Annotated in this window: 50 protein-coding genes (2 of these 50 cut by a window edge); 26 read left to right on the top strand and 24 right to left on the bottom strand. The window is 38.1% G+C overall.

Translation table 11 applies throughout. The annotated features are described in order from the left end of the window. The 3 genes in view from G7Y57_RS04350 to G7Y57_RS04340 are tightly spaced (at most 31 nt apart) and all read left to right on the top strand, a layout consistent with a single transcriptional unit that may run on beyond the window. Nucleotides 1-475, top strand: the final stretch of a protein-coding gene (locus tag G7Y57_RS04350; RefSeq protein WP_165020976.1) for a YbhN family protein. The gene continues 560 nt to the left of window position 1, outside the view; only the last 475 of its 1,035 coding nucleotides appear in the window; its start codon lies beyond the left edge, outside the window; the stop codon is at nucleotides 473-475. Nucleotides 476-493: 18 nt separating this feature from the next. Next, nucleotides 494-1,351, top strand: coding sequence for an alpha/beta hydrolase (locus G7Y57_RS04345; protein ID WP_165020975.1), 858 nt, complete (start codon nucleotides 494-496; stop codon nucleotides 1,349-1,351). 31 nt (nucleotides 1,352-1,382) lie between these two features. Then, nucleotides 1,383-2,033 carry a response regulator transcription factor gene (locus tag G7Y57_RS04340; RefSeq protein WP_165020974.1) on the top strand — a complete coding sequence of 217 codons (651 nt, stop codon included), beginning with the start codon at nucleotides 1,383-1,385 and terminating at the stop codon, nucleotides 2,031-2,033. On the opposite strand, the gene G7Y57_RS04335 is transcribed toward G7Y57_RS04340, so the two are convergent. From G7Y57_RS04335 to G7Y57_RS04320, 4 genes are all read right to left on the bottom strand, one after another. Next, the gene (locus G7Y57_RS04335; RefSeq protein ID WP_165020973.1) at nucleotides 2,030-2,701 is read right to left on the bottom strand and encodes a helix-hairpin-helix domain-containing protein; all 672 of its coding nucleotides are present in this window, start codon (nucleotides 2,699-2,701) and stop codon (nucleotides 2,030-2,032) included. The two genes, G7Y57_RS04340 and G7Y57_RS04335, sit on opposite strands and share 4 nt — an antisense overlap. A 101-nt stretch (nucleotides 2,702-2,802) precedes the next feature. After that, nucleotides 2,803-3,744, bottom strand: coding sequence for a thioredoxin-disulfide reductase (gene trxB / locus G7Y57_RS04330; protein WP_165020972.1), 942 nt, complete (start codon nucleotides 3,742-3,744; stop codon nucleotides 2,803-2,805). A 114-nt stretch (nucleotides 3,745-3,858) separates the two neighbouring features. Continuing rightward, entirely contained in the window at nucleotides 3,859-4,497 is a 639-nt protein-coding gene (locus G7Y57_RS04325; protein WP_165020971.1) for a LolA family protein, read from the bottom strand. Between the two features lie 87 nt (nucleotides 4,498-4,584). Then, on the bottom strand, nucleotides 4,585-7,059 hold the full coding sequence (locus tag G7Y57_RS04320) for an FtsK/SpoIIIE family DNA translocase (RefSeq protein ID WP_165020970.1): 2,475 nt from the start codon (nucleotides 7,057-7,059) through the stop codon (nucleotides 4,585-4,587). Nucleotides 7,060-7,510: 451 nt separating this feature from the next. Here G7Y57_RS04320 and G7Y57_RS04315 point away from each other — a divergent pair, with 451 nt between their 5' ends. Beyond that, complete coding sequence (locus G7Y57_RS04315; protein ID WP_165020969.1) at nucleotides 7,511-10,312, top strand: outer membrane beta-barrel protein; 2,802 nt, start codon at nucleotides 7,511-7,513, stop codon at nucleotides 10,310-10,312. A 238-nt stretch (nucleotides 10,313-10,550) separates the two neighbouring features. On the opposite strand, the gene rplT is transcribed toward G7Y57_RS04315, so the two are convergent. The 13 genes from rplT to def (G7Y57_RS04250) all read right to left on the bottom strand — a co-directional run bounded on the left by rplT (nucleotide 10,551) and on the right by def (G7Y57_RS04250) (nucleotide 23,807). Continuing rightward, nucleotides 10,551-10,895: a 50S ribosomal protein L20 gene (gene rplT / locus G7Y57_RS04310; protein WP_165020968.1), complete on the bottom strand. Its 345-nt coding sequence runs from the start codon at nucleotides 10,893-10,895 to the stop codon at nucleotides 10,551-10,553. A 104-nt stretch (nucleotides 10,896-10,999) separates the two neighbouring features. Next, nucleotides 11,000-11,197 carry a 50S ribosomal protein L35 gene (gene rpmI, locus G7Y57_RS04305; RefSeq protein ID WP_165020967.1) on the bottom strand — a complete coding sequence of 66 codons (198 nt, stop codon included), beginning with the start codon at nucleotides 11,195-11,197 and terminating at the stop codon, nucleotides 11,000-11,002. Nucleotides 11,198-11,250: 53 nt separating this feature from the next. Then, the gene (gene infC / locus G7Y57_RS04300; protein ID WP_165020966.1) at nucleotides 11,251-11,889 is read right to left on the bottom strand and encodes a translation initiation factor IF-3; all 639 of its coding nucleotides are present in this window, start codon (nucleotides 11,887-11,889) and stop codon (nucleotides 11,251-11,253) included. Nucleotides 11,890-11,962: 73 nt separating this feature from the next. Beyond that, nucleotides 11,963-13,915, bottom strand: coding sequence for a threonine--tRNA ligase (thrS, locus tag G7Y57_RS04295; protein WP_165020965.1), 1,953 nt, complete (start codon nucleotides 13,913-13,915; stop codon nucleotides 11,963-11,965). Nucleotides 13,916-14,059: 144 nt separating this feature from the next. Then, nucleotides 14,060-16,069, bottom strand: coding sequence for a tetratricopeptide repeat protein (locus tag G7Y57_RS04290; RefSeq protein WP_410492637.1), 2,010 nt, complete (start codon nucleotides 16,067-16,069; stop codon nucleotides 14,060-14,062). A 132-nt stretch (nucleotides 16,070-16,201) separates the two neighbouring features. Beyond that, nucleotides 16,202-18,589 carry an exopolysaccharide transport family protein gene (locus tag G7Y57_RS04285; protein ID WP_165020964.1) on the bottom strand — a complete coding sequence of 796 codons (2,388 nt, stop codon included), beginning with the start codon at nucleotides 18,587-18,589 and terminating at the stop codon, nucleotides 16,202-16,204. A 24-nt stretch (nucleotides 18,590-18,613) separates the two neighbouring features. Further along, on the bottom strand, nucleotides 18,614-19,360 hold the full coding sequence (locus G7Y57_RS04280; protein WP_255491337.1) for a polysaccharide biosynthesis/export family protein: 747 nt from the start codon (nucleotides 19,358-19,360) through the stop codon (nucleotides 18,614-18,616). Further along, nucleotides 19,360-20,163, bottom strand: a complete 804-nt coding sequence (locus tag G7Y57_RS04275; RefSeq protein ID WP_165020962.1) for a polysaccharide biosynthesis/export family protein — start codon at nucleotides 20,161-20,163, stop codon at nucleotides 19,360-19,362. Before G7Y57_RS04275 ends, G7Y57_RS04280 begins: the two co-directional genes overlap by 1 nt. Before the next feature lie 21 nt (nucleotides 20,164-20,184). Continuing rightward, nucleotides 20,185-20,742, bottom strand: a complete 558-nt coding sequence (gene def, locus G7Y57_RS04270) for a peptide deformylase (protein ID WP_165020961.1) — start codon at nucleotides 20,740-20,742, stop codon at nucleotides 20,185-20,187. A 5-nt stretch (nucleotides 20,743-20,747) separates the two neighbouring features. Beyond that, nucleotides 20,748-21,176: a Holliday junction resolvase RuvX gene (gene ruvX, locus G7Y57_RS04265; protein WP_165020960.1), complete on the bottom strand. Its 429-nt coding sequence runs from the start codon at nucleotides 21,174-21,176 to the stop codon at nucleotides 20,748-20,750. A 163-nt stretch (nucleotides 21,177-21,339) separates the two neighbouring features. After that, entirely contained in the window at nucleotides 21,340-22,110 is a 771-nt protein-coding gene (gene lptB / locus G7Y57_RS04260) for an LPS export ABC transporter ATP-binding protein (protein ID WP_165021194.1), read from the bottom strand. 19 nt (nucleotides 22,111-22,129) lie between these two features. After that, a complete protein-coding gene (locus G7Y57_RS04255) occupies nucleotides 22,130-23,149 on the bottom strand; it encodes a branched-chain amino acid aminotransferase (protein WP_165020959.1) in 1,020 nt (339 codons plus the stop codon). Nucleotides 23,150-23,249: 100 nt separating this feature from the next. Further along, nucleotides 23,250-23,807: a peptide deformylase gene (def, locus tag G7Y57_RS04250; RefSeq protein WP_165020958.1), complete on the bottom strand. Its 558-nt coding sequence runs from the start codon at nucleotides 23,805-23,807 to the stop codon at nucleotides 23,250-23,252. A 334-nt stretch (nucleotides 23,808-24,141) separates the two neighbouring features. On the opposite strand from def (G7Y57_RS04250), the gene G7Y57_RS04245 reads away from it, so the two are divergent. The 4 genes from G7Y57_RS04245 to G7Y57_RS04230 all read left to right on the top strand — a co-directional run bounded on the left by G7Y57_RS04245 (nucleotide 24,142) and on the right by G7Y57_RS04230 (nucleotide 26,137). Then, nucleotides 24,142-24,576 (top strand): SRPBCC domain-containing protein, encoded by a 435-nt coding sequence (locus G7Y57_RS04245; protein ID WP_165020957.1) that lies wholly within the window; start codon nucleotides 24,142-24,144, stop codon nucleotides 24,574-24,576. A gap of 227 nt (nucleotides 24,577-24,803) precedes the next feature. After that, nucleotides 24,804-25,205 carry a VOC family protein gene (locus G7Y57_RS04240; protein WP_165020956.1) on the top strand — a complete coding sequence of 134 codons (402 nt, stop codon included), beginning with the start codon at nucleotides 24,804-24,806 and terminating at the stop codon, nucleotides 25,203-25,205. Nucleotides 25,206-25,222: 17 nt separating this feature from the next. Beyond that, complete coding sequence (locus G7Y57_RS04235) at nucleotides 25,223-25,657, top strand: SRPBCC family protein (protein ID WP_165020955.1); 435 nt, start codon at nucleotides 25,223-25,225, stop codon at nucleotides 25,655-25,657. Nucleotides 25,658-25,660: 3 nt separating this feature from the next. Continuing rightward, nucleotides 25,661-26,137, top strand: a complete 477-nt coding sequence (locus G7Y57_RS04230) for a VOC family protein (protein ID WP_165020954.1) — start codon at nucleotides 25,661-25,663, stop codon at nucleotides 26,135-26,137. A 151-nt stretch (nucleotides 26,138-26,288) separates the two neighbouring features. On the opposite strand, the gene G7Y57_RS04225 is transcribed toward G7Y57_RS04230, so the two are convergent. Beyond that, nucleotides 26,289-26,693, bottom strand: a complete 405-nt coding sequence (locus tag G7Y57_RS04225) for a DUF5856 family protein (protein WP_165020953.1) — start codon at nucleotides 26,691-26,693, stop codon at nucleotides 26,289-26,291. 203 nt (nucleotides 26,694-26,896) lie between these two features. Here G7Y57_RS04225 and G7Y57_RS04220 point away from each other — a divergent pair, with 203 nt between their 5' ends. Further along, nucleotides 26,897-27,694 carry a DNA alkylation repair protein gene (locus tag G7Y57_RS04220; protein WP_165020952.1) on the top strand — a complete coding sequence of 266 codons (798 nt, stop codon included), beginning with the start codon at nucleotides 26,897-26,899 and terminating at the stop codon, nucleotides 27,692-27,694. A 454-nt stretch (nucleotides 27,695-28,148) separates the two neighbouring features. Beyond that, nucleotides 28,149-28,517 carry an SH3 domain-containing protein gene (locus tag G7Y57_RS04215; protein ID WP_165020951.1) on the top strand — a complete coding sequence of 123 codons (369 nt, stop codon included), beginning with the start codon at nucleotides 28,149-28,151 and terminating at the stop codon, nucleotides 28,515-28,517. A 2-nt stretch (nucleotides 28,518-28,519) separates the two neighbouring features. On the opposite strand, the gene G7Y57_RS04210 is transcribed toward G7Y57_RS04215, so the two are convergent. Continuing rightward, nucleotides 28,520-29,506, bottom strand: coding sequence for a tyrosine-protein phosphatase (locus tag G7Y57_RS04210; RefSeq protein ID WP_255491336.1), 987 nt, complete (start codon nucleotides 29,504-29,506; stop codon nucleotides 28,520-28,522). Nucleotides 29,507-29,723: 217 nt separating this feature from the next. Between G7Y57_RS04210 and G7Y57_RS04205 the strand changes: the two genes are divergently transcribed. Next, the gene (locus G7Y57_RS04205) at nucleotides 29,724-30,782 is read left to right on the top strand and encodes a tyrosine-protein phosphatase (RefSeq protein WP_165020950.1); all 1,059 of its coding nucleotides are present in this window, start codon (nucleotides 29,724-29,726) and stop codon (nucleotides 30,780-30,782) included. Nucleotides 30,783-30,850: 68 nt separating this feature from the next. Here G7Y57_RS04205 and G7Y57_RS18145 read toward each other — a convergent pair whose 3' ends face one another. Next, on the bottom strand, nucleotides 30,851-31,918 hold the full coding sequence (locus G7Y57_RS18145) for an FKBP-type peptidyl-prolyl cis-trans isomerase (RefSeq protein WP_165020949.1): 1,068 nt from the start codon (nucleotides 31,916-31,918) through the stop codon (nucleotides 30,851-30,853). A 247-nt stretch (nucleotides 31,919-32,165) separates the two neighbouring features. Between G7Y57_RS18145 and G7Y57_RS04195 the strand changes: the two genes are divergently transcribed. The 9 genes from G7Y57_RS04195 to G7Y57_RS04155 all read left to right on the top strand — a co-directional run bounded on the left by G7Y57_RS04195 (nucleotide 32,166) and on the right by G7Y57_RS04155 (nucleotide 46,846). Beyond that, nucleotides 32,166-34,061 (top strand): DEAD/DEAH box helicase, encoded by a 1,896-nt coding sequence (locus G7Y57_RS04195; protein WP_165020948.1) that lies wholly within the window; start codon nucleotides 32,166-32,168, stop codon nucleotides 34,059-34,061. Nucleotides 34,062-34,243: 182 nt separating this feature from the next. Beyond that, on the top strand, nucleotides 34,244-36,145 hold the full coding sequence (gene dxs / locus G7Y57_RS04190) for a 1-deoxy-D-xylulose-5-phosphate synthase (protein ID WP_165020947.1): 1,902 nt from the start codon (nucleotides 34,244-34,246) through the stop codon (nucleotides 36,143-36,145). 23 nt (nucleotides 36,146-36,168) lie between these two features. Then, nucleotides 36,169-37,506 carry a Trk system potassium transporter TrkA gene (trkA, locus tag G7Y57_RS04185; protein WP_165020946.1) on the top strand — a complete coding sequence of 446 codons (1,338 nt, stop codon included), beginning with the start codon at nucleotides 36,169-36,171 and terminating at the stop codon, nucleotides 37,504-37,506. A gap of 8 nt (nucleotides 37,507-37,514) precedes the next feature. Then, entirely contained in the window at nucleotides 37,515-38,975 is a 1,461-nt protein-coding gene (locus G7Y57_RS04180; protein ID WP_165020945.1) for a TrkH family potassium uptake protein, read from the top strand. A 252-nt stretch (nucleotides 38,976-39,227) separates the two neighbouring features. Next, entirely contained in the window at nucleotides 39,228-41,639 is a 2,412-nt protein-coding gene (locus G7Y57_RS04175; protein ID WP_165020944.1) for a TonB-dependent receptor, read from the top strand. 195 nt (nucleotides 41,640-41,834) lie between these two features. Beyond that, the gene (locus G7Y57_RS04170) at nucleotides 41,835-42,944 is read left to right on the top strand and encodes a PepSY-associated TM helix domain-containing protein (RefSeq protein ID WP_165020943.1); all 1,110 of its coding nucleotides are present in this window, start codon (nucleotides 41,835-41,837) and stop codon (nucleotides 42,942-42,944) included. 436 nt (nucleotides 42,945-43,380) lie between these two features. Then, on the top strand, nucleotides 43,381-45,705 hold the full coding sequence (locus G7Y57_RS04165) for a TonB-dependent receptor (protein ID WP_165020942.1): 2,325 nt from the start codon (nucleotides 43,381-43,383) through the stop codon (nucleotides 45,703-45,705). 8 nt (nucleotides 45,706-45,713) lie between these two features. After that, complete coding sequence (locus G7Y57_RS04160) at nucleotides 45,714-46,535, top strand: DUF4249 domain-containing protein (protein ID WP_165020941.1); 822 nt, start codon at nucleotides 45,714-45,716, stop codon at nucleotides 46,533-46,535. Nucleotides 46,536-46,612: 77 nt separating this feature from the next. Next, complete coding sequence (locus G7Y57_RS04155; RefSeq protein ID WP_165020940.1) at nucleotides 46,613-46,846, top strand: DUF4834 family protein; 234 nt, start codon at nucleotides 46,613-46,615, stop codon at nucleotides 46,844-46,846. 15 nt (nucleotides 46,847-46,861) lie between these two features. On the opposite strand, the gene G7Y57_RS04150 is transcribed toward G7Y57_RS04155, so the two are convergent. The 3 genes from G7Y57_RS04150 to G7Y57_RS04140 are packed head-to-tail and all read right to left on the bottom strand — an operon-like array spanning nucleotide 46,862 to nucleotide 49,979. After that, nucleotides 46,862-47,818: a glycosyltransferase gene (locus tag G7Y57_RS04150; protein WP_165020939.1), complete on the bottom strand. Its 957-nt coding sequence runs from the start codon at nucleotides 47,816-47,818 to the stop codon at nucleotides 46,862-46,864. 24 nt (nucleotides 47,819-47,842) lie between these two features. Continuing rightward, a complete protein-coding gene (locus G7Y57_RS04145) occupies nucleotides 47,843-48,604 on the bottom strand; it encodes a dienelactone hydrolase family protein (RefSeq protein ID WP_165020938.1) in 762 nt (253 codons plus the stop codon). A 13-nt stretch (nucleotides 48,605-48,617) separates the two neighbouring features. Further along, complete coding sequence (locus G7Y57_RS04140; RefSeq protein ID WP_165020937.1) at nucleotides 48,618-49,979, bottom strand: DUF4026 domain-containing protein; 1,362 nt, start codon at nucleotides 49,977-49,979, stop codon at nucleotides 48,618-48,620. A 185-nt stretch (nucleotides 49,980-50,164) separates the two neighbouring features. Between G7Y57_RS04140 and G7Y57_RS04135 the strand changes: the two genes are divergently transcribed. From G7Y57_RS04135 to G7Y57_RS04120, 4 genes are all read left to right on the top strand, one after another. Then, the gene (locus tag G7Y57_RS04135; protein ID WP_165020936.1) at nucleotides 50,165-51,379 is read left to right on the top strand and encodes a hypothetical protein; all 1,215 of its coding nucleotides are present in this window, start codon (nucleotides 50,165-50,167) and stop codon (nucleotides 51,377-51,379) included. A gap of 145 nt (nucleotides 51,380-51,524) precedes the next feature. Beyond that, entirely contained in the window at nucleotides 51,525-52,649 is a 1,125-nt protein-coding gene (gene dnaN, locus G7Y57_RS04130; protein WP_165020935.1) for a DNA polymerase III subunit beta, read from the top strand. 92 nt (nucleotides 52,650-52,741) lie between these two features. Continuing rightward, on the top strand, nucleotides 52,742-53,512 hold the full coding sequence (locus G7Y57_RS04125) for a 3'-5' exonuclease (RefSeq protein WP_165020934.1): 771 nt from the start codon (nucleotides 52,742-52,744) through the stop codon (nucleotides 53,510-53,512). A 19-nt stretch (nucleotides 53,513-53,531) separates the two neighbouring features. After that, nucleotides 53,532-54,569, top strand: coding sequence for an acyltransferase family protein (locus tag G7Y57_RS04120; RefSeq protein ID WP_165020933.1), 1,038 nt, complete (start codon nucleotides 53,532-53,534; stop codon nucleotides 54,567-54,569). Nucleotides 54,570-54,639: 70 nt separating this feature from the next. Here the strand turns inward: G7Y57_RS04120 and G7Y57_RS04115 are convergent, their stop codons facing one another. Next, nucleotides 54,640-55,926, bottom strand: a complete 1,287-nt coding sequence (locus G7Y57_RS04115) for a UDP-N-acetylmuramoyl-tripeptide--D-alanyl-D-alanine ligase (protein WP_165020932.1) — start codon at nucleotides 55,924-55,926, stop codon at nucleotides 54,640-54,642. Nucleotides 55,927-56,198: 272 nt separating this feature from the next. On the opposite strand from G7Y57_RS04115, the gene cysK reads away from it, so the two are divergent. Next, on the top strand, nucleotides 56,199-57,146 hold the full coding sequence (gene cysK / locus G7Y57_RS04110; protein WP_165020931.1) for a cysteine synthase A: 948 nt from the start codon (nucleotides 56,199-56,201) through the stop codon (nucleotides 57,144-57,146). A gap of 96 nt (nucleotides 57,147-57,242) precedes the next feature. Further along, nucleotides 57,243-57,671 carry the beginning of an O-acetylhomoserine aminocarboxypropyltransferase/cysteine synthase family protein gene (locus G7Y57_RS04105; RefSeq protein WP_165020930.1) on the top strand. It continues 867 nt past the right edge of the window, so the window shows 429 of its 1,296 coding nt (coding positions 1-429); its start codon is at nucleotides 57,243-57,245; the stop codon falls past the right edge of the window.

The following is a 57,671-nucleotide window of genomic DNA, read 5'->3' as shown; positions in this document are numbered from 1 at the left end:
GCAGGTTATACGGTGGCTTATTATAAAAATATTCAGATTACCGTTTTTAAATCGCTGGCATCGAAGTGCTGTTAAGGCAGGAGACGATTTGATAATCAGTTCGCGCGAGATACGAGGAAAGACGCTATCTTATTGGTTCCCTTTGGTCGTAGCTACAATCCTCTCATGGTGCTCCCGGTATCTGGTGGTGAATGCGCTGTTTATTGCTTTCTTTCCGGTATACGATAACCTGTTGATTTTTGCCCGGCAGTTTGTAATGTGGGTATTGATGATGATAAGCCCTACTCCCGGAGCGAGTGGAATTAGCGAAGTCGTTTTCAAACAGTATTTAGGTGAGTTTATACCATTTGTTGGTGTTGTGCCTATAATTGCTTTGCTGTGGCGATTGCTCACCTATTACAATTATTTATTTGTGGGAGCTATAATTGTTCCCCGATGGGCAAAAAAAGCTTTTAGCAAGAAGAAAGAAGAATAAATAAAAAAGTGCAAGTATATGAAAAAGCAATTAAATATTTTATATCTATTCTGTTTTGTTCTCCTGTTGGGGACACCGTCATGTGCGTATGCAGTTCAGCCTACTGAATCTATTGCTTTTGTCGATACGGTAGAAGTATATAGTAACAAAATGGGACGGAGTATAAAGAACGTAGTAATACTCCCGGATGGTTATGATAAAACTAAGGATGTAAAATATCCTGTGCTATATCTTTTGCATGGTCATGGCGGTCGTTACGATACATGGGTGAATGGTACAAAGAAAACACTTCCGCAGGATGCAACCAAGTGGGGGATGATTGTTGTTTGTCCTGACGGACAGAACAGTTGGTATTGGGATAGCCCTATAAATCCTAAGTTGCAATTTGAAACGTATTTAAGTAAGGAGTTAGTTGATTACATTGACAAACAATATAATACTTTGGCTACGCCAAAAGGTCGGGCGATCACTGGATTCAGTATGGGAGGACATGGCGGTTTATGGCTGGGTATCAATCATCCCGATGTATTTGGTGCTTGTGGTTCGATGAGTGGTGGTGTCGATATCCGTCCTTTTCCAAATAATTGGGAGATGAGTAAATCACTGGGTACATATAAGCAAAATCCTAAAGTTTGGGATGAGCATACAGTAATTACACAGTTGGATAAAATAAAACCCGGTGCATTGGCTATCATTTTTGATTGCGGGAAGGATGATTTTTTTTATGATGTAAACGAAAAATTACATAAAGAAATGCTTTCTAGAAATATTCTTCATGACTATATTGTTCGTCCCGGAGATCATAGCCATGGATATTGGAATAATGCAATAGATTATCAAATGCAGTTTTTTAGTAAGTTTTTCTTGAAAAAATGATTACTTTTGAAATTAACCAATTGTGAAATTGATGAAAAATGTTATTGTAGTAGATAGGCAGGATATTACACGCATAGGCATAGAGTCATTACTGCGTGATTCGAAAAATGCATCATCTGTTATTAAGGCTGATGATAAAAAGGAGTTGATAAAACTATTATCGTCTCAGCCCGATTCTGTGGTTATTTTGGATTATTCTCTTTCCGATTTTGTAAGTGTAGATGATCTCTTAAATGTGAGTTCCCGATTTGCAGATAGCCGGTGGCTTCTGTTTTCTGACGAATTGAGTGGCGAATTCTTGAGGCGATTGCTATTTAGCTGTGAGGCTTTTAGTGTTGTACTTAAGTCTTGCGATCTGGACGAAATAAACGCAGGGTTGGTTCATCTACTTCGAAACGAACGTTTTATTTGCGGAAGAGTTACCAATCAATTATTGTCTGCACAAAAGCCTAATGTCGAAAAAAATGATCATACGCTAACTGCCACAGAAAAGGAAATATTAAAAGAGATAGCTTTGGGAAAGACAACTAAAGAGATCGCTGCTACCCGAAACCTCAGTTTTCATACAATTATAACTCACCGTAAGAATATATTTCGCAAACTAGAAGTTAACAATGTGCACGAAGCTACTAAGTACGCAATGCGTGCAGGTATAATAGATGTTGCAGAGTATTATATTTAATCGAAGCTGATATAGTCTTTCAGCCGATTAATATCGTTTTCCGTAAACTCTTCAAGTAAAGTAAGCCGATTGATCGATTCAATATTGCCTTTTCTATCGCGTATATCTAAAATAACCTTGGCTTGTTTGTAGCTAATATACGGATGCTTATTTAACTGCCCGAAGTCAGCTTTATTGATCGCTATCTGATTGGGCTTTCCTTGTAATACTATATATGGTGTGATCTTATCAAACAGATCGTCATCTACTCCCCATACTTCCTTTAGCTGATTAATAGAAGCGTAACCCCCTAATAAATTTCGATATTTTACAATACGGTTGGCAAAACCAGTGCCTATTCCCGGTATTTTCTTTAGATCCGTAGTATCGGCTTTATTAAGCTCGATTGTTTCTCCACTGTTTAGTTTTTCTTGACGGGCATATTCGGGATAGGACTGAGTGTAGGTTTTATCCAGGCCTATCTGATCTTTTTCTGCCTCTATAGTTTTTAATTTGGATTGGAATGTATCGAATTCAGTTATATAGTCTTCATTCAAGGCTGGTATATTTTTATCTTTTACCAGCTTTGTAATGATAAATCCTCCTCCGCATAAAACGATAAGGAATAATAATAAAATGATGGCATTTCTATCCTGTTTCTGAAAATATAAGTAGTCTTTCCAGCTCATGTATCAGTTTTGTATTTTGGTTTAAAGTTAAAAATTAAACTGTAAATAAAGAAGGGCGGCTCAATTAATGAACCGCCCTTCCTGTTATTTTATAGATCTAATTACAATCCTTTTTCGCTCAGATATCTTTCAGCTTCGATAGCTGCCTGGCAACCGGTACCCGCAGCAGTAATAGCCTGACGATATAGAGAGTCTGCAACGTCACCTGCAGCAAATACACCTTCTACACATGTTGTCGGTCTTCCCGGTTCAGTTATAATGTAGCCAACTGAATCAAGATTTAATTGTCCTTTGAAAATTTCGGTGTTAGGTGTATGACCAATAGCTAGGAAGAAACCATCAACAGCTATGTCGAATTTTTCTTCATTAGCTTCACCCATATGTCTTACTACATGTACGCCTTCTACTCCGTTTTCTCCGAATAAGCCAACAGCATTACATTCAAAAAGAACTTCTATCTTTTCGTTTGCCATTACTCTGTCTTGCATTACTTTAGATGCACGAAGGAATGATTTACGCACAATCAGGAAAACTTTGCTCGCCAATCCGGCCAAGTAGATTGCTTCTTCGCAGGCAGTATCTCCACCACCTACAACAGCTACTACTTTTTTGCGATAGAAGAATCCGTCGCAGGTAGCACATGCAGATACACCCATTCCGGCATATTTGGCTTCATCGGGTAGACCAAGATATTTGGCACTAGCTCCTGTTGAAATGATAACTGTATCGGCTTCTATTACCTTTTCACCATCAATGGTTACTTTTTTAGGATAGCAATTGAAATCGACAGATGTTGCAATACCATTACGGATATCTGCACCAAATCGTGTCGCTTGTTTTTTTAGGTCTTCCATTAGTTCCGGACCGGTTATACCTTCCGGGTAGCCGGGAAAATTTTCAACCTCTGTAGTTGTAGTTAATTGTCCGCCCGGTTGAATTCCTTCATACAGTATCGGAGCAAGGTTTGCTCTGGATGCGTATATTGCAGCGGTATATCCCGCAGGTCCCGAACCAATAATTAAACAGCGTACTTTTTCGTTCATAATGTTGTTGGTTTATATGTTTTGTTTATAATTATCACAAAGATATAGAATTTATTTATGAATAAAAAATTTATCCATTTCATATTTTTTATGGATTAATAAACAAAATCTATCTTATCTCAAATCTACGATTTCGGCTCTTGGATAGTCTTTCTTATCGAAAGAGAACATTGTGTCGGCTAGATTTACGCCGGTCTGATAATTTTTGATAGACAAAATATTTTGCATACCTGACTTATCGATGATCGTTATTTTTGAGAATATACTAGTTGCTTTATCTATCTGAACGATTATTTTAGTTACATCGCTACCTTTCTTTGTAGGAGTCATCTCTACTTCCAGCACGCTTTTAGCATTTACTTTCTTCTCACCTTTATATACGAGATTAAATCCCGTCTTGTATATATTAAATAGTGCCGATGGGCTGATGCCTTGTAGCTCATCGCCCGAAGGATTACTAATGTTTACCTCTTCGGTATCTTTTACATACACCCATTGGGTTTTCCCATCGAACCAAGTGATGCCATCGGGTATCTCTATTTTAAATTTATTACCTTTCATATACGCTTTGCCATCGTAGCTATATGTTGCACTGGCTTTTGCATCTTTCGTATCGAAAGTGAAATTGGCAGTAACTCCTCCCGCTTTGTTATATGCGTCGGATGCTTTGTCGAGTATTGCACGGGCATCTTGTGCGCTCATATTGTTTATTGAAGCAGCAAATAGGAAGAGTAGGAGTAATTTGAATTTCATATTTTGTAAGTTTTTATTCTATATTGATCGATTTACAGTCGAAAGGTTTAAAACAAACCTTGCATATATATTGTTTTATTCCGATTCTTATTGAAAAGAATTTAGTTTTTGTTCTAAACTATATTCGTCACTGATTAAAACATCACGGGCTTTACTCCCTTGTGTTGGTCCGACAATTCCGGCAGCTTCGAGTTGATCCATCAATCTTCCTGCACGATTATATCCTATCGAGAATTTTCGTTGTATTAGCGATGTCGAACCTTGTTGATGCACAACAATCAAACGGGCGGCTTCGTCAAATAGCGAGTCGCGATCGTTCAGGTCGACTCCTCCTATTTTGTCCTCACTCGATTCACCTACATATTCAGGCAGATCGAAAGCTGTTGGATAACCATGCTGATCGCCAATGTATCGGGCGATATCTTCTACCTCAGGCGTATCTACGAATGCACATTGGATGCGTACAAGATCGCTCCCTTGCGAGAAAAGTAAGTCTCCACGACCGATCAACTGGTTTGCTCCCGACATGTCGAGGATTGTGCGCGAATCTATTTGCGATGTCACACGGAATGCCATACGGGCAGGGAAATTGGCTTTAATAGTACCGGTGATGATATTTGTGGTCGGACGCTGTGTCGCAATAACCATATGGATACCTACGGCACGGGCTTTTTGCGCAATACGGGCGATAGGCATTTCTATCTCTTTGCCGGCAGTCATTATCAGGTCTCCAAACTCATCTATGATAACCACTATATAAGGCAGGAACTTATGTCCTTTCAGTGGATTAAGACGGCGTTTCTTAAACTTCTCGTTGTATTCTTTTATATTGCGGACACCTGCATTCATCAATAGCTCATAACGGTCGTCCATCTCTCTGGTTAACGAATTGAGCGTTTGTGTCACTTTCGTTACATCTGTTATAATAGCTTTTTCCGAATCGGGTAGTTTTGCCAGATAATGTTTTTCTATTCTCGAATAGATATTAAATTCCACCATCTTTGGGTCTACAAGTACCATCTTCATTTCGGCAGGATGCTTTTTGTAGAGCAATGATGTAATAATTGCGTTCAGTCCGACGGATTTTCCTTGTCCTGTTGCTCCTGCAACAAGCAGATGGGGCATCTTACAGAGGTCGAACATGAAAATTTCATTTGTGATGGTTTTCCCTAATGCAACAGGAAGATCGTATGTGCACTCTTGGAATTTTTTTGATCCTATAACCGTTTGCATCGATACTATTTGTGGATCCTTGTTCGGCACTTCTATTCCGATAGTGCCTTTACCCGGCATAGGAGCAATAATACGAATACCAAGAGCCGATAAACTAAGAGCGATATCGTCTTCCAGATTTCTGATTTTAGATATACGCACTCCTGCTTTTGGTACTATTTCATATAATGTGATGGTTGGTCCTACGGTCGCTTTTATCGAAGTGATCTCAATACCGTAATTTTGCAAGGTTGTAATAATCTTGCTCTTGTTGGCATTTTGTTCTTCCATGTCTACACCCTTGCTTCCATTGTCATAGACTCTCAGTAAGTCGCTCGATGGAAATGCGAAATGTGAAAGATCGAGTGTCGGATCATAATCCTCAAGTTCTTCACCTTCGGGAATCGAATCTTCCAAATCATCATTTTTTGCTATCGAAGTTATTGGTCTGCTAGGTTTGATAGGAACAAATTCCTCGTCTTTAGGAACTATGATCTCAAAGTCTTTATCAGCCTGCAATACAACCGGGGCTTCGAAAGGTATATTGCTCACCAGAGCAGCTTCATCGGGGATTAATTCTTCTTTCTCTTCAGCTAATACATTAGTACTTCTCTTTCTTACGAAAGGAAGCCAGCTAAACCACTTTTTTTTCTCTTTTTCGGTTTCGGGTTCTTCCTCTTCTTCGTACTCCTCTTCCGGTTCAGGCTCATACGAATCATCGGTTTTACTTTTCAGCGGATTGCGGAATAAGCCACGATAAAATTCTACGGATGTCTTCTTCGTGATAACAAGGAAAATAATCAATAAAAGAAGAATCGCCATCATCACTCCGGGAATACCGATTGTATTTTCTAACAACTGTTCTATGTATTGCCCATGTGCTCCACCCCAAACTATATGGCTGTCGCCGAGAAAACGCGAAAGGATAAATGAACTTGTGATTGAACCCCATATAAGAGCAAAAGTAGATAGTATAAATGCTTTGACAAGGGAAATGCGAATCACTCTCATCCATTGAAGTCCTACAATGATAAGGAATACGGCAATTAGAAGAGAAAATATTCCGAACCACTCGTTAATGAGTCTTTGCGAAATAAATGCTCCGGCAACACCCGTCCAGTTGCTTATCTCTTGTTTTTCGCTAATAAGAGAAAAGAACGATCGATTGACTACCTTGCTTTGGTCGGCAGCTCCGGTAACAAAGAATGAAATTTGCCCCAGAAAAATGAATGCTCCGATAAATGTCGAGCATACGCCAAATAAGAAACGAGAACGCTCTTTTCTTATAAATTCGATAAACGAAGTTGCTTTATTTTGAGTTTTCTTTTTCTGAATAGGTTTTTTTGCCATATAGTGCTTGTGTACTCTTTTTATTCTAACTGATAATAAGCACAAATATAACTCTTTTTCACGAAGGTATATCTATGCGGTTTTTATCTTTTGAGATATTTAATGTTAATTGATTGGAGAGGTGTTTTGATGTTTATCTATTAGATATAGGAATCGGGTTAAATTCTGAAATAAATGTAAAAAATACTGCATGGCGGTCACATGTGGCTTAATGATCATAGAAAAGTAACAGTCGAAAACTAAGTGAAAAGTGTCACCTTTGTTACTTTTTAACATTATAGCTCTGAAATAAATATAAAAAAGAATCTTCGACGCATAGTTGCCATAGCTCACGCTTTGTATTATTAACAAGTAGGTGAAATAAATGTAAAAAGAGAATTGGGATTAAACCTTTTTTTGTTTTGGGAGTCACATGTAACAAAATAAGCTAATAATACTCAGAAATAATAAAATGAAAAGAATTCTCACTCTGTCCTTTCTATTGAGCCTTTTGATCTCCCTATCGGCGCAAGGACAAGCTACCACTAATATAACAGGCGCGGTTTTCGATGATGCAACAAGGGAAGGTATTGAATTAGCCGGTATTCGTGTCCTTGCCCAAAAGGATAGTACTTATGTGACAGGTACAGCTACGGATAGTGAAGGTAAATTTAGTGTCGCTGTAAAACCTGCACGATATATATTGCAAGTTTCTTTTTTAGGATACAACGATCAGTATATCAACGTAAATACACGGGAAAAGACCTCCGTTGGGAATATTTATCTGAAAGAAAATAGTATTATGCTCAGCGAAGCTGTTGTTACGGCTAAGGCTGTTGAAATGCAGGTAAAAGGTGATACACTCGAATATAATGCCGACTCGTATAAGGTGCAAGAGAGTGCAGTAGTAGAAGATCTATTGAAAAAAATGCCCGGTGTAGAAGTCAGTGCAGAAGGAAAGATTACAGTCAATGGAAAAGAAGTAAAGAAAATATTGGTAGATGGTAAAGAATTTTTTAGTGACGACCCTAAAGTTGCATCTAAAAACTTACCTGCCCAAATGGTTGATAAGCTACAAGTCGTAGATCGTAAATCCGATATGAGCCAGATGACTGGTTTTGATGATGGTGATGAAGAAACGGTTATTAATCTGACTGTCAAGCCCGGGATGAAACAGGGTTTATTTGGTAGTGCCTTTGCCGGTATAGGTAATGAAGACCGCTATGAAGCTAACGGTATGGTTAACTACATGAGAAATAAGACTCAAATGACGGCTCTCGGTGGAGTGAATAATACAAATAATGCAGGATTTTCCGATTTTGCATCTGATGCATTTAGCGGAAACAGGCCTCGTGGATTGAATTTTGGTGGTAATAATGGGGTTACCAAGTCAATTAATGGGGGATTTAACTTTGCTACAGAACATTCGGACAAATTAAAATGGAACGGCGATGTCCGTTACGGTTCAACAGATAATGATGTGTCATCAGTAAGTAAAACCCGATATACAGGTCGAAACCAGATTTCTACTTCGGACAGATGGGCAAATAATAAGAGTGACAATTTTGGGGCAAATCTAAGATTTGAATGGACGCCCGACTCATTGACTAAAATTATATTCAGACCGAGTATTCAGTATAATGCGAATAGACTTTTTCAGGAAACGGATGAAGAAATACTTTTAGATGACGACGCATTGTTAGGGTCTAATACCAGTACTTCTTTTAATTCCGATGGAAAAGGAACTACTCTTAGTAGCCGACTCGAAATAAGCCGGAAACTAAACGATAATGGTCGTGTATTAAGTTTCAGTTTTTCGGGAGGCTTAAGCGATTCTAATAGTGACGGATTTAATTACTTCCATCGGACTTATGGAGATACTGCGAAATCGGATTCTATTTTAGATCAACGATTTGCTCAAGATGATCAAGGCTACAATTGGCGTGCCTTTATGTCGTATGTAGAACCTTTGTCTAGTAAATTAAGCAAGACTAAGTATTTCTTACAATTGACATATAATATCCGTAATAATCATACCGAAACAGATAGAAATGCATTTAACAGAGATGAATTTGGTGAGTATAATGTTCTCGATGATGAATATACACGGAATGTAAGGAACGACTTCATCAATCAGAACGTGTCGTTAAATTTCAAATCGGTTGCTCAAAAATACAACTACACATTCGGTCTCGGCCTAGAGCCATCCAGTTCTAAAACAGATATAAAGGAACCCGGACAGGATAAATTAAATGTGCCTCGTAAGCACTTCCTAAGTTTTGCACCTAATGCCCAATTTAATTACTTGTGGAGTAAAAGGCATAATCTGAGAATCGATTATAACGGTTCTACATCTCAACCGTCGACTCTTCAATTATATAATGGTATTATTTCAAACGACGGTATAAACACTACGGTCGGTAATCCGAAGTTGAGCCCCAGCTTCCAGAACAGGCTTAATATTCGTTTTCAAAAGTTCAATCCTGAGAAAGCATCAGTAATGATGTTGTTCAGCCGATTTACTTATACAATGGATGATATTGTGACTATCTCGACTTGGAATGGAAATAATGGTCGTGATATAACTTATCAGAATATTGATGGCAATATGAGCGGTAATCTTCGTTTTATATATAATACCCCATTAAGGAATAAAAAATTTTCGATCAATACGATGACCTTTGGAGGTTACGAACTTCAAAATACTTACATTGATGGCGGTCGAAACAGAGCAAATATACTCAACTTGCAGGAAAGCCTCGGGTTGCAATTCCGTTCCGATAAATTCGATTTTACCGTTCGTGGTAATCTTGCATTTAACAGTACGAAAAATACATCTTCTACCGATAACGATCAACAGGTATATAACTATGGTGGATACGGTAGCTTTACGTATTACCTGCCATTTGATTTTACGCTGGATAGCGATATGCAATATTCCTCAAATGCAGGTTTTGCAGAAGGGTTTCATCTTGAAGAATGGTTGTGGAATGCATCTTTAGCTAAACAAATATTCAAGGCTAAAAACGGTACTATCCGCTTTAAGATGTACGATATTTTAGATAAGAGAGCTAATATAACACGTAACACGAATGCCACATATATAGAAGATATTACTACAAGCACTATTCAGCCTTATTTCATGGTGAATTTTGTCTATAAGTTCCAGATATTTAAAGGTGGAGCAAAAAGCTCTGATATGACGGGCGGCAGAAGGCGTGATGGCTTTGATGGCCCCGGTCCTGGTGGTAGAGGTCCCGGTGGTGGAGGGTAAACAAATCTCATTAAAATGATGCACCCCCCCCGATCAGCTGCGTACTTTTATTATAATAAATTGCATGCTACTATGAAAAGGACACTATTCTCATTCCTTGCTATTAGTATTCTATTGTCTTCCCGATGCTAAAAGTTTGAGTTAGTCGTTTATGATTCTATATTGGGTGATGATAAAGTATCAAAACAAAAACGGAGATTCTAAACTAGAATCTCCGTTTTATATTATCGAAGTAATATTATTTTACTTTAGTTACGATAGCTTTGAAAGCTTCAGGGTGGTTCATTGCAAGGTCTGCAAGAACTTTACGGTTGATTTCGATACCATTCTTGTGAAGGGCACCCATCAAGCGAGAGTAAGACATTCCTTCAAGACGTGCAGCTGCATTGATACGTTGTATCCATAGTGCACGGAAATTGCGTTTTTTAGCGCGACGGTCACGGAATGCATAAGTTAGACCTTTTTCCCAAGTATTCTTGGCAACTGTCCAAACATTTTTTCTTGCTCCGTAATAACCTCTTGTTAGTTTAAGAACTTTTTTTCTGCGGTTGCGTGAAGCAACATGATTGACTGATCTTGGCATAATTTTCGATGTTTTGAATGTTAGCGGTTCTTCTATAGAGAACTCTTTGTTGCATACATCCGGTTAATAAATCTTTTTAAAACTTGCTTTTAAACAAAAGACAATTATTTCATTCCCAATAATTGCTTAACGCTTTTTTCGTCTACCTTACTTACTGTTCCAGTGTGAGTTAGATTTCTTTTTTGTTTTTTTGTTTTCTTAGTCAAAATATGACTTTTGAAAGCATGTTTTCTTTTGATTTTTCCTGATCCGGTAAGGGCAAACCTCTTTTTGGCACCGGAATTAGTCTTCTTTTTAGGCATCTCTGTTAATTAATTAAGTTATTTAAACACGAATCACAATTTATAGTAATTGCTTATTCTTCAATTTTTGGTTCTTCGCTTTCTTTAGCCTCACCAGCGCTAGCCTCCTTAACTTCGCCATGTTCTTTTGTAGGTTTAGCTACAGGCGCTTTTATTTGCTGTTTCTTAGGCGAAAGCATCATTATCATTTTCTTTCCTTCAAGTGCCGGTAGTTGATCTACCTTAGCGTAATCCTCCAGTTCGGTAGCAAAGCGAAGTAGTAAAACTTCTCCTTGTTCTTTGAAAAGGATCGAGCGACCTTTGAAAAACACATAAGCTTTTACCTTAGAGCCTTCTTCCAGAAAGCTTTTAGCATGCTTAAGTTTGAAGTTAAAATCATGATCATCGGTCTGAGGTCCGAAACGAATCTCCTTAAGTACTACTTTTACCGATTTAGCTTTAGCTTCTTTCTGTTTCTTCTTTTGTTGATAAAGGAATTTTTGATAATCCATTATCTTACATACAGGTGGCTCGGCATTTGGGGAGATTTCAACTAAATCAAGTTCTAGAGCGTCAGCCATACGTAATGCTTCGTGCGTTGAATAAACACCTTGTTCTACGTTCTCACCAACTAAACGAACTTCTCTGGCACGAATATTTCCATTGATTTTATGTAAATCTTCTTTGCGTGTATTAAATCTGTTGTTTCTCATTCAAAAGCTTTTGGAATCTTCTTTATATGTAATTTTTAATAATTGATTATCTCTAACCTAGAATAACGAATACTTAGGCTTCTTTTTCCCACGCATTCATCATTTTATCAACTTCTTCAGTCAATTGGGCAGCAAAGTTAGTAAATTTCATTGAACCTGTATCACCTTCGCCCTGTTTTCTTACCGAAACTTCTTCACTTTCTGCTTCTTTCTCCCCTACAATGAGCAAATAAGGTATTCTTTTCAACTCATTATCGCGGATTTTTCTTCCAATTTTCTCGTTTCGGTCATCTACCTGAACACGAATATCATTTTGCTTCAAATATTTTGCTACACGATATGCGTAGTCGTTGAACTTGTCGCTGATAGGTAAAATAACTACCTGATCGGGTGTTAGCCACAATGGGAATTTACCCGCAGTATGTTCGATCAATACTGCAATAAAGCGTTCCATAGAGCCGAATGGCGCACGGTGAATCATAACTGGACGGTGTTTTTGGTTATCAGCACCGGTGTATTCCAATCCGAAACGCTCAGGCAGATTGTAGTCTACTTGAATTGTTCCTAATTGCCAACGACGACCTAAAGCATCTTTTACCATGAAGTCGAGTTTCGGACCGTAGAAAGCAGCTTCGCCAAGTTCTACGCGCGCCGGAAGACCTTTTTCTTCGCAGGCTTCGATGATAGCACGTTCTGCTTTTTCCCAATTTTCGTCGCTACCGATATATTTTTCTTTATTCTCAGGATCTCTTAGAGAGATTTGAGCTTCAAAATTTTCAAAATCAAGAGCTTTGAAGATAATGAATATAATGTCCATTACTTTCAAGAACTCGTTCTTTAGTTGATCGGGAGTACAGAAGATGTGTGCATCATCCTGAGTAAATCCGCGTACTCGTGTCAATCCGTGTAGCTCTCCACTTTGTTCGTAACGATATACAGTTCCAAACTCCGCCAGACGCAAAGGAAGGTCTTTATACGAACGAGGTATAACTTTATATATCTCACAATGGTGAGGGCAGTTCATCGGTTTTAGTAAGAATTCTTCACCTTCTTCCGGTGTATGGATAGGTTGGAAAGAATCTTTTCCGTATTTCTCATAATGTCCCGAGATAACATACAATTGTTTGTTACCTATATGAGGTGTCATTACTTGTTCATAGTCGAATCTCTTTTGAATTTTCTTTAAAAAATCCTCAAGTTTCAAACGTAATTGTGTTCCGCGAGGTAACCACAAAGGAAGTCCCTGTCCCACATTTTGAGAGAATGCAAACAATTCGAGTTCTTTACCGATCTTACGGTGATCACGTTTTTTTGCTTCTTCGAGTAGTACAAGATATTCGTCCAACATCTTCTTTTTAGGGAATGTTATTCCGTAAAGGCGTGTAAGCTGCTTACGCTTCTCATCACCACGCCAATATGCTCCGGCGGCACTAAGCACTTTTATTGCTTTGATGTACGAAGTATTTGGAAGGTGAGGTCCACGGCAAAGGTCGGTAAATACACCTTGTGTGTATGTGGTGATCGTTCCATCTTCAAGATCGTTGATAAGCTCGACTTTGTATCCTTCATCCCTGTCGCCAAACATTTTCAAAGCATCGCTTTTAGTAATGTCTTTACGCTTGATTTCTTCTTTATTAGAAACCAGTTCAGCCATTTTCGCTTCGATTGCAGGAAAATCAGCATCTTTTACTGGTGTATCTCCAAAGTCTATATCGTAATAGAATCCGTTTTCGATTGCCGGGCCTATACCGAATTTTGCATGAGGGTATAGTATTTGTATAGCTTCAGCCATTAGATGGGCTGATGAATGCCAAAATGCGTGCTTACCATCTTCGTCTTCCCATTTCAGTAATTCGATCGTGGCATCTTCATTAATTGGTCTTGTTAAGTCCCATACTTGTCCGTTTACTTTTGCTGCAAGAACGTCTTGAGCCAGACGAGAACTGATGCTTTCTGCTATTTGCATCGAAGTGGTTCCTTGTTGGAACTCACGTACTGAATTATCAGGAAATGTTATCTTAATCATGTTAATTGTTTTTGACTTTACAACTAGTCTATTCAACTTGCAAAAATAAGCATTTTATGTATTGAATAGCCCTTGCTATAAGAAAAAGTGAGCAGATATTAAAGAATTTATATACCTGCTCACCTTTTTCTTATGTTTGTTACTTTATTCGGTCATACGTTTAATTATGCTGTAGGCTTCTACAATACCCATCTCTCCCGCTTTACGCATATCATCGAGTGCGCGATCTTTATCTTTTACCTGGAATCGGCCTAATCCTCGGTTGTAGTACGCTTCTGCAAATTCAGAATCGTTTCTGATTGCTTCATTATAGTCTAGGATAGCCGAGCGATAATCATTTTGTTTGTATCGTATTTCTGCGCGGTTATAGTATGCATAAATAAATTTGGGATCAAGCTCTATCACCTTATTATAATTTTTGATAATAAGATCATATTCCAGTTTGCTTGGATCGAGCATATTTGTGTTCGACAGGTCTGTTCCTTTCTTAGGGCCGTTTAGTGTAAGAACCTCATTGCCTTGCTCTGCTTGACGGTCGAAATCAGTCGAATTTTCTTTCAGTTCCAGCTGTTTTGTATATACAACTGCCAGATTGAAATATGCTAATGTAAAGCTCGGATCTAGCTGAATCGCTTTATTGAAATCTTCGATAGAGCTTGAGAAATCCTGAACCAGCATATTATCCATTGCCCGTGCGAAGTACAGATCAGCATTTGTAGGATCATTACCTATTTGTCTCGATAGTTCGTCTATAGATTTGAAGTGTTCCTGTACTTGTAATTCATTCAGCGGAGCCTCGCAATTCGTAACTCTTAGTTTACGTGCAAAAACATTCTTTTTGTTTGCTGCATCTACGAGTTGGCTAAAGTATACAAAGCGTCTCAAATCATTTGCTTTTTCGTAATAAGTTACTACAAAGCGAGGTTCAAGATCTACTTTCACTTGCCTGTTTTGAATACGGCCTCTCGAGTTGTTGGTGCCGTATTTACTCTTTTCTTCCTCTTTCTTATCTGCAACAACTAATAGATTAAACTTATCTATATCTTTATCCGATTTCTCTCTCGTTTTATCTTTTTCTTCACCAGTACCTTTTCCTCCTTTAGCTAGGTTCTGGCGTATCCGATTTTCTTCGTTCCGTGCATAATTGAAATCTCGTTCAGCCCCTTTCAGGTCGTTTTGGCGGCGTTTTATTTCGGAACGGGTGTAGAATCCTTGATAAAATTCAGGATATTCGGCCAATACTACGTTTAGGTCGTTAAGTGCACCTTTATAGTTTCCAATATTATTTTTGAGTAAGGCTCTATTGAAGTATGCCATATAGTTACTAGGTTCAAATGTCAGTACAACATCGAAATCGGCAATAGCTCTGTTGTCATCTCCTACCTGAGCTCGTAGTAACCCTCTATTGAAGCGGGCAATGATGTTATTTGGGTCTTGATCTACTACTTTGTCGTAGTCAGCCATAGCTCCGCGTAGGTCGTTTCTTGAATAGCGAATCAGACCTCGGTTGATATAATTGCCGGTTTGAAGAGGTTCCAGACGTATTGCTTCGTCCAGATCATTCAAGGCATTATCAAAATCTTTTTTATTGTAATATAATAAACCTCTCATGGAATAGGCCTGAGGTAAATATTTGTCAATTTTAATTGCGGCGTTATAATTATCAAATGCTTGGACTGTATCACCTTTTTCCTGATACATAGCCCCTCGTACCAAAAGACCTTGAGTGTATGTAGGGTATAATTTCAGTAAGGTATTCAGATTCTTTTCAGATTCTTCAAAATCTTTCTTTTGGATATTTACAACACCCATGTTTATCAATACAAACTTGTCGTTAGGATAAACATCCAATGCCCTTTTGTAATCTTCCAATGCACCGTCGTATTCGTTTTGAGCTTGGCGGGCATCAGCTCTCAGCTGATAGGCTTTGGTCATAAAGGGATTTCGTTCGAGAGCAAGTGTGCAGTCATCTTCTGCCCCCTTGGTGTCATCCAGATAGAACTTGGCAATGGCTCTATAGAAGTAAGGCTCAGCGAGAAAAGGCTTCGCTTTTATGGCCTGGTTAAAATACTGTATGGATAGTATATAGTCTTCGTAATAAAGAGCGTTTCGCCCAATAAGTATTACTCTGTCTGTATTTATCTGAGCAGACATCAGAAGACTGTAAAATAGAGCGAAAAGGATGACCGTAAATTTCTTCACATCAATAGTTATTATTCTTTGAGCCACAAATATATAAAGAAAAGAAAGAGAGGCTTAAACAAGCCTCTCTTTTTAATATATTTTTTAGTTTTCGAAGTAGTCGTCGTGGTAGTATGAATTCTTTTTCAGATAATATGTTTTATCTCCATAATAGCGGGATGTTCCATAATAACCCTCTCTACCCTTAACATCATTAAATACCAGTGCCACATTTTCAATTCCGTCGAATTTAAGTTGATTGATTACACTTTTAAAGAACGACTTGTTCGTTTTGCCACGACGTACAGCGAATAGGGTTGTATCAACCATACGTGCCAGTACGTATGCATCCGAAACAAGACCTACTGGACTACAGTCTATTATGACGTAATCGTATTTAGTTTTCAGGTATTCTATCAGTTCTTTTGTTTTCTCTGTTTTTATCAACTCACTCGGATTAGGAGGTAGCGTTCCGGCAGGAATAATGTCAAATCCATATTCAGGAGGCGATAAAATCAAATCTTCGAGTTCTACTTGTCCTATTAGATAGTTAGAAACACCTTTGTGGCTATCTAATTGCAGTGTTTTAGCAATTGAAGGGCGTCTAAGGTCTAAATCTACAACAATAACCTTCTTTCTCATTAACTGATATACTGACGCAATGTTTGTCGCTATAAATGTTTTACCGTCACCCGGCTCGGAGGATGTAACAAGTACTGTAATGTTGCTTTCTCTTTTGGCCATGTATTCCAAACGAACCCGCATATTACGGAACGATTCGGCAAAACTCGATTTAGGATAGTTTTTAACGAGCACAACTCCGGTTTTTAGTTTTTTAGAAATATTTTCGATTGTACCAATCACTGGTAAGCCAGATATTTTCTCGCACTCTTCTTTTGTTGAAATGGTATAATTGAAAATCTCTTCTTTGAGTACTATAAAAATTAAAGGTAATAGGATGCCAATAAAAAAGAAAAACATGTAATTCTTTTGTATATCGCCACCATTGTTCGGACCACTGAATATTCTTGGCATTTCCCATATAAAGTTATCGGGAGTGTTTGATGCTTTTTGTATTTGTGCTTCGTAACGCTTTTGAGTCAAGAACTGGAAGTACATCTCATTCACTTTAAACTCGCGCTCAAATTTTATTAAATCTCTTTCTTGAGGAGGAAGATTGTATACTTTTAGATCAAGAAGCTGATATTTTTTAACCAAGCCATCTTTGCTATTCTGTAGCCTACTTTGTATGAGTTGCAACTCTGATAGTATTTGAGTTCTCAGACCATTTAATGAGTCTATTGTTTTGTTGTATAGTGGATTTTTAGCACCAAGATACCTTGATCTGGCTAAAAGGTCATTATATTCGGTAATGAGCGACGTGAGTTTACTTTCTTCAAGTCCAACAACTGTTGGATTGATTAGCTCTGTATTTCCCAGTATAGATTCACCGATCTTTTGCGTAACAATTAAGGTTGCACGTTCTTTCAGAGCAAGTTTTTCCTTCTCTTCATCAGCTTGATCGATCTCTAGTCTCAATCCTTGTGATGTAATCTCATAGACCCCTGTTTCTTTTTGGAATTTATCAAGTGCTGCTCTGGACGATTGCAGCGAGTCGTTGATTATGCCTAATTGTCTTTCGATAAAATTAATCGTTAAGTCTGCCTGTTGATTTTTTAGGAATAAGTTATAGCCCTGAAATTCTTCCAAGAGAGTTGTTAAGTAGTCTATGTCGCGATAAGGATCTGTGCCAGACATGAAAATCTCTAGTGCTGTCCCACTATCGTCTTTTAAAACAGGTATAATACGATTACTATACATGCCTATTAATTGCCCATCTGATAAGAATCTGAAGCTGAAAGGCTCAAAATCTGCTGTATACGAACTTGTTTTTTCTAATTTAATAGTGAATTTAGGATTTGTTACCTCTTTATTGTACGGAACTACAACTGAAAATTCGGGAATCTCGTTGTCTTCATCTTCTTCGTAATATATGCGACAATATTTGTCATCGACTGGTGCTACATTAAATGTATGGGCATACGCGTCTTCTGGGAGATCGATAATATCAATTCTTATTGGCGTAACAGTATATATACTGAATCTTTTGAAATGAGTTTGACGAAAATAGTCAACTCGCATTTTTTGAGGAAGATTCTTTACCGCACGTTCTGTCATACCAAATGATGCCAATAGTATTTGTTGGTTAGTGGTATTCCGAAGTAGATTTCCCATTGGGACGGCATTTACAACACCGGTATTTCCTCTATCCTCGAGCATGATAAGTGCCTGTGTCGTATATACTGCTACCCACGATTTGTTTTCCAGATAAGCGATACCAAGACAAATCAGAATTGAGAGTACGAAAAGATACCAATATTTAAGGATTCTATAGAACCAAAGTACAAAATCGAAAGATATACTTGTCTTAGCCTTTATTTCATCGAAATAAGGGTCATTGGTTTCAATCGTATTTCTGTTGTTTCTGTTCATATTTTATCTTCAGAGTCGAATTTATTAAAAATTATATGTAGCCGCAAAAACTAAGAACGTTAAAGGTACCATAATTGTTGCGACAAAAGAATTCAAGGATGTGATGTTGAAAAATGCATTTCTATTAGTCGGGAAATATATCACATCATTGGGCTGTATATAATAGAATTCGGATTGAATAACATCTTGAGTTCTAAGATCAAATGTCTTTACTATCGAATTGCCGTTTACGTCTTTGCGAACAATACTCACTTTACTCAAGTCCATAGATTCTGTTGTTTGTCCTGAGATTGCTAAAGCCTGGTAAATACTCATATTCTCTTTATATACAGAATATGATCCTTGTTTGCCATTTGATAAAACATAGAAAATATTACTAGCAAGACTGATCTTTACTTGAGCGTCTATAATAGACTCCTGCATAGCCTTTTGGATAATTTCTTCGGCTTCCTGAATTGTGTGTCCGGCAATTTTTATTGGTCCGAAATAGGGCAATACTATAGTGCCGTCATCATAGATTGTAAATAATTTTACAGCCTGTCCGTTTTGAGTAAGCAGGGTATTAAATGTTTCTAAGAATTCTTTGTCGCCGGTCAATATCATACACGTTATGATGTCTTCTTTTGCCAGGCGGTATTCTTTGTACGATTCTAAAATATACGCCTTATCTATAGCCTGCAGGTAATTTGTTTCCTCACTTGATATACAAGAAGAAAAGAATCCGGTAATCGTCATACCACAAATTATATAATATAATATATATTTCATCATTAAATAACTCTAAGTGCAAATATTATTACTCCGGCAACTGATGTTAAAAGCCCAACAAATCCAACGAAAGAAGTTGAAGCACCTAAGAACTTACGTTTTCCTTGTGGTATATATATTACATCATTTGGCTGTATATAGTAAAAATCAGTATTGACAATATCCTCACTTCTAAGGTCGAACGTTTTTAAGATAGAGCTACCATTTGCTTGTCGCAAAATGCTTACTTTTGTCCGATCTCCGTATGGCGAAATGGTACCCGATAATGCCAAAGCTTGATATATAGTCATTTGGGTGGTGTTCATTGTGATTCGTCTGGCACCGGCTTCACCCAGAACACTGAAGTATCTATTCGATAGGTTAACGTCAGCAGAAGTACCTTCGGCAAACTCATCTAATTTAGCCGAAATTACGTTTCTAGCTTCAAGTATGGTAAGTCCTTCCATATGGACTTTTCCAATATAAGGGAAGGTTATATTTCCGTCAGCATATACGGGTATAGGTCTTATTTGCCAAGTGTTTTCCTGACCTCTGATTTGACCTGCACCTTGAGCTGTATTATCGACGTTGTTTATCCATGTAAAATTGGGTGTATAGCCCGCAAATAGCTCTCCGGCCTCTTTGTCCATGGAGTATACGGTAATAGTCAATAAGTCTCCAGGTATTATTTTGTATTCCTCAGGCGATGCATTTGGATAGCTTTTTTCTATTTCTTGTAATAGGTCTGTTTGTCTATTTGTTACACACGAATTGGAAATGCATAAAATGCAAATGCCGATCAAAAATATCTTTATTTTACTTTTCATAAAAGGCTAATTTCTTTGTATTTATTTTTGAACAGCTTTTACCCGATAGCCACAATTGGTTCTACCCTTAATAAGATTATTAAGTTTTCCTTTTATTAGTTGTCTGCGAATTCCCGATATTTTATCAATAAAAAGCTTTCCTTCTATGTGGTCATATTCATGTTGAATACAACGTGCAAAAAAAACACCATAGGTTTCATCATGAGCCACAAAGTTTTCGTCTAAATATTGTATACGTATATTTGCTTCTCTTTCTACCGGCTCTGATATTCCCGGAAGGCTGAGGCATCCTTCATCCATTTTAACTATATCACCACTGTATTCTACTATACGTGGATTTATAAATACTTTCTTAAAGTCAGCGTATTGAGGATTGTCTTCAGCTAAAGGTTCAAGATCAATTACAAAAAGACGAATGTCGAGCCCGATTTGAGGTGCAGCTAGACCAATTCCATCAGCATTATACATGGTTTCGAACATATTAGCAATCAATTCTTTCAGATTAGGATATTCCTGAGTGATGTCGCTGGCTATTTTTCTGAGTACTGGCTGCCCGTAAAGATATATCGGTAAAATCATATAGTTTATACTTTGTTTTGTAAACGAAGGCTCTCCATATAGTCTTGCAGAATAATAGCAGCGCTAATCTCATCTACAAGAGCTTTGTTTTGCCTGTCTTTTTTCTTTAATCCACCGTCAATCATTGCTTTCTGGGCAAGGGCTGAGGTGAAACGCTCATCATAATATTCGATCCGAATATCAGGATAAATAGATTGTAGTTTTTTCACGAAAGGACGAATGTGATTCATATTCTCAGAATACTCATTATTCATCTGTTTTGGTAATCCAACAACAATACATTCAACGTCTTCTTTTTCCATATAGGACTTCAAAAAGTCGAAAAGGGTATGTGTGCGTACAGTGGTCAGTCCGTTTGCGATAATTTTCAATGTATCCGAAACTGCGATACCTGTCCGCTTTGTCCCATAGTCTATAGCTAATAGTCGTCCCATAATACAAAACAAAGGTAGATAAAAAAAATTATTTATCTGTAATATACTTAGATAATTAGTGGAAAGTATCTGCTGTAGTAACAAAATAAGTGGCATGTACTGTTAAAACAGAAAAGGATAGTAAAAAAACTATCCTTTTCTGTATAACTTATCTAGCTCAAATTTAATTCCTAAGATGCTCGAAACTTCTTCGTTTAAGCTCGAAATCACGACCCAGATATTTTTCTCTCACTATTTCATTGGATGCTAATTCTTCTGCAGAACCTTGAAATAAGACTTTACCTTCGAATAGCAGATAGGCTCTGTCTGTAATACTCAAAGTTTCATCTACATTATGGTCGGTAATCAGAATTCCGATATTCTTGTATTTTAGCTTAGCAACTATTTCTTGGATGTCTTGCACCGCAATCGGGTCTACTCCTGCAAATGGTTCGTCTAGCATAATGAATTTCGGGTCTATTGCAAGGCAACGTGCAATTTCGGCTCTACGCCTTTCACCTCCTGAAAGGCGGTCACCCAGATTCTTCCTTACTTTGTGAAGTCCAAATTCATCAATCAGGCTTTCCAGTTTTTCTTTCTGGTAAGCTTTGCTTGTTTTAGTCATTTCCAGTACCGAGCGAATGTTATCTTCGACAGTCATTTTACGGAAAATAGAAGCTTCCTGTGCCAGATATCCAATACCGTTTTGTGCACGTTTATATACCGGATAGGCTGTAATCTCTTTTTCGTTGAGGAATATTTTCCCCTCATTAGGCATCACAAGACCCACAGTCATATAGAATGTGGTTGTTTTACCTGCTCCGTTAGGACCAAGTAAACCCACAATCTCACCTTGTTTCACTTCAATCGAAACATGGCTTACAACCGTACGCGATTTGTATTTCTTTACCAGATTTTCGGTGCGTAGCACCATTTGCTCGGGTTCTTCGTTCATGCCTGCAAGATAAGCTTTTTTAGTATAAAACAGTAACCCATCCGTGAGTGTCTTCTTCGTCACCCAATTGGATTCCTTTCAGTTTGTTGTATAGCAGAGTGCTGATAGGTCCCGCATTACCGTCTTTAGATATAACATACGATTTATTCTCATCTATATCATCGACACGTAAAATGGGGCTTATTACAGCGGCAGTTCCTACTTGTCCGGCTTCTTCGAATGTAGAAAGTTCTTCTTCCGGAACTTGTCTTTGTTCTACTTTCATCCCCATGTCCTGAGCCAATTGCATTAAGCTTTTGTTAGTAATGGACGGAAGTACCGATGATGAAAGAGGTGTAATGTATGTATTGTTCTTTATCCCGAAAAAATTAGCAGGGCCACATTCGTCCAGATATTTTTTCTCTTTGGCATCCAGATATAGTACAGCGGAATATCCCATTTTGTGGGCTCTATCTCCTGCTACAAGACTGGCTGCATAATTGCCACCTATCTTAATTGTACCTGTTCCAAGAGGCGCGGCGCGGTCGTATCCGCGAAAAATAGCTACCGGTGTCGGTTTGAATCCTTCTTTGAAATAGGGTCCAACAGGTGTAACAAATACAACAAAAAGGTATTCGCTTGCCGGTTTAACTCCCACCTGAGGACTAACACCAATTAATAAAGGGCGAATATATAGAGATGCTCCACTCTCGTAAGGTGGTACAAAACGTTCGTTCAATTTTACGGCTTTAACTACAGCTTCTTCGAAAATCTCGACAGGGAGTTCAGCCATCATAATACCTTGGCTCGAAGAAATCATGCGTAGTGCATTTTCGCGCATTCTGAAAATTCGGGTTTTTCCGTCTTTTCCCTTAAAAGCTTTTAATCCTTCGAATGACTCTTGCCCGTAGTGGAGGCAAGTTGCAGCCATGTGTAGATTAATTTCTTCGGAAGTTGTTTCAGCGGGCGTACTCCATTTTCCGTCCTTGTAATGACTCCTTACATTGTAGTCTGTCTTTATATAACCGAAAGACAAGTTTGACCAATCTATTGCATCCATAATTTATATTATTATTACTTGACTTTACAAAAGTATAATTTTAGTCGGTATAATGTTGATGTTTGTGCTAAATATATATAAGATTTTTCTTCGTTTTTCCTTATTCAGCAGGTTGTTGGCACAATCGGTCTATAAAGAGGATGCCTTGCAGATGATCGTATTCGTGCTGAAAAATAACACCCGTGAAATCACCTTCGCGAGATGTTCCCATTAAACGTTCTTTAGTCAAAATGCCTTTTTCGTCGTAATATTCAACCTCTACCCATGCGTGACGTTTCGTTGTGCCGCTTATGTTAGGTACAGATAAACATCCGTCTCTTTCGAAGCAAATCGTTTCGGTAGACTGGTTGGTTATACGTGGGTTAATGGCTACCTGCACAGGATAATCGGGTTTGTCAATTCGTAGAAACAGGAATATATTTCGTCCAAGTCCCACTTGTGGAGCAGCGATGCCTACTCCCTCTTCAAGTTTCATCGTTAGTTTCAGGCGGTCGATGAATAGCTGTAAATCTTTGTCGCTTGCGATATCCTTAACGTTATCAATATCAATACTCTTTTTTCGTAAGAATAGTGAATCCTCGGTGTTGTCTGTTTGCAAAACCTTAAACGGTGTATTTGAATCTGCACTGTTGATTAAATCTTTTTCTACTTTGGTCATGGTTTTAAATGAATTGCAGGAGCAAAACGACATAGTTATAATTGATAATATTAATATGTAAATGTTTTTGTTCACCTGATTGGAATTAATATTGATTACAAAGTTACAAATGATTTTGAATGCAAATTACAAATTATAGTGAATAATGTGCTGCTAATTGAGTCAATTTAACTCTATATCTTATTTATGATTTAGAGTTAAAATTAACGTAGATAAGATCTTTTAATGATTTATAATCAATAACTTGTTATATATTAACGCTTCTCCATGAACACAATGATTCTTCCTTCTGTTTTAAAAAATACATAGTATCAACTTATATAAATTTCATATTATGAATAATATTCCTATTATAGTAGAACAGCTTTACCCGGTACCTGTATCTAAGGTCTGGGAGGCTATAACCGACAAAAATCAGATGAAAGAATGGTATTTTACCATCGACGATTTTGAACTGAAGCAAGGTGCTGAATTTAATTTTGATGTTAATGTGCCTGACGGAGATTTTATATATCACCACCGTTGTGTGATAAAAGAGGTAATTCCCGAAAAGAAATTCAGTCACACATGGACGCATCCCAGCCATAGCAAGGGAGAATCGTTAGTTACATGGAGCTTGCACCCTGTAGAAGGCGGCACTAAAGTGAGACTCACACACGAGGGTGTCGAAAATTTTGCAGATGGGGGTGAAAACTTTGCCAGAGAAAATTATGTGGCAGGATGGACGGAAATTTTAGGAACATACCTGAAAGAATTTTTAGCGGAGTAATAAATCATTTATTAGCGTGAGTTCGATATAAGCATCATACAATTGTGAGTTATGAATTGGTATTATACTTTCGTCCATTTTGTCATCCCGAACTGAAAGGAGGGATCTGTTATCTTATAGCAATGGATATCCTTTCAGTTTGGGATAACAAACTCGAAAGAAGATTTTATCGTTCTTTTCCTTATTTAGAATTCACGTTGTATTAATAACAAAAACAATTAAGTAAGATGGCTACAAAAACTAATCCCGTGGTTTGGTTCGAGATTTATATAAACGATATGGCTCGTGCCCGTAAGTTTTATGAAACAGTATTAGGTAAAGAATTGATAGATATGCCTATGGGTGAACAAACCGATTTAGAAGATTTTGAAATGGTAATGTTCCCTTTTGCCGACGATATGAATGCGCCGAATGCATCAGGGGCATTGGTGAAGATGGAAGGAGTGGAAGCCGGAGGTAACAGTACAATAGTCTATTTTGGTTGCGACGATTGTACTGTAGAGGAAAGTCGTGTGGTTGCCGCCGGAGGAAAAGTGATGAAAACTAAGTTCTCCATTGGTGAGTATGGTTTTATTTCTCTTTGTTTCGATACCGAAGATAATTGCTTCGGGTTGCACTCCATGAAATAAACCAAAAGCAAATAAAGATGGAACGAAAGAAAGTAGATATCACTGTGTGGGTGCTGGTCGATATTTCGCCCGATATCGTGTGGAGATATTGGAATAACCCCGCGCATATTGTTGGCTGGAACAGTGCATCCGATGATTGGCATACAACTAATGCTATCAACGATTTGCGAGTCGGGGGGTATTTTAGTTCCCGTATGGAGGCCAAAGATCACAGTATGGGATTTGACTTCGAAGGGCGCTATGATGAAGTTGTACCCAATAAAAAGATTGCCTATACACTTGCCGATGGGCGTAAAGTGAAAGTTGTATTTACCGAGGTAGATGACAAAACGGAAATCACGGAGACATTCGATGCCGAAGGTGAGAATCCGGTAGAACTACAGCGTGAAGGTTGGCAGGCTATTCTTAATCGATTTAAACATTACGTAGAGTCGAACGAAAAACAACAATAAATTATGAAACATCAAATAACCCCATGCTTATGGTTTGACGGTAAGGCAGAAGAAGCCGCCCGTTTCTATGTGTCTGTATTCAAGAATTCGAATATAAAAAGTATTTCCCATTACGGAAAAGAGGGGTATGAAATTCACAATCAGAAAGAAGGGACGGTAATGACAGTAGAATTCGAGATTAACGGTCAAACCTTTACCGCACTTAATGGCGGGCCTATATTTCAGTTCAACGAATCAGTTTCGTTTCAAGTATATTGCGATACACAGGACGAGATAGATTATTATTGGGATACGCTTACCGCCGATGGTGGCGAGGAGAGTTATTGCGGCTGGCTGAAGGACAAATTCGGGCTGTCGTGGCAAATCGTTCCATCCATCTTGGTCGAACTGATGAAGGATCAGGCAAAAGCAGGACGCATAATGGAAGTATTTATGCAAATGAGAAAGCTGGATATAGAAAAGATAAAAAATGCCTACTGATATACACTCTCTGTTATCCTGATGGTAGGAAGTATCTTGGGATTGACTGCAAAATCGCCAATGATTTTGAATGCGAATTGTAAAACATTAAATAATAAAAATAAGAAAAGCGGGCTCTCGTCCGCTTTTCTTATATTCAATAGTGATAAGTTTACGACAATCTTTTCAAGCGATATAGCAATTGTTGTATTGCTTCTTGATAATCGTCAATAATAGCTTGAGTAAATGCTTCTGCAAATAATTCACGTTGAGATTCTGTGTATTTGAAGAATTCTTCGGCATGCTTAATAATGTCTGTCGGATTAGTTGTTTTTGGTATTACAATATCCAAATCTCCTTTTATTGCATACGAAGTTTCTACAATACGGTCTGTTGCATCAGCCAAATCAGCAATTGCTTGATCTAGGGCAATGTGGCGTGCATAGCTTGCATCACCTTTAACATGCCAGTGATAAAGTTTTAAACTGCTGTTGAATCCAAATAGTTTACCTAAAAATTCACCAACTTCTGCATTTGCAGTAGATGATTTTGTTTGTTTTAATGTACTTGTTGACATAATGATATAATTTTATTTATTAAATGTTTCTTATATAGACAAATATAACGATTTTATCTTGAGAGATCAAGTCCTTGCAATTGAAACTTTATATCCTTCATAAATGTAGTTTATGAAGGTAAGCTTTAGGTCGAATAAAAGCAATCTGTATATATTAGAACGATATTAATGCTATTTTTGTTCAAACAATTTCTCGAAATAGCATGGAAATATCACAAGAAATATTAAAAAGAAAGGGCGCACTTAAATTCGCCCTGCTGTCACCGGATATAATAAATTTATTGAATAGAGGGCTGATCGCATCGGTGAATCTCACGGAATGGCTCGCGGTAGATCATGGGGTATTAGTGAAAAATGTTTTGCCTCATAAGTATCAGGAATCGTGTTTATCTGCTCTTGCCAATTTGAAACAGAAAACGGCTATGCAATCTACATTAGCTGTCGGAAAAGCATTGCATGAGCAGACTTGCGGTCGTGATTCTCAATTGTTGTCAACTTTGGCTGGTCATGTTTCAGATAGTGTTCGCTGTTGGGCGACTTATCTTGTTGGATTGAATGATAGTTTAAACATAAGTGAAAAGCTGAATGCAATAAAGCCTTTCGCTGCCGATTCTCATTTTGGTGTGCGTGAGATCTCGTGGATGGCTATGAGATATAGTCTTGATAGCAATTTGGAACAAGCGATTGCGATTTTATTGCTTTGGGTGCAGGACGAAAATGCTAATGTCCGTCGCTTTGCCACCGAAGCCATTCGCCCCAGAGGTGTGTGGTGCAAACATATAGACAGACTGAAAGAAGAGCCTCGGCTAGCTTTACCAATTCTTGATGTATTAAAGTCTGATCCATCGAAATATGTACAGGATAGTGTAGGTAATTGGTTGAACGATGCGAGTAAAACTCAGCCCGATTGGGTAGTTGAACTCTGTGAGCAGTGGGGGCAACAGTCTAATACGAAAGAGACTACCTATATAATAAAGAAAGCGTTAAGGTCAATTTCATAGAATCTTAATTATATGAAGTCGTCTTGACTTTTTGTTTTTCGTATTATTTTGTCATCCTGAGGAACGAAGGATCTTGGTTAGGAGATGCTTCACTATCGTTCAGCATGACAAAGAGAGTAAACAAACAAAAAGAAAACATTTTGAAAAGTCAAGACGACTTCTATATATAGAAGTGTTAGCACAAGAATAATTTTTACAATGATGGCGGTAATGTTGGTGCTATTAATCTTTTTCATATTCTTTATTTGCATTGTTGTTGCAATGGTAGGGTATTGTATATTCTCTATTTTTAAGAAAGATAAAATAGCTTATGGGTTTTATTTATTTGGAATGGGTTTATTAGTACTGCTAATTTTTGCTATTATTCTCACCTCGCTTTTTAGATATTTCAAATAGAAATTTTATTTTCACAATTTGTATTAGAGAAATAAATATATCAATGTTTGTAAACGAAATGAAAATATATATTGTAATAAAAGATTGGATTACAGATTATCCTAACCCTATAACCCTTAGGGGAGGGCAGGTTGTAATGATAGATAATTCGAAGAAAGATGATACGCCCGATTGGCAGGGGTGGGTATGGTGTATATCCAACGATAATGCCGGTTGGGTTCCCGAACAAATTCTTCAGATAAGGGATCGAACGAGTTCGTCAATTTCAAAAGCAATGGTTTTAGAAGACTACTCTGCAAAAGAACATAATGTGGCTGTCGGAGAAACGGTAGTCGGAGATAGAATAGTTAATGGATGGCTTTATTGCAGAAAAATGGATGAGGAAGTTTTTGGGTGGATTCCTCTTTCTAATTTGGATGAAGTATAAATTTATTTATCCAGATAAATTCGTCTCATTCTTACGATATCGACTTTCAATTCTTTTGTGAGAAAATCCATAACAGTTCCGTGATCTCTTTTTATTTGATTTATTCCTGCTTGTAAAAACATTTTTTTAGCTGTGAATATAGGCTCAGCACGAGGGTACTTATTTATTATATTGGAGTATTTGTCTTCGAGGTACTTGTTTGAGGATAAATAGTCTTCCATGATTGTTGCTTCGTCTACTCCCAATGCGAATAGTATAAGTGCTGCTCCCATCCCTGCCCTGTCTTTTCCTGCCGAGCAATGGAAGGCTAACGGTGCGCTAAGGTTGTTTTGTACAATAGCAAAAAGTATTCTGAAAGCTCTTACACATACAGGGTCGCTTACTAACAAGCGATTCATGTGTTTCATATGCAGATTTACATTCGACTTTAATAAATTTGCCTGAATTCCTTCCGAACTTAGATTCCCCGGCGTGATAGCGATCGGATATGTAAAACGTGCACTCGGAGGTAGTTTGTCGGGTGCTCGTCTCGACTCGTTTTCTGCTCTGAAATCGATAACGGATGTGATAGGTATGCTCGATAAATAGGTCAGGTCTTCGTCCGTCAGATTACTCATGTCGTCGCCACGGAAGAGTTTTCCCCACTTTATATATCTGCCTTCTGCTGTTTTTATTCCTCCCAGATCGCGGAAATTGTAAGAGCCTGCCATAGGGAGATGTCTCTCTGCCAGAACAGATCTTCCTTTGGGTGTCATCAGTCCGAAATAGCTGCGTGCTGTAAGGCTCACATTTAAGGGGAATATGCCTTTGCCTTTGCCTTTTAAGATGGGTGTCGTGAAATCAATATCTTCCACCGAGAATCCGGCGTATAACGCCCATTCATCTGAAATGTCTATTTCCAGACTAGCGGCTTTAGACTGCTTGTCACGCAATATTCGGGCTTTCAGATTAATATCTTCTCCCTGATACATCGAGATCGACTTGTTCAACGGCAATACCATGATTTATTGTAAGAGAGGACAAAAATACATTATTTTTTACTAATAAATTCATATAGTAAGTGTAATCTATTCAGAAATAGTATAAATAGGCTCAAGTGTGAAAAAACAGTAAATCTTTACAAAAATAGGCTAAGCTGTTGATTAACCACAATCACTTACATATCTTTGCTATAGAGACGCAGTAATAATACGCTTATTGATCTACATGGTAATAAAAAAAATAACATATCTTCTTAGTTCCATATTCTTTTTGGCTAGTTGTACTCAAGATACATCGATATCTGTACTTTGCGAAAAAGATTCAAAAGACAATTATCTGTTAAAATGGGAGCTGTTTCCGGATCTGGATAATATACCCGTCGAGATTTATATGTCCGACAATGATACTATTTTCCCATCCTCACCTTTACGTGTAGTTAATTCGGGCGACTACATTGCTGTAATAAATGATACGATCCACAATATGCATCGAAAATATTTCAGGCTTAAGGTCGGAGGTAAGATGTCGGGAGTCGTAACTAACCGTTATTTCGAATTGGATAGCATACAGAATTTCAGAGATATTGGAGGATATTATACAAATGACAACCGTCAGATTCGCTGGGGTAAAATATTCCGTTCGGGGAATTTTGCTAGTATGACACGCAAAGATGCTCGGGAATTAAACGAACTCGGTGTTAAAACCGTATTAGATATGCGTTCTCAAGATGCCAGAGAGAGATATGCAAATTATATGCAGTCTTCGTGCTACATAAGGATACCTGTTATTAGTAACGGATATAATTCGATATCGAAACAGATTATCGACGGACATTTCTTGCGTGGAGATGCTATTATTTACACTCAGGACATATATAAAGATATGGTCGAAAACTATTCGGAGCAATTTGCACTGATGTTTGATTATTTGTGCAACGAAGATAATTATCCGGTAGCATATCATTGCTATTTGGGTAAAGATCAGTCGGGATTAGCTTCATATCTTTTGCTGCGGGCACTTGATGTGTCGCCCGAAACCGCAGAGGATGATTATATGGGATCTAATCTGGGCATAGATAGGAGCAAGCTGATTAAACGGGTTGATACTCTGTCCGAGTCGATGCAAGAGGCACTGACTATGTTGACAAAAACAGATTTAGCTTACCTCAAATATGGGATTTCGTGGATGAGGACAAAAAGTGGTTCAGTGGATGATTATATGACTGAAGAGCTGAGGCTGACTCCTGATAAGAGGAAGAAATTACGGGAAATATTACTGTATTAAAATAAAAAAACTCCGCTACAATTATTGCAGCGAAGTTTTTTTATTCAGAGTAACTTTACCTGTTTGTTTTATTCTTCAGACAGTGAATCTATTTCTTCTTGAGAAACGATATCAAGTAATTCTACTTCAAATATCAAAGTAGAAAAAGGTTTGATTGTTCCTTGATCTCTTGTTCCGTATGCTAAATCGTAAGGTATATACAGCATCCATTTAGACCCTACAGGCATCAATTTAAGGGCTTCAGTCCATCCTTTTATAACGTGACCTACTGCAAATGTAGTCGGTTCGTTTCTGTCATAACTGCTGTCGAATTGTGTTCCATCGATCAGCGTTCCTTTGTAATGAACTTTTACGATGTCTGTTGCCGATGGTTTTGCTCCTGTTCCTTCTGTAATAACTTTATATTGTAAGCCATTAGGCAGTGTTACTACACCTGCTTTTGCTTTGTTTTCAGCCAAGAAGTTTTCGCCTGCTGTAACTTGTTCTGCGTATTGAGCTTTCAAGGCATCAGCCGCTTCAGCTTCTTTGCGTTGTTGAACCTGTTGTGCTTTTTGTTGAATTATATCCTGAGGATTGCTTACATCAAAAAGAGGTGTTTCGTTTTTTAGTCCGCTAATGAAAGCATAAACAAAAGCATCACGATTAATTGCATCCTCTTGTCCTAATACTTCTGCCGAGAAATTCTTAGTCATCGATCCTACTTGGCTTGCTATGGCAATACCCGAGTTGAATGCCGGGCTGGTAGAACTTTCCAGCATCGCTTGTTTGAAGCCTGCAAGAAAATCTTCCATGTTTACAGCATTTGCTGTGGTAGCAGAATCAAGTTTTACTTTTAGCTCTTCTCTCAATTGGGTTTGTTTTGCAGCATCCGATTCGGTTAATATTCTTTGCTCATAATCAGCACTTATAGCTGTTGTGTCTGTTAGTACACCCATTTGAGTAAGGTATTGAGGAAGACCTTGCGACATTGCTATTCCATAAACGTACGAAACAGAATCACTTTCTGTTTTGATAGATGGAGTCGATAATTCAGTTGGCTTTGCGCCTTTTTTAGAATTTGCTTTTTTCTGACCGAAAGCATTAGACGAAGCTAATACTGCAACCGAAAGAAGACCAAAGAGTAATACTTTTTTCATTTTATAATCTGATTTGTAATTTCTTAAATACAATACTTTTTTAGTTTTGTAGTCGCAAAAATAATACTTTTTAGTTATCTAAATGAAGGCTTTAGAGAAAGTTATTTTAAAATCTTACAAAAACATTAAAAACTAATCGTTACCTTTGCGCCTCCTTTGTTAGGTCTGGCTCTCTTTTTCATTTTTTCATTTTGGGGTGAGAGTAGGATCAGAAAGGTTATTTTACCTCAATTATTGAACAGAATTAATGAAAACATTTGAAGAGTTAGGTGTTGCTGCGGATATCCGCAAAGCAATCGAAGAAATGGGTTATGAAAACCCGATGCCAGTGCAAGAGGAAGTGATTCCGCACTTGCTTGGCGAACTAGGCGAAACGAACGACGTAATTGCGTTGGCTCAGACCGGAACAGGTAAAACAGCAGCATTTGGTCTGCCGGTTTTACAAAAAGTAAATGTAAAAGAAAATGTGCCTCAAGCACTGATTCTTTGTCCTACACGCGAACTTTGTTTGCAAATAGCAGGCGATTTAGCTGATTATTCCAAGTATATTGATCATTTAAGAGTACTTCCTGTATATGGCGGTTCGAGTATCGATAGCCAGATTAAAGCGTTGAGGAGAGGTGTGCAAATAATTGTTGCTACTCCCGGACGTTTGATCGACTTGATCAACAGAAAAACTGTAGAATTGTCGAATATTAAGTATGTAGTACTAGATGAAGCTGACGAAATGTTGAACATGGGATTTATGGAAAGTATCGATGAGATTCTTTCTAAAGTGCCGGATGAACGTATGATGCTTCTTTTCTCGGCTACAATGCCTAAAGAAATCGCAAAGATTACGAAGAAATACATGAAAAGCCCTAAAGAAATTACGATTGGTCGTAAGAACGAAGGGACTACTAATGTGAAGCATATTTATTACATGGTGCATGCTAAAGATAAATATCTTGCACTTAAGCGTATTGCCGATTTCTATCCGAATATTTATGGTATCGTTTTCTGTCGTACACGTCGTGAGACTCAGGAGATTGCCGATAAATTGATACAGGATGGCTATAGTGCAGATGCTCTGCATGGCGATTTGTCGCAAGCACAACGTGACTATGTAATGCAAAAATTCCGCGTGCATGGTCTTCAGTTACTGATAGCAACAGACGTTGCTGCCCGTGGACTGGACGTAGATAGTTTGACACATGTTATCAACTATGGTTTGCCTGATGATATCGAATCATATACTCACCGAAGTGGTCGTACGGGTCGTGCCGGAAAAACAGGTATATCGATAGCTATTGCCCATGTGAAAGAAAAAGGCAAAATCAGAGAAATCGAAAAAATCCTTAACCGTAAATTCGAGCAAGGTGTAATGCCTACAGGTGATGTTATTTGTGAAAAACAATTACTTGATCTTGTTGACAGAATCGAAAAAGTAAAAGTAAACGAAGAGGAAATTGCAAAACTTCTTCCTGATGTTTACCGTAAACTTGACTGGTTAGAAAAAGAAGATATTATCAAACGTGTAGTTTCATTAGAATTTAATCGTTTGATCGACTACTATCAGGATGCAGACGAAATAGAATCTCCTGCCGATCGTGGAAGTTCTCGTGGTGGTGAAGATAGCTTCCCACGCAGAAGAGACAGAGGCGAAAGAGGCGCTCGCGGAGCAGAAAGCGGATATTCTCGTATCTTTATCAATGTAGGACGTACCGATAACGTTAATCCTGCAACATTGATGGGAATGGTTAACGATTTTGTTCCTGAAAAAATTAATATTGGACGTATCGATATATTGCAAAATTTCTCATTCTTCGAAGTGCCTGAGCGTGATGCTCAAAAAGTACTGAAATCGATGGGTAATCAAGAGCAAAACGGACGTCGCATATCAGTTGAACTAGCTCAAAATGGTGGCGGTTCAGGTGGTGGCGGAGAACGCAGTAGCGATCGTGGCGGCAGCCGTGGTGGTTCGGGCGGTGGCGGTGGCTTCCGCAGTAGCGGTCCTCGTGGCGGTGGCTCGGGTGGCGGCGGATATCGTGACGATAGAGGCGGCGGACAACGCAAAAGCAGCGGTGGCGGTGGTTCAAGATCATCAGGTTCATCTCCTAAAGAACACCGAAAAGGTGGTGGTCGTAAGCCTAAATTTTCGTAATGAAATAGTCTTTTAAAGAAGATTTTTAATAATAAGGGCCTGTTGATATTTATCAGCAGGCCCTTATACTTATGTTAAACATTGAAATTTACGCAAATATCGTTTACCGAATAGCTTTTGTTTTATATATTTGCTATATTATTCTCTTTGCAAAAAGGGATTTTTTTAGATAGAGAAAGCTTATGAGCGAACAAAATAATATATCTGTTTTAGACAGAGTTAATTATCCATCCGATTTGAAGAGTCTGTCGATAGAAGAGTTGGAAACTCTCTGTTCGGATCTTCGTCGTTTTATCATAGATCAATTAAGTACCAATCCGGGACACTTCGGTTCCAGCTTAGGTACCGTAGAACTTACTGTTGCACTTCATTATGTATATAACACTCCTTACGACCGTCTTGTATGGGATGTGGGTCATCAGGCATATAGCCATAAAATTTTAACAGGAAGAAAAGATCGGTTCAATACCAATCGTCAGTTTGGTGGGTTGGCAGGGTTCCCCAATCCGGAAGAGAGTGAATACGATGCTTTTATAGCAGGGCATGCTTCGACTTCTATATCGGCAGCCTTAGGTATGGCTGTTGCTTCTTCTATCAAGAATGAAGACAGACGTGCTGTGGCTATAATCGGAGATGGTTCTATGACGGGAGGCTTAGCTTTCGAAGCGTTGAATAATGCAACCTCACAGCCAAATGATATTCTTATCATTCTCAACGATAACGATATGGCTATCGATGACAATGTGGGAGGGATAAGGGACTATCTGGTGAAAATGACAACATCTCCTACCTACAATCGGGTAAGGAACGATGTTTACCAGAAGTTCAAAAAAGGAAATCTTATAACAGAAAAAGGTAAAAACTTTATTCTTCGGTTCAACAATAGTCTGAAATCGCTTATCACAAAGCAACAGAACATATTCGAAGGATTTAATATACGCTATTTCGGTCCGGTTGACGGACACGACCTAAGGGGGTTGATTCGTATCTTGCAGAATATTAAAGATATGAAAGGGCCTAAAATGTTGCATATCCATACCATCAAAGGTAAAGGATTTGAACCGGCTGAAAAGTCTGCGACGCTATGGCATGCACCGGGTAAATTCGATAAAGAAACCGGAGAAAGAATAGTTGTCAGTTCAAAAGATCAACCACAATTATATCAAAATGTATTTGGACATACATTAGTCGAATTAGCAGGAAAAGATGAACGGATAGTCGGTATAACACCTGCCATGCCTTCGGGCTGCTCGATGGGATTCATGATGAAAGAGTTTCCCAAAAGGGCTTTCGATGTAGGTATAGCAGAAGCACATGCAGTTACTTATTCGGCGGGATTGGCCAAAGAAGGTTTGATTCCGTTTTGTAATATCTATTCATCGTTTATGCAGCGTGCTTACGATCAGGTGATACATGATGTTGCTATACAAAAGCTGCACGTGATAATGTGTCTTGATAGAGCTGGACTGGTTGGTGAGGATGGATCTACACATCATGGAGCATTCGATCTGGCATATATGCGCTGTATTCCTAATCTTACGATTGCATCACCATACAATGAGCACTATCTACGCCATTTGATGTATACTGCTACTTATGGCAATGATGGGCCTTTTGTAATTCGTTATCCGAGAGGACAAGGTGAATTGCGCGATTGGGAATGTGAAATGAAAATACTCGAAATAGGTAAAGGGCGAAAACTTAAAGATGGTAAAGACCTTGCCATATTATCGATAGGACCTATTGGCAATGTTGCGACGCAAGCTATTGCTGCGGCAGAAGAAAAAGGATTTTCTATTGCTCATTACGATATGATATTCTTAAAACCTATAGATGAAGAACTATTAAAAGAAGTTGCCCAAAACTACACAAATGTAGTAACTATCGAGAATGGTGTAATGAAAGGTGGTTTGGGTAGTGCTGTATTAGAATATTTTGCGGAAAATAATTATCAGAATATAAAAGTTACACGTGTTGGATTGCCTGATGAGTTTGTTACTCACGGGTCGGTAAAAGAGTTGAACAAACTCTGTGAAATAGATGCAGCAGGTCTGACAGATAGGATACTCGCTGCATTGAAGTAGAATAGACTAATACAATAACATAAATGAGAATTGTCATCGCGGGTGCAGGCGCAGTAGGCACACATCTGGCGAAGTTGCTTTCGGCAGAGAATCAGGATATCGTATTGATGGATCAGGATAAAGAGAAGCTCAACTTCTCGAAAAACAATCTGGAGATGATGACTATGAACGGTTCGCCAACTTCGTTGAAGGATCTGACAGAGGTTAGTATCAAAGAGACTGATCTTTTTATTGCTGTTACTCCCGATGAGTCTGTCAATATCACATCATGTATGCTTGCCTCGAATATGGGTGCAAAGAAGACTTTTGCCCGTATCGACAATTATGAATATCTTCTTCCTAAAAACAGAGAATTTTTTGAAAAGCTTGGTGTAAACTCAATGGTTTACCCCGAAATGCTGGCAGCTAAAGAGATTGTTTCGGCTGTTAAACGTCCATGGATACGCCTTTGGGTAGAACTGTGCGGCGGTGCAATTTTGCTTGTAGGTATTAAGGTTAGAGATAATGCAAGTATCGTGAATAAGCATTTATACGATTTGGGTAGCGAAATGAAGAAGTATCATATCGTAGCCATAAAGCGTAATAATATGACCATCATACCCAATGGTAATAGTCAGATATTAGCGGGCGATCTTCTTTTTTTTACAACTACAAAGGGCGATCTGGATGAGATCCGCCGTGTAACGGGAAAGGAAGATTTCGAAGTGAAGGATATTATGATAATGGGCGGTAGCCGTATTGCGATACGTACGTGTCAGTATCTGCCTGATAACATGACGATAAAGCTTTTGGAGTCGGATAAGGAGAAGTGTCAGTTACTTCTCGAGAAAGTGCCGAATAATGTGACCGTGTATCACGATGACGGGCGAAATGCCGATTCGTTGATACAAGAGGGGATTGGAGGTATGGATGCCTTTATCGCTGTTACAGGTAATTCCGAAGCAAATATATTAGCATGTCTGGCTGCGAAGCGTTTAGGTGTGCGCAAAACTGTAGCCGAAGTCGAGAATATGGATTATATTTCGATGGCAGAGAATCTGGACATCGGTTCGATTATCAATAAGAAGCTGATAACAGTTAGTAATATTTATAGATTTCTGCTTAGTGCTGATGTTTCGAATGTGAAGTCGTTAACCTTTGCCAATGCAGATGTGGCAGAAATAGTAGCACGACCAAATTCAAAAATTACAAAGAAAGAAATAAAAAAAATAACTCTACCCAAGAATGTAACTTTGGGTGGTCTGATACGCAATGGAGAGCCTATGATGATCGATGGAGATACCTTGGTGGAACCTTACGATCATGTTGTAGTATTCTGCTTGGATGATGCTTTGCGCGAGGCGGAAAAACTTTTCTATTGATATAAATAATGAATAGCTTTAATTATAGGTTTGTCTTAAAGACAATAGGTTTTTTGCTTATCATAGAGTCCCTCTTTATGATGGTAGCGACTATTGTATCTTTCGCTTTCCATGAGACTTCAGGCGATATGATGCTAATTAGCTCGGCTATAACGTTTTTTGCAGGAATTGTCTTTCGTCTTATAGGTACTGACGATTATGAGAAACCGATAGGAAAACGCGAAAGTTTTTTAGTGGTAGCCCTCACATGGGTTATTCTTTCGGCATTCGGTATGTTGCCTTATTATCTTAGCGGTGCTATTCCCGATATCAGTAATGCATATTTCGAAACCATGTCGGGTTTTACAACTACAGGTTCTTCTATTTTATTAGATATAGAAAGTATTCCTCATGGTCTTCTTTTTTGGCGTAGTATGACCCAGTGGATTGGGGGTATCGGTATTATTGTTTTTGCATTGGCGGTATTGCCTATGCTGGGCGGTAATGCGTCGGTGCTTTATGATGCCGAGACTACGGGTATTGTTCACGAACGTTTCAGGCCCCGTGTAACACAGGTTTCTAAGCGCTTATGGATTACTTATGTGCTGATAACCGGCATTCTGATGTTATTATTATGGGCTGGACCAATGGATTTTTTCGATGCTATATGCCATGCTATGACAACAATGTCTACGGGCGGCTATTCGACCAAACAGGCGAGTATAGCTTATTGGAACTCACCATATCTTGAATATGTGATAAGTATTTTTATGTTTATCGGTGGCGTTAACTTTGCATTGATCTTTTTTCTGCTCAAAGGTGTTCCTAAGCGATTACTTAAAGACGAGGAATTCAGATGGTATGGTATAATTTGCTTGATTTTCGTTACCATTATATCTACCTGTCTTTATTTTTCAGGACAAATGCACGATTTCGAATATGCTTTCAGAACCTCTTTATTTCAGGTAACATCTGTAATAACTACCACCGGCTTTGCTACAGTCGATTATATGGGGTGGGGTGCATTCTACTCGTTGATAATCTGCCTTTTAATGTTGTTCTGTGCTTGTGCCGGCTCAACTTCGGGAGGTATAAAGATCGTTCGTATTATTGTTCTTTGTAAGAATGCAGTGAATGAATTTAAACGTCAGGTTCACCCCAATGCTGTACTCCCCGTGCGATTGAACGGTCAGGTTGTGCCGATTGACATTGTTACCAAAATACTAGCCTTTCTTTTTCTATATCTGGCTATTCTTATTGTGAGTTTTCTTATACTGTCCTTCTCTGGTATGGGTTTTGAGGAATCGGTAGGTTCGGCTATATCGTGTATGGGTAATGTCGGTCCCGGATTAGGAAGTGTCGGCCCTAGCGGTCATTTTAATGATATTCCTACTTTTTCAAAATGGTATCTGTGTTTTATTATGTTGGCAGGTCGCCTCGAACTATTTACTGTCTTATCCCTATTTATGCCTGCATTCTGGAAGAGATAAATATTCCTTTTCTTCCTCGTCTTTTAATCCTGTTTTTTTTGTTAAAAAATGTTTATTCACCATTATAGTGTGCCTAATGGTGACAGTGCCATTTTTTAGATTTGTTAATATTAAAAAGGATCAATCCCTATTTATGGTTATTGTACTCACAAATATCCCCATATATAGTTATTGTGTCTTTTTAGGGTTATTGGGATCTTTGTAAAGATTTTTTAACCATTCAATTCACTAAACTCAGTAAATAAACAAATTATGTCAAAAAGGATTTATATTGTCCTTTTATTATTAGTTGCTAATATATCATTTGTAGCAGCTCAAGTAATAAAAGGAAAAGTACTTGATGAAAATGGAGAACCTCTACCGGCAGCAACGGTTGTTGTGAGAGAAATAAATAAAGGGACATCTACAGATAACGATGGCAGATTCAGATTAAAAGGATTGCCTGAAGGTCAGGTTACTGTTGTAGCCAGTTTTGTAGGATACGAAAATGAGACTAGAGAGGTCAGATTATCAGAACATTCCGATATTATTATCCAGTTCGATATGAAGCCTAACACCCAACTTCAAGAAATAGAAGTTTTTGGCGAACGTCATAAAAAACCCGAAAAGCTTGATGCTATTACACGTATGCCACTCCGTCCGAGTGAGCAGATACAAAGTATATCTATAATTTCGGAGAAGGTTATTGCAGAACAGGGAGCCTTGACTGTTACCGATGCTATTCAAAATGTACCGGGTGTGATATTATTCGGATCGTATGGTGGAGTTAAAGAAAGCTTTTCGAGCAGAGGGTTTCGAGGTATTCCTGTATTGAAGAATGGTGTGAGGACGGACTCTCAACTTCAAACGGCTTCTATCCTTACGGATATGCAAGGGGTCGAAAGCATTCAGATGATTAAAGGCTCTGCCGCTATTACACAGGGTGTAATAACAGATATAGGGAATGCAGGAGGTGTAATAAATGTAGTTACAAAAACGCCTAAATTTACAAACTCAGGAGAGGTTGCTTTGCGAGTTGGAAGTTGGGGTCAGATTCGACCAACTTTCGATGTGCAATCTGTTTTAGACGATAAAAAAACTGTAGCTTTTCGCCTCAATGGAGCTTATGAACGCTCGGATAACTACAGGCCGATAGTATCTTTAAGTAAAGTATACATTAATCCGTCGTTGGAATGGCGACCTGACGATAAGACTACTATTACATTGGAAATGGATTATATGAATGATAACAGAACACCTGTTCTTTCCGCTATTAACTTAGCGGACGCGAGTACGGAAGCCTTGTTTGAGATTCCTCATAATAAATTTACAGGTACAACAGCCGATAATATCAATACCAGAACGTTAACTTATTCGGCACGTATGACACGTAAAATCGCCGAAAAGCTAAGTGTAAGAGCAGCTTATTTTAATTCGTCATACTACTTTGATAATTTTAGCACGGCGGTTGGTACACAGGCGGTTAATAAGGAATATAATGTCAGAGCAAGATCTTTGGGCAGAAATATTCGTGATGACAAAAATTCGACCTTTCAGTTGGACTTTGTAGGTCAGGATGTTTATACAGGGCCTATCAAACATACATTTCAAGTCGGATTCGATTATAGAATGGCAGATGTATCTACTACAGCTTTTTCATCTTACTCGTTGGGTAATGTCGATATCGTAAACTCTGAAATTTCTAATCTGGCACCGCCTCAGGATTCTATAAACAAATACATTGTTGCAAAAGATCCGGTTTTATCGAAATATTCTACTTATGGTATAATGGCACAAGAGGTTATGACAATAAATGAATATGTGAAAGTGATTCTTGGCCTTCGTTTTAGTTCTATTTCTACCGATAATGTAGGCGGAGGAATAACTACAAGTAATGCTTGGAATCCTATGGTGGGATTGATGCTAACGCCTCTCAAAAATGTTAATGTATTCGGGTCATATACAACGAGTACTAATCTGAGGAATTCAGCCAATATATTGGAAGACAGAGTTACTTTAGCAGGTGCATCTACTACAAAACAGTGGGAGGCAGGTATTAAATCCGATTGGCTTGATAACAGACTTCGTTTCAACTTTACCTATTTTGATATCCTGACAGATAATCTTACAAATACAGAATATAAATATAATGAAGCAAATGGCGTTCAGGAGAGTACCGGCTATTATTTCAAAGCCGGTGATTTGAAACGAAATGGTGTTGAAGTAGAATTAAGCGGCCGTATCTTGTCTAATCTGCAAGTAATGCTGGGTTATTCATATACGAATGCCAGATACACAAACAGTCCTTCTTATCAGGAAGGCTCTGCACCTATCAATACAGCAGCACATACGGCAAATAGTTGGGTGTTCTATACCATAGATAAGTCGCCATTGAAAGGTCTTTCTATTGGGCTAGGTGCTTATTATGTAGGCAAGCGTCCTATCGATGATTATAGTTTGAAGCCGAACGGACATGAAGGTACACTTACAGGCAAACAGCCATTCGATATGCCGGCGTATACAACTGTAAATGCACAATTAGCTTACAATATAGGTAGGGTCACAGCACGTGTATTTTTCAATAATATATTTGACGAACTTGGATACAACTCGTATTATCGCGGCGGATATATCAATCAGATCGACCCTCGTAATTTTGCAGGAGTACTATCGTATCACTTCTAATCACTATTTGTTGTGATGGCAGTATCTAAATATCATTATATATTGTGATTGCCGAGACAGATATAAGTTCAGATATTTGTAAAGCATTCTTGTAGGAAATAATGATACTACAATTCTATAATTACTAAACTTTGATGATAGTTGTTCCGATGTGATTGATAACTCAAATACATCGGAACTTTTTTTAATATTAATATGAGAAAATTTTTCAGACGATTTCATAAATGGCTGGCACTTCCTGTTGGTCTTATTATATCAATTACATGTTTGACCGGAGCAATACTCGTTTTTCAGGACGAGATATTAGAGGCATGTAATCCCCATCATTATTTTATTGAAGAGGTAAAAGGTTCACCGATTCCACTAAATGAATTAGTACCAATTGTCGATGCACAATTAAAAGACAATACAGTGTCGGATGTTAAGGTTAGTTCTGATCCGAATCGTACTTATACGATGACTTTGACGGAAGGATTCCGGATTGTAGCATTTGTAAACCCATATACCGGAGAGGTAGTTGGTAAATACGAACCTCGTGAGAGTTTTTTCTGGACAATAATGTCGCTACACCGTTGGTTGATGGATGGTAGCCGTACATGGGGGAAATATACTGTTGGAATATCGACAATACTACTTGCTTTTATACTTGTTAGCGGAGCAGTTTTATGGATGCCAAAGAGCAAGAATAAAGGTAAGAAAAAATGGAAAGGCAGATTTACTATCAAAACAAGATCGGGTCGTAAACGTTTGTTTTACGATTTGCACAATGTTTTGGGTATGTATGCCTGTCTGATACTTCTTGTTTGCGCATTAACAGGTTTAATGTGGTCTTTCGAATGGTATAGACTTGTCGTATTCACAGCATTCGGTGTCGAAGAACCCAGTGAGCGTCCTCGCACGCATGGTGGAGAGAAGAAAGAAAAGCCGGCTGTAAACCCAACGCATTGGCAATCTGTTTTCGAAGAGGTAAAAGTAGCTAATCCCGATTATGAATATATAAGAGTTCAGGACGGCACATCTCTCGTGCATCTCAAATCGTCAGCAGTATCTCGTGCTACTGATAAATATGACTTCGATAAAAAGACAGGGCAGATCAAGAAAGTGACTTTGTATAAAGATCAGGCAAAGACAACTCGTATATGGGGATGGGCATACAGCTTGCATGTCGGAAACTATTGGGGTATATGGTCAAAGATTCTTACATGTCTCGCATCACTTATAGGGGCAAGCCTACCTCTTACTGGTTACTACCTATTCTATGTAAAAAGAAAAAAGCGGAAGAAAAAGAGGCGCTCTAAAGACTAATTTACTTTTAAATGGGGAACTTGATCGGGAGGTATTGGATACTTCAATGTCAAGGTGGATAAGTTGTTCATGTAGTTTCCTCTTTTTCGTCTACTAATTGACCGTGTTGGTCTACTATTTTGGCTTTGCGTTGAGGTATTTCATATTTTTGTTTCATAATATTTAAGTAAGAAAATAACAACAAACGATATGATAATAACAATTCTTTTTCCGGCTTTGGATCAAGCTGCCGTTAAGGTATTGTTTATTAGATCGCTGTCTCTTGTTAAAACATTTTTATTTATTGTTAATTCGAGTTCGGATAATTCTATAAATAGTCTTATCTTTGCATCCCAAATCAGATAAATGTTCGTTTTTTTAGAATTGTCTAAATAAAATGAACATTTCTTCGTTAATAGAGGTGAAATATGACTGAGAAAGTCTTAATAAACAAACAATGAGAAATCTTTTTTTAACAACTTTACTATTACTATTGAGTGCAACACTATCAGCACAAAATAAATACACGATTAAAGGTAAAGTTTGCGAAGCTGAAACCCAGGAATGGCTAGTAGGTGTATCGGTAGGTATAAAAGAATTACCGCAGCAGGGTAGTTTTAGTGATGAGTCGGGTAATTATACCATTTCACTATTTCCGGGCGAATACACTTTGATTTTTAAACTTTTGGGTTTCCATACACAGGAAAAGAGAGTGAAAGTAGAGAAAAACCAGACTCTGGATATCGACCTTTTATCTGAAGTTGTATCTTTAAATGAGATTGAAATTACTGCTGTAAAGAGAGATGAGAATGTAAAAAGTGTACAAATGGGAGTAGATCGTTTAGAGATCGAAACTATTAATAAGATACCGGTTCTTCTCGGGGAACGTGATATTTTGAAAACGATTCAGCTACTACCCGGAATACAGAGTGCCGGAGAAGGAAATACGGGCTTTTATGTGCGAGGAGGAAGTGGAGATCAAAATCTGATACTACTCGACAATGCATTGGTATATAACCCTTCGCATCTTTTCGGATTCTTCTCTACATTCAATTCCGATGCAGTTGGAGATATGACTATCTATAAGGGCTCTATGCCGGTTCAATATGGTGGTCGTTTATCATCTGCACTCGATGTGAGTATGCGCGATGGTAACATGAAAGACTATACTGTTAGTGGGGGCATTGGTCTTATATCTTCGAAACTGACGGTAGAAGGGCCTTTGCAAAAAGATAAATCGTCTTTCATTGTTTCGGGTCGTCGTACTTATGCCGATGCATTAGGGAAATTGATGGGTGTATCTGCCGTAAATAGTTCTACATTATATTTTTATGATCTTAATGCGAAATTGAGCTATATATTATCGGATAATGATAAACTGACCGTATCTGCCTATCATGGGAAAGATAAGTTAGGATTAAATGATATTGCTATGGTAGATTGGGGTAACTCGCTTGTCAGCGGAAAATGGAATCACCGATTCAGCAACAAAGCGTCATCGATGACCTCGCTCACCCTTACCAATTATGGCTACAATGTAACTGTGGATCTTACGGATAAGTTTAAAGTGGCATCGACCATAACTGACTATAATCTGAATCAGGAGTTTAATTTCTATCCTAATAGTAAAAATACGATAAAGCTTGGTTTTAATAGCATATATCGTACCATTGTACCGGGTAACATAACCGCAGAAGATCCTGAGGCTTTAGAAGTAACACCTTTTGCTCATCGCTATTCGTGGGAAAATTCTATTTTCGCCAGTAATAATACGAAGATAAATGATAACCTCGAAATAAGTTATGGTATACGCGTATCTACGGCCAGCACACTGGGTGGAGGGGATTTCTTCACATACGACAATTATAATAATGTTGTCGATACAATTACTTCGAGACGCGGAGAATTTGTAAAAACCTATTTCAACTTCGAGCCTCGTTTCTCCATTGCTTACCAATTAGATAAAGTATCCTCTATTAAGGCTGCTTTTACCCGTACAGCGCAAAATATGCACATGCTCAAGGTTTCTAATATGGAAGCCACCCCTTCCGACAGATGGGTAACGAATACAAATCATATCAAACCCGAACTGGCTAATCAGGTATCGTTAGGATACTTCCGTAATTTTGCGAATAATACTTTTGAGTTTAGTGCAGAGGTATATTATAAGAACTTGGAGAATCAGATCGACTATAAAGACGGAACTGCAGATATTATGCGTAAAGAGAATGTTGAGCCGTATCTCCTTTTTGGAAAAGGTCGGGCTTATGGTCTGGAATTATTCCTTAAAAAGAAATACGGGCGATTCAACGGCTGGGTCGGTTACACCCTTGCTCGTAGTGAGAAAAAAATTGATGGTATAAATGATGGTGATTGGTATGTTGCCAATCAGGATCGTACACATGATATATCGGTGGTTGGAATGTTCGATCTGACAAAGAAATGGTCTCTGTCGGGTACATTTGTTTATGCAACAGGTGCTCCCATGACATTTCCTAGTGGGAAATACGTAGTAGACGGACATGTAATTCCTTATTACGAAGGGCGTAACTTATATCGTGCTCCTGCATATCATCGTATGGACTTAGGTGCTACATGTATCCTGAAAAATACAAAGAGACGCTATTCCGAATTGGTATTCAGTCTCTATAATGCATACGGTCGCAAGAATGCATATGCCTATGGTTTTAGACAAAGTAAAGAAGACAGTTCAAAATCGGAGACCTATATGATTTATCTCTTTAGTGTTATTCCGTCTATTTCGTGGAACTTTAAATTTTAAAAATGAAGATGAAAAAGTATATATATATATTATTGACAGTTGTATTCACAATGTCGTTAGTTTCATGCGAGGAGATAGTAGATCTCGATCTGAGATCGGTAGATCCGCTTCTTGTGATAGATGCCACTATAAAAGAGAATGCGCCATGTGTCGTTCTTCTAAGTACAACTCAAGATTATTATAACAATAGTTCTGTGCCGACTGTATCGGGTGGTATTATAACTCTATCGGATGATGCAGGTAATACCGAAGTGTTAATAGAGTCTATGCCCGGGGTCTATCAATCGCACGCCATGTTTGGAACTGCAAATAAAACATACACATTAAATGTAAAGGTCGGAGACGACTCATATACCGCGACCTCGAAGCTACTGGAAACTGTAGCGATCGATAGCCTCTATATTTACAATATTGAAGTTGGAACAGAGCATTTCTATTCACCTACTGTTATCTTCGATGATCCGGCTGACGTAAAAAACTATTATTACTATACTGCATTTGTAAATGGTGCTCGTCTTAGTACTATCTACGTAGGAAACGATGAATATAAAAATGGTAGAAATACCCACGAAATACTGTTTTTTGATAAAGAAGATAATGATGATAGAGTTCTGGAAATAGGAGATACAATAAGAGTTGAAATGCGGACTATTGACACTGGGGCCTACGATTTCTATCTTACTATGATGTATTCTGTTGCTGCCGGAGGAGGTACCAATCCGATCAGTAATTTTTCGGGTGGAGTATTAGGTTGCTTTAGTGCTTATGGGCTTAGTACCAGAGAAATTATAATAGACGAGAGTAATATTTATACCAAAAAGGCAAATTAGAAACAGAAGGCATAGTATGTTTTGAGTAATAAATTCTGTATATTTGTGTTGATAACCATTAGAAACTTGTTTGTCGCATGAAATTTCTACTTATATTATTTATTGTTTTCATACTTGTGATATTTGTTTTTGGGTCTATACTCGGTCGGGTAATCCGATTTTTTAATCCGGGAAATACAAATACAAATCGTCGTCAACAAAATAAATCGAGACAGTCTAACGAGAATAACTCTGGCACTGATAATAAAAAATACTTCTCTGATAAAGAAGGGGAGTATGTAAGCTATGAAGAAGTAAAAGATGAGGAATGAATAAACCGTAAAGGCTTATTCATTCTCTTCTTTAAAATTCATTTTCTCTTCTATAATATATTCGGGTCTGTTCTTCACTTCATCAAAAAGAACGCCGATGTATTCTCCAAGTACACCTATTGTCAATAGCTGTACACCACCGAAAAATATAATCAGTATAATTGTAGAAGTCCATCCTGTAATGGCTCCTGTGTATCCTAGCCAACTGCCGAGCCATACCCACAAAGCGTATGCTATCCCTATGAAGAAAGCAATGAAGCCTAAACTGACAGATACTTTTAATGGCTTCTTCGAAAAATAAAGCAATGCTTTCTTAGCAAAAACGAGCATGTTTTTTAGCGGGTATTTTGTCTCTCCGGCAAAACGTTCGTCCCTGTCGTAATAGAATGGAATTTGTTTGAAGCCTATCCAGCAGATTAATCCCCGGATATATTTTCCTTTTTCCTTTAATTGATTAAAGGCTTTGATGGCTTTCTTATCTATAAGTCGGAAGTCGCCCGTGTCGCGTGGGAATTCGACCTCCGAAAGCTCGTTCATCGTTTTATAAAACATCTTCGCTGTAAATTTCTTAAAGAATGTTTCACCCTTACGCATCTTACGAACACAATATACAACACTGGCTTCATTTTCCAGATGGGCTTTCACTAATTCCGGAATCAGTTCGGGAGGGTCTTGCAAGTCGGAGTCGATTATAACCGCCATGTCGCTTTCGCAATTATTCAAGCCGGCTGTTACCGCTGGTTGGTGACCGAAGTTGCGCGAGAAGTGAATCACCTGCGCATGATCATCTTGTGCCGCTATACAATTGAGTATATACTTTGTTTTATCTTTGCTGCCATCGTTGATGAAGATGATATAAGCATCTATGTTTTCATTTCTCAGCGAATCTAAAACCTTTTTTGTGCGGTTATAGAATTCCTGAATAACGGCTTCCTCGTTGTAGCACGGAACAATGACAGAAAGGGTTTGCATATACTTGAATTTTTAGAATGAGTTTTATTTTTTATGGCTGAATAACCAAGGGAATAAGTTTTTTTCAGCAAAAGCATTTTCCCAGCTATTGTGGTTTACGCCCGGATATTCAGTGTATTTCACATCGCAGCCAGCCTGTTGTAAGGCATGATGCATTACCTGCGAATTGCTTACAGGTACAACACCGTCGCTGTCGCCATGAAATATCCATACAGAAGTGTTTTTAGCATAAGTTGAAACCTTTCCCGTGTCGCCTCCGCCACAGATAGGAAATGCCGCAGCGAACGTATTAGGCATACGCCATAGCAATTCGAATGTACCCATACCACCCATCGATAAGCCGCCTACATATACTTGCTTGGTGTCGATAAGTCCCGACGAAAGCCAGTCGTTAACCAGAGCAATAAGTGCGTTCATTGGAGGCGTGGCTATATCTGATTCGCCAAATGTAAATGTTATTTTATTATTTATGCCGTTTATTTTTACGTTCGACCAATAAGAATCGTCGGGGCATTGCGGAGCAATTACAATTGCAGGGAATTGTTGTTGTGCTTGCAAAAGGAAATCCTTTCCATGTGTCAGCTGCTTCTCGTTATCATTCCCTCGTTCACCTGCACCATGAAGGAATACAAGCAGCGGATATTGTTTCGAGTCGTCAAAGCCTTCAGGATATAATACCTGATAGGGCAAGGAAATACCGTTTACCTGAAACCGTACTTTCTGAAACTGTGCAAATGCAATAGACGAGCACAGAAGAAGCACAATAAATAAAAATCTACTTTTCATAGCTATTGATTTATTATAAAAGACCTAATTCGTAAATAGAATCGGTAGTGTATGTACTATCTGGTGAATATATAATCCAATCTGTCAAAAGTTCTATCGGATAGGTTTTTACATCCCCCTCATTCAGATTAGATATCCAGTAAGGCTGATTGAGTAATTTACCTTCTATCTGATTGTTGCTGATAGAAAGAGTATCGAACCATAGGTGCTCTTTCTCACTTGCACCTTCATCCGGATTATCTACATCCAGTCCCAGTTTTACGAGAAAAGTCCATTTTTGCTCATTTTCTTTTTCCTTCTTCGATCCTAGTATATTTTTGAGGAAAGACTTACTTTCGGGTTTCGGGCTTTCTTTTTCGAATACTTGCTTAAACATCGAAAATCGCTCTTTTGCTAAATCGCTCATACGATTCGTCTCTTCGGTCGTGATATAGTATATCGGATTCTCAGCCAATGTCGAAGCGTATATTTCGGGCGAAACCATATTACCGTCTTCTACGGCAAATAAGATTCCCGATGGTTCGGCATGTACATTATCTCCTTCTTCGCTTTCTCTATCTCCTTTTCCGCCCAATACGAGTTGAGGGAAATCCTTTAAAGCTTCTTCCCAGCGTAGCCAGCAAAGGTTGATGCCCATGCCATCGTAACCGATCATAAATCGTTCTTTCTCCCGCGCAGCATTCGTTAAGAATTTTTTGACGGTCATATTTATCAACGTATGCATTTGCTCTGCACCTTGCGTAATATTTAGCATCTCTAGTTCTACTGTACCGCAGCGATGCAGGCCATGTGTATGGAACCAATATCTGCGTGTTCCGTTTTCTTCATCGTTGTATATGCAGTGCAGCGTATACAGATAGTCGGGCGATGGAGGGGTGGGAGATTTGGCTGTCATACCGAGCCATTGTGCCGAAAGCAGGCGATACGACATGAAGTCGATAGCCAAGCTGGCATCGGGTACAATAGCATTCATTATTTTCAACTGGAGGTGGAAGGCTGTCAGTGGGTCTTCTCCAAAATACATCGATGTCTCCAGATAATATTCTTGTTTTTGAGCAATATCTAATGATTTTTCATCTATCTGATTCCCAAATCCATAGTTTGCCAGATCTATGTTGTTTGTTTCACAGACGTAAAGATCCATATTATAAACTTCGTCCAGATACTCAATCTCGGCACTGAAAGTCAGAATCGCAAAATCGTTATCTTCTTCTTTTGTAAATGCATTCAGTTTGAAATCCTTACTGCTGGCAAGAGATTTTTCTATTTGATTCGTGTCGAACTTAAAATTTGTGTCGCTTGGTATAATACCCATTGTAGAAGGCAGACCTGTTTCTCCGTCTGCCAATAAATCATATTTTTCTTTATTGTCCATATTGCATTGTTTGGGTGTGTATTCAAAGCAAATTTAGTATTTTTTTTCGAGTAATTATCTAAACAGGAGCGATTGCTGCGAAAACTATTATTCGGAGCAAAAGAATGCTTTTGTATTCTTCAATAATCATTATTTTATGTAGTTTTGTATAGACCCTAGAAGCTTGAATAAACTACGCTGATATTATGAATAAATCTGTTTTGATAATTATACTCCTACTATTAAGCATAAACGCTCAAAGCCAACAAGCGCGAAAGTTTTATGCTATTGATGGTACTAGCTGGCTTTCGGAAAAAGAGAGAGATCAGCGGGAAGAATTACTGTGGAAGGAGATAGATTTGAGCATTAGATATGCTGAAATATCACAAAATTGTTCTCCGGAATTTTTGGATTTATATGCAGGGATGAGTGATGATTTTAAATCAGCCCTTTACAGTCTTAGGGCAAAGAATGATAGCCTCAGGATATTGTATTCCGAAGGGATTAAAAAGGAACTGGATAGGCATAATGTGAAAATTGAACAAGTATATTCTTCTAATAATGAGTCGTTCTATATGAAGGAATTAGGTGATGCCTATAATGTTTTATTGGATGGATATGACCTTGTTTATGCTGTTTCGAGAAGGATGTCGGACTCAGACTATTTTGATTTAAATGCTGACGAACTTACAAAAATAATACTTTATAATAAACAATATAAAGAGGCTAGAAAAGACTATCTTTCTATAGCTGGTAAAATAGATGAAGTGCTAAAACAGATGAATTATTCTGGCGAATTACCAGTCTTAAGCGCTTCCCCCAAGACGGAGGAGTATATTCCTTTCTTTTTTTATGCTATAGATGGACTAAGATTTATATCAAGAGAAGGAAGAGATAATTATGATACAAAGTTAGAAGCTAAGATAGTTGCTGTTTTAGATGATTTAAGAGCTAATGCTGTTTTGGATGAAAAGCTAATAGCAGACTTAGAAGATGAGAATAGAACCGTTTTTGAATGTTTTTCAGCGTTTAAAAGAATAAATGGCAAACTAAGGGTTTTAAGTGACGAGAAAGTTAGATATGCTGTGCAAACTAAATATCCGGATATGGATCTCAATAGCTATAAGGCATTAAATAACGAGATGTGTTACTTAAGAGAATTGAAGGATATGTATGATGGCCTGACCGGAATGTATGATATTATTACTGGCCTGCTTGAGGACGTTGAGAAGCGCAATAAGGAAAATATAGCCAATAAAAACCACTCGGGTAAAGTATTGACGGCAGAAATAAATTTCGAAGAACTCAGAGATTCACAAGGTAATAGCCCTGATGAAGTGGTAAATAAGACAGTCTTAGCAGTAAACAAATTAAACGAAAAATGTGATCTGATACTAAATGTTCTCGAAGATTTGGAATGACATTTAAGGCATTTTTTTCCATTTATTGTTCTGTCAATATCTTTTCCGTAAAGACAATATTCACACCGTTGTTACACTCGAATATTTTTCTTACATTTGCTTTAATAAAAATACAAAAGTATAAATACTAAATAGAAGGAAGAATATGAGATTTGTGGTATCTAGCACGGCTTTATTAAGCCATTTGCAAGCGATAAGTAAGGTGATCAATTCAAAAAATACATTGCCTATCTTGGACTGTTTCTTATTAGACCTTAACGGTTCTACTCTTTCACTTACTGCTGCCGATTCGGAAACGCGTCTGGTTACTTCTCTCGAAGTGAACGAGGCAGAAGGTAGTGGCAAATTTGCTGTTAATGCAAAGAATTTGCTTGATCCACTAAAGGAGCTTCCTGAGCAACCATTGACTTTCGAAATAAATAGCGATAATCTGGAAACATTTATTTATTTCCACAACGGAAAATATAATTTTATCGGTCAGAGTGGCGACGATTATCCACAACCTAAAGAATTGAAAGATTCGGCTGTTAGCCTGACTCTCGATCCTCAGGTATTGTTTTCGGGTATCAATCGTACATTGTTTGCAAGTGCAGACGACGAGCTTCGCCCTGTAATGAATGGTGTTTACTTTGATATAACAGCAGACGATCTGACTTTTGTCGCATCGGATGGTCATAAACTTGTACGTTGCAAAACTCTTGCAGCTAAAGGAGAGGAAAGAGCATCGTTTATTCTTCCTAAAAAACCGGCTAACTTGCTACGTTCTATTCTTCCTAAAGAATCGGAAACAGTTGAGATAAAATTCGATGAGAATAACGCTTATATAAAAATGTCGAGCTATACAATGACTTGTCGCTTTATAGAAGGACGTTATCCGAATTATAACTCGGTGATCCCTCAAAATAATACAAACAAAGTTATACTTGATCGTTTAGCATTTCTGAATGCATTGAAACGTGTATCGGTATTTTCTAATCAGGCGAGCAACCTTATCAGATTGCAGTTGTCGGACAAAAGTATTGTTGTGTCGGCTCAGGATATCGACTTCTCCACTGCTGCCGAAGAAACTATTCCGTGCGATTATACCGGTTCTCCTATGAATATCGGATTCAAATCGAGTTTCCTTATAGATATACTAAATAATATTCCTTCTACAGAGGTGTCGCTAGAGCTATCAGACCCATCTCGTGCAGGGCTTATTATCCCTACCGAAAATGAGGATAACGAAGATTTATTGATGTTGTTGATGCCGATGATGCTTAACGATTAATTGAACAGAAAATAATAATTATATCATAGAAACTTTATCAGTCTTCCTCGTAAATAGAAGAGTGATAAAGTTTTTTCTTAAAATACCATTTTATGGAATTGAATTTAAAGAACCCATTGATTTTTTTCGATTTAGAAACGACCGGTACAGATACTGTTCACGATAGGATAGTTGAAATATCATATCTGAAGGCTTTTCCAAATGGGAAAGAAGAGGTGAGAACAAAACGGCTGAACCCCGAAATGCCTATTCCTCCCGGAGCAACTGCCATTCATGGTATCTCTGACGAGGATGTAAAAGATTGCCCTACATTTCGTCAGATAGCTAAATCGTTAGCCGATCAGATGGAAGGCTGTGATCTGGCAGGCTTTAATTCGAGTCGTTTCGATATACCGCTTCTTGCAGAAGAGTTTCTTCGTGCAGGTGTTGATATTGATTTCAGTAAGAGAAAAATGATCGATGTGCAGATTATTTTCCATAAAAAAGAACAACGTACCCTTGAGGCTGCATACAAATTCTATTGCAACAAGACGCTAGTCGATGCCCACTCGGCAGAAGCCGATACGCTTGCGACGTTCGAAGTACTGAAAGCGCAGTTAGATAGATATCCCGATCTGGAAAACGATATGGAAAAACTGGCTGCCGAATATTCTTTTTTCAATAACAATGTTGATCTCGCAGGTCGTATTATTAAAGATGAGAATGGAATCGAAATATTTAATTTCGGAAAACATAAGGGTAAACCTGTGGCGCAGGTCTTAAAATCAGAACCTAGCTTCTATGCATGGATGATGGATGCCGATTTCCCTTTGAATACAAAGCAAGCTCTTACAAAGATCAGATTAAGAGAGATGAACAAGTAATAAGCAGAAATGATTATCAATGGCTTTAGCGCGTTATAACTGGATTGATTGGGCTAAGTTTATTGGGATATATCTAATAGTGTTAGGGCATTCCAGTATTCCTTTTCTATTAAGAGAGGTTATCTACTGGTTTCATGTGCCTCTTTTTTTTATTATTTCGGGATTTTTACACAAGAATAGAAATACAAGAGATGGTATAAAGAGAGATGTGCAAACATTGATTTTACCATATCTTTTGATGAATTTCATCGGGCTTTTATACGTTATAATTAATAATGCCAGATACGGAATAGAAAATAATATATTTGATATTTTGAAGTGCATTCAGGCTATTTTATTAGGAGAATTGGCTTCCTCTGATTTTAATATACTGGGATTTACCCGACCTACTTGGTTTTTGCTAGCTCTGTTTGTTACGAAGACTATATTTAATGTAATTAATTGCGATAGGAATAACTATATACTTCTAGTTATTTGTTTTCTTTCAGCCTCATTAGTTTATATATCTGATAAATTGGGGTATGTAATACCATATTATTATATCCAGAGTGCACTGTTGGCAATTCCCTTCTTTCTTTTTGGATATTTCTTAAAAAAGAATAATGTTATTCAGTTGATTCGGGCTTTGCCATTATATATGCATCTGATTATTTTTTCGGTAATATCTTTAATAGTTATATATATAGGTCTTTATAATAGTAATGGCCATATTGTCGAGCTTTTCCATTGTTTCTGGGGTAGGAACCTATTTCTATTTTATTTTGTAGCTATATTAGCATCACTTAGCATCTTTATTATTTGCTTCCAATTAGATAAATATAGCAGTAAATTGCTCACTACTATTGCAAATAATACTATCTTAATAATAGGAACAAACTATCTGTTGATTAGATGGCTTGATGCTGCTTGGAGTCATTTCGATCTGCCAGTTGTACCGTTTTTCTCATTATTTAGTTCTTTATTTATACTGATAGCCCATTATCCCATAATTCTAATCCTTGAGCGGTATTTTCCGGAGATTCTGGGAAAGCGAAGAAAAATAACTGAGAAATTATAATTGATTTCGATCATACAAAAATAGGCATGAATTTCTTCATGCCTATTTTGTTTGTCCTATTTTAATATCTTTACAATACATCTATGCACCGCTCCAACTGTATGCCTCTCGATCCTTTGATCAATATATAACTGTCTTTGATTGGATTCTGAACTATATAGCTTCTTAGTTCTTCTAAATCTTTGTATCGTGGGTGGTTTGTTTTTACCCGGTTGAAGCATTCGCCTACCAGAAAAACTTTCTCAAAGTCACGTTTGGCAATATAATCAGCGATCTTCTGATGCTCCATATCAGTATCGGGTCCCAGTTCCTTCATGTCTCCTAAAATAAGTATCTTATGATTTACCTTCATGTGATTGAAGTTCTCGAGAGCAGCATGCATACTTGTCGGGTTGGCATTGTAGGCATCGATGATAAGCATGTTCTTATCAGTCTCTTTTAGTTGCGAGCGATTATTAGTTGGCTCATATTCCTCGATCGCCTTGCATATCAATTCGGTTTTTATACCGAAATACTTACCCACCGTAATGGCTGCTAACGTATTCGACAGATTATATTCTCCGATCAATTTTGTCTTAACCTCATTTTGGGTACTGGCAAATTTCCACTCGAAATGAAGGTACGGATTGATTGATAGTACCTTGCCCGAAATGAATAAATCATCTTCGAGTCCGTAAGATATAGTGGTTATCCCATCAGCCATTTGCTTCAGCAGAGAATTGTCATTGTCGATAAATATTTTGCCTTCTTTGGCATTTCTCACACTATCGTACAATTCGCCTTTTGTCTTTACTATATTCTCGAACGAACCGAAACCTTCTATATGTGCACGGCCAAGATTGGTGATTAGTCCGTAGTTGGGTTCAGCTATGTCGGCAAGAATCTTGATTTCGCCCACATGATTCGCCCCCATTTCTATAATGGCTATCTCGTGTTCTTTCTTTATGCGCAACAAGGTTAATGGAACGCCTATATGATTGTTGAAATTGCCCTGTGTGGCAATTACATTATACTCTGTTGCCAATACCGACATCATCAACTCTTTGGTAGTCGTTTTACCATTAGTCCCGGTGATACCTATAATTGGAATTTTTAGTTTTTTGCGATGATAATTGGCCAGTTGCTGTAATGTTTTCAAGCAGTCTTCTACCAATATAATATTGGGGGCAGTAGCATATTTTGCTTCGTCTACAATTGCGTAGCTGCATCCCGATTCGATTGCTTTTGAGGCGTATTCGTTACCATTGAAATTTGCTCCTTTAAGGGCAAAGAATAAAGAATCTTTCGTGCAATTCCTGGTATCAGTAGTAACTAAAGGATATTTTTTATAAATATCGTACAGTTGAGGTATCTCCATAATATTAAAAATACGCTAATAAATTATTTCTTTTATAAAACGCTTTTATTCATATATTGTTCTATTCTTATATGAAATTCTAGGTAAATTTAAGTTAGTACGAATGTAAGGTTAAAAAGTGATATTTAACACTCTTCTTAATTGCTTTTTAGAATTATTATCAATCATTCATATACCATAAACATGGTATGAAAATACCTCATAATGGTGATTTCAAAGTTGATAAATATCATTTAACTTTGTCTCATTGAAAATTAAAATTTATAACACCGATGAGTAAAATAGCAAAAAAATTAACAGATTTAATTGGTAACACTCCATTATTAGAGCTGACCAATTACAATAAGAAACACAGTCCTGATGCACATGTAATAGCCAAGTTGGAATATTTCAACCCTGCATCGAGTGTAAAAGACCGTATTGCAAATGCAATGATAGAAGACGCAGAGGCTGCTGGCGTACTCAAACCCGACAGCGAACTGATCGAACCTACAAGTGGTAACACAGGTATCGGTCTGGCATTTGTAGCTGCGGCTAAAGGCTATAAACTGACTCTGACAATGCCCGAAACGATGAGTATCGAACGTCGTAACTTGCTTAAAGCATTAGGTGCTAATATCGTATTGACACCCGGACCTGATGGTATGAAAGGTGCAATAGCAAAAGCAGAAGAATTGCAACAGGCAAACCCAAAAGCAGTTCTTCTCCAACAATTCTCCAACCCTTCTAATCCTGCTGTTCATAAAAGAACAACAGCTGAAGAGATATGGCGCGATACAGATGGTAAGGTAGATATTTTTGTATCCGGAGTAGGTACAGGTGGTACCGTTAGCGGAGTGGGAGAGGTATTGAAGAAATACAATCCTAATGTACAGATCATAGCTGTAGAACCTACCGACTCGCCCGTGTTGTCGGGAGGAAAACCGGGTCCTCATAAAATACAAGGTATTGGTGCGGGATTCATTCCTAAAACATACAATGCCGAAGTAGTAGATCAGGTGATACAGGTAAGCAACGATGATGCTATTCGCACCAGCCGCGAATTGGCTCGCCAAGAAGGTCTCCTTGTAGGTATATCGTCGGGAGCTGCTACGTATGTTGCAACCCAACTTGCTAAGAAACCCGAAAATAAAGGAAAGAACATTGTCGTTATACTACCCGATACGGGAGAACGTTATCTGTCGACAGTGCTTTATGCCTTCGAAGAATATCCACTGTAAGTTACAGTGTTATTTAGTTAGTCTATTTAAATTCCGGAAGAGTAATCGCACTAACAGTCGGTTACTCTTTATTATAAAATATAAAAATACAGAATCATGAGCAACTATAAATTTGAGACATTACAAGTACATGCCGGACAAGAGAAAGAACCAAATACCCGTTCGCGTGCAGTGCCTATTTATCAAACAAGTTCGTATACATTCGACGATGCACAGTATGGAGCCGATCTTTTCGCATTGAAAAAATTCGGTAATATCTATACCCGCTTAATGAACCCTACGACCGATGTATTCGAAAAGCGTATTGCTGCACTCGAAGGTGGAGCATCTGCTTTGGCTACTTCGTCGGGGCAATCGGCTCAATTTATAGCACTTAATAATATTCTGTCAGCCGGAGATAATTTTGTTTCTACAATACATCTCTATGGCGGAACATTCAACCAGTTCAAGAATCAGTTCAAACGCCTTGGTGTTGAGGCTCGTTTCACGCCAAATGATGAACCTGCATCGTTCGAGAAACTGATC

Source organism: Dysgonomonas sp. ZJ279 (genome assembly GCF_011039205.1).
In the GTDB taxonomy this organism is placed as follows: Bacteria; Bacteroidota; Bacteroidia; order Bacteroidales; family Dysgonomonadaceae; genus Dysgonomonas.
The sequence above is the reverse complement of the archived record's forward strand: the minus strand, read 5'-3'. Positions and strand labels throughout refer to the sequence as shown.

Bases quoted from the DNA above. Each gene is read 5' to 3' on its own strand.
- G7Y57_RS04255 (WP_165020959.1), bottom strand. From the start codon at position 23,149: ATGGATGCAATAGATTGGTCAAACTTGTCTTTCGGTTATATAAAGACA.
- G7Y57_RS04230 (WP_165020954.1), top strand. From the start codon at position 25,661: ATGAAACATCAAATAACCCCATGCTTATGGTTTGACGGTAAGGCAGAA.
- G7Y57_RS04290 (WP_410492637.1), bottom strand. From the start codon at position 16,069: ATGTCTGCTCAGATAAATACAGACAGAGTAATACTTATTGGGCGAAAC.
- G7Y57_RS04340 (WP_165020974.1), top strand. From the start codon at position 1,383: ATGAAAAATGTTATTGTAGTAGATAGGCAGGATATTACACGCATAGGC.
- G7Y57_RS04125 (WP_165020934.1), top strand. From the start codon at position 52,742: ATGGAATTGAATTTAAAGAACCCATTGATTTTTTTCGATTTAGAAACG.
- dnaN (WP_165020935.1), top strand. From the start codon at position 51,525: ATGAGATTTGTGGTATCTAGCACGGCTTTATTAAGCCATTTGCAAGCG.
- G7Y57_RS04195 (WP_165020948.1), top strand. From the start codon at position 32,166: ATGAAAACATTTGAAGAGTTAGGTGTTGCTGCGGATATCCGCAAAGCA.
- G7Y57_RS04150 (WP_165020939.1), bottom strand. From the start codon at position 47,818: ATGCAAACCCTTTCTGTCATTGTTCCGTGCTACAACGAGGAAGCCGTT.
- G7Y57_RS04175 (WP_165020944.1), top strand. From the start codon at position 39,228: ATGTCAAAAAGGATTTATATTGTCCTTTTATTATTAGTTGCTAATATA.
- G7Y57_RS04160 (WP_165020941.1), top strand. From the start codon at position 45,714: ATGAAAAAGTATATATATATATTATTGACAGTTGTATTCACAATGTCG.
- G7Y57_RS04135 (WP_165020936.1), top strand. From the start codon at position 50,165: ATGAATAAATCTGTTTTGATAATTATACTCCTACTATTAAGCATAAAC.
- G7Y57_RS04320 (WP_165020970.1), bottom strand. From the start codon at position 7,059: ATGGCAAAAAAACCTATTCAGAAAAAGAAAACTCAAAATAAAGCAACT.
- def (WP_165020961.1), bottom strand. From the start codon at position 20,742: ATGATTTTACCGATATATCTTTACGGGCAGCCAGTACTCAGAAAAATA.
- rpmI (WP_165020967.1), bottom strand. From the start codon at position 11,197: ATGCCTAAAAAGAAGACTAATTCCGGTGCCAAAAAGAGGTTTGCCCTT.
- G7Y57_RS04120 (WP_165020933.1), top strand. From the start codon at position 53,532: ATGGCTTTAGCGCGTTATAACTGGATTGATTGGGCTAAGTTTATTGGG.
- infC (WP_165020966.1), bottom strand. From the start codon at position 11,889: ATGAGAAACAACAGATTTAATACACGCAAAGAAGATTTACATAAAATC.
- G7Y57_RS04280 (WP_255491337.1), bottom strand. From the start codon at position 19,360: ATGATGAAATATATATTATATTATATAATTTGTGGTATGACGATTACC.
- G7Y57_RS04345 (WP_165020975.1), top strand. From the start codon at position 494: ATGAAAAAGCAATTAAATATTTTATATCTATTCTGTTTTGTTCTCCTG.
- G7Y57_RS04140 (WP_165020937.1), bottom strand. From the start codon at position 49,979: ATGGACAATAAAGAAAAATATGATTTATTGGCAGACGGAGAAACAGGT.
- G7Y57_RS04285 (WP_165020964.1), bottom strand. From the start codon at position 18,589: ATGAACAGAAACAACAGAAATACGATTGAAACCAATGACCCTTATTTC.
- G7Y57_RS04165 (WP_165020942.1), top strand. From the start codon at position 43,381: ATGAGAAATCTTTTTTTAACAACTTTACTATTACTATTGAGTGCAACA.
- def (WP_165020958.1), bottom strand. From the start codon at position 23,807: ATGACCAAAGTAGAAAAAGATTTAATCAACAGTGCAGATTCAAATACA.
- thrS (WP_165020965.1), bottom strand. From the start codon at position 13,915: ATGATTAAGATAACATTTCCTGATAATTCAGTACGTGAGTTCCAACAA.
- G7Y57_RS04220 (WP_165020952.1), top strand. From the start codon at position 26,897: ATGGAAATATCACAAGAAATATTAAAAAGAAAGGGCGCACTTAAATTC.
- ruvX (WP_165020960.1), bottom strand. From the start codon at position 21,176: ATGGGACGACTATTAGCTATAGACTATGGGACAAAGCGGACAGGTATC.
- dxs (WP_165020947.1), top strand. From the start codon at position 34,244: ATGAGCGAACAAAATAATATATCTGTTTTAGACAGAGTTAATTATCCA.
- rplT (WP_165020968.1), bottom strand. From the start codon at position 10,895: ATGCCAAGATCAGTCAATCATGTTGCTTCACGCAACCGCAGAAAAAAA.
- G7Y57_RS04155 (WP_165020940.1), top strand. From the start codon at position 46,613: ATGAAATTTCTACTTATATTATTTATTGTTTTCATACTTGTGATATTT.
- G7Y57_RS04170 (WP_165020943.1), top strand. From the start codon at position 41,835: ATGAGAAAATTTTTCAGACGATTTCATAAATGGCTGGCACTTCCTGTT.
- G7Y57_RS04235 (WP_165020955.1), top strand. From the start codon at position 25,223: ATGGAACGAAAGAAAGTAGATATCACTGTGTGGGTGCTGGTCGATATT.
- G7Y57_RS04240 (WP_165020956.1), top strand. From the start codon at position 24,804: ATGGCTACAAAAACTAATCCCGTGGTTTGGTTCGAGATTTATATAAAC.
- G7Y57_RS04245 (WP_165020957.1), top strand. From the start codon at position 24,142: ATGAATAATATTCCTATTATAGTAGAACAGCTTTACCCGGTACCTGTA.
- G7Y57_RS04180 (WP_165020945.1), top strand. From the start codon at position 37,515: ATGAATAGCTTTAATTATAGGTTTGTCTTAAAGACAATAGGTTTTTTG.
- G7Y57_RS04145 (WP_165020938.1), bottom strand. From the start codon at position 48,604: ATGAAAAGTAGATTTTTATTTATTGTGCTTCTTCTGTGCTCGTCTATT.
- G7Y57_RS18145 (WP_165020949.1), bottom strand. From the start codon at position 31,918: ATGAAAAAAGTATTACTCTTTGGTCTTCTTTCGGTTGCAGTATTAGCT.
- G7Y57_RS04215 (WP_165020951.1), top strand. From the start codon at position 28,149: ATGAAAATATATATTGTAATAAAAGATTGGATTACAGATTATCCTAAC.
- G7Y57_RS04115 (WP_165020932.1), bottom strand. From the start codon at position 55,926: ATGGAGATACCTCAACTGTACGATATTTATAAAAAATATCCTTTAGTT.
- G7Y57_RS04275 (WP_165020962.1), bottom strand. From the start codon at position 20,163: ATGAAAAGTAAAATAAAGATATTTTTGATCGGCATTTGCATTTTATGC.
- G7Y57_RS04315 (WP_165020969.1), top strand. From the start codon at position 7,511: ATGAAAAGAATTCTCACTCTGTCCTTTCTATTGAGCCTTTTGATCTCC.
- trkA (WP_165020946.1), top strand. From the start codon at position 36,169: ATGAGAATTGTCATCGCGGGTGCAGGCGCAGTAGGCACACATCTGGCG.
- trxB (WP_165020972.1), bottom strand. From the start codon at position 3,744: ATGAACGAAAAAGTACGCTGTTTAATTATTGGTTCGGGACCTGCGGGA.
- G7Y57_RS04225 (WP_165020953.1), bottom strand. From the start codon at position 26,693: ATGTCAACAAGTACATTAAAACAAACAAAATCATCTACTGCAAATGCA.
- G7Y57_RS04325 (WP_165020971.1), bottom strand. From the start codon at position 4,497: ATGAAATTCAAATTACTCCTACTCTTCCTATTTGCTGCTTCAATAAAC.
- G7Y57_RS04205 (WP_165020950.1), top strand. From the start codon at position 29,724: ATGGTAATAAAAAAAATAACATATCTTCTTAGTTCCATATTCTTTTTG.
- lptB (WP_165021194.1), bottom strand. From the start codon at position 22,110: ATGAACGAAGAACCCGAGCAAATGGTGCTACGCACCGAAAATCTGGTA.
- cysK (WP_165020931.1), top strand. From the start codon at position 56,199: ATGAGTAAAATAGCAAAAAAATTAACAGATTTAATTGGTAACACTCCA.
- G7Y57_RS04335 (WP_165020973.1), bottom strand. From the start codon at position 2,701: ATGAGCTGGAAAGACTACTTATATTTTCAGAAACAGGATAGAAATGCC.